The 56,640-nt window shown below is 61.3% G+C and carries 54 protein-coding genes and 1 pseudogene (1 of these 55 running past the window's edge); 21 read left to right on the top strand and 34 right to left on the bottom strand.

The window, feature by feature from the left end:
* Both M0808_RS12340 and M0808_RS12335 read left to right on the top strand, forming a co-directional pair.
* Positions 1–2,267 carry the 3' portion of a circularly permuted type 2 ATP-grasp protein gene (locus M0808_RS12340; protein ID WP_247841272.1) on the top strand. Its footprint begins 220 nt before the window's first position, so the window shows 2,267 of its 2,487 coding nt (coding positions 221–2,487); the start codon falls outside the window, past its left edge; its stop codon occupies positions 2,265–2,267.
* Entirely contained in the window at positions 2,267–3,157 is an 891-nt protein-coding gene (locus M0808_RS12335) for a transglutaminase family protein (RefSeq protein ID WP_115985411.1), read from the top strand. Before M0808_RS12340 ends, M0808_RS12335 begins: the two co-directional genes overlap by 1 nt.
* Positions 3,158–3,368: 211 nt before the next feature.
* On the opposite strand, the gene M0808_RS12330 is transcribed toward M0808_RS12335, so the two are convergent.
* A complete protein-coding gene (locus tag M0808_RS12330; protein WP_007967464.1) occupies positions 3,369–3,554 on the bottom strand; it encodes a hypothetical protein in 186 nt (61 codons plus the stop codon).
* A gap of 68 nt (positions 3,555–3,622) precedes the next feature.
* A complete protein-coding gene (locus M0808_RS12325) occupies positions 3,623–4,210 on the bottom strand; it encodes a TIGR00730 family Rossman fold protein (protein WP_003221147.1) in 588 nt (195 codons plus the stop codon).
* Positions 4,211–4,550: 340 nt separating this feature from the next.
* Between M0808_RS12325 and azu the strand changes: the two genes are divergently transcribed.
* Positions 4,551–4,997, top strand: coding sequence for an azurin (azu, locus tag M0808_RS12320; protein WP_098966950.1), 447 nt, complete (start codon positions 4,551–4,553; stop codon positions 4,995–4,997).
* Between the two features lie 198 nt (positions 4,998–5,195).
* On the opposite strand, the gene nadE is transcribed toward azu, so the two are convergent.
* The 3 genes from nadE to M0808_RS12305 form a co-directional block, all read right to left on the bottom strand.
* The gene (gene nadE, locus M0808_RS12315; RefSeq protein ID WP_098966951.1) at positions 5,196–6,023 is read right to left on the bottom strand and encodes an ammonia-dependent NAD(+) synthetase; all 828 of its coding nucleotides are present in this window, start codon (positions 6,021–6,023) and stop codon (positions 5,196–5,198) included.
* 4 nt (positions 6,024–6,027) lie between these two features.
* Positions 6,028–7,251 (bottom strand): nicotinate phosphoribosyltransferase, encoded by a 1,224-nt coding sequence (gene pncB / locus M0808_RS12310; protein WP_003221154.1) that lies wholly within the window; start codon positions 7,249–7,251, stop codon positions 6,028–6,030.
* Between the two features lie 214 nt (positions 7,252–7,465).
* The gene (locus M0808_RS12305) at positions 7,466–8,377 is read right to left on the bottom strand and encodes a LysR family transcriptional regulator (RefSeq protein ID WP_098966954.1); all 912 of its coding nucleotides are present in this window, start codon (positions 8,375–8,377) and stop codon (positions 7,466–7,468) included.
* A gap of 165 nt (positions 8,378–8,542) precedes the next feature.
* Between M0808_RS12305 and M0808_RS12300 the strand changes: the two genes are divergently transcribed.
* From M0808_RS12300 to M0808_RS12260, 9 genes are all read left to right on the top strand, one after another.
* Positions 8,543–10,033 (top strand): aldehyde dehydrogenase family protein, encoded by a 1,491-nt coding sequence (locus M0808_RS12300; protein WP_247841270.1) that lies wholly within the window; start codon positions 8,543–8,545, stop codon positions 10,031–10,033.
* 224 nt (positions 10,034–10,257) lie between these two features.
* Positions 10,258–11,541, top strand: coding sequence for an FAD-binding oxidoreductase (locus tag M0808_RS12295; RefSeq protein WP_115988328.1), 1,284 nt, complete (start codon positions 10,258–10,260; stop codon positions 11,539–11,541).
* Between the two features lie 368 nt (positions 11,542–11,909).
* Positions 11,910–13,043 carry an ABC transporter substrate-binding protein gene (locus M0808_RS12290; protein WP_027613531.1) on the top strand — a complete coding sequence of 378 codons (1,134 nt, stop codon included), beginning with the start codon at positions 11,910–11,912 and terminating at the stop codon, positions 13,041–13,043.
* Positions 13,044–13,281: 238 nt separating this feature from the next.
* Complete coding sequence (locus tag M0808_RS12285) at positions 13,282–14,196, top strand: branched-chain amino acid ABC transporter permease (protein ID WP_027613532.1); 915 nt, start codon at positions 13,282–13,284, stop codon at positions 14,194–14,196.
* Positions 14,197–14,199: 3 nt separating this feature from the next.
* Positions 14,200–15,501: a high-affinity branched-chain amino acid ABC transporter permease LivM gene (gene livM / locus M0808_RS12280; RefSeq protein WP_098966959.1), complete on the top strand. Its 1,302-nt coding sequence runs from the start codon at positions 14,200–14,202 to the stop codon at positions 15,499–15,501.
* Positions 15,498–16,370, top strand: a complete 873-nt coding sequence (locus M0808_RS12275; RefSeq protein WP_027613534.1) for an ATP-binding cassette domain-containing protein — start codon at positions 15,498–15,500, stop codon at positions 16,368–16,370. Before livM ends, M0808_RS12275 begins: the two co-directional genes overlap by 4 nt.
* Positions 16,367–17,083 carry an ABC transporter ATP-binding protein gene (locus M0808_RS12270; protein WP_134785311.1) on the top strand — a complete coding sequence of 239 codons (717 nt, stop codon included), beginning with the start codon at positions 16,367–16,369 and terminating at the stop codon, positions 17,081–17,083. The genes M0808_RS12275 and M0808_RS12270 overlap by 4 nt, the downstream gene beginning before the upstream one ends.
* 849 nt (positions 17,084–17,932) lie before the next feature.
* A complete protein-coding gene (locus tag M0808_RS12265; protein ID WP_027613536.1) occupies positions 17,933–18,697 on the top strand; it encodes an SDR family oxidoreductase in 765 nt (254 codons plus the stop codon).
* Positions 18,698–18,871: 174 nt separating this feature from the next.
* A complete protein-coding gene (locus M0808_RS12260) occupies positions 18,872–19,777 on the top strand; it encodes a cation diffusion facilitator family transporter (RefSeq protein ID WP_247841268.1) in 906 nt (301 codons plus the stop codon).
* 122 nt (positions 19,778–19,899) lie between these two features.
* Here M0808_RS12260 and M0808_RS12255 read toward each other — a convergent pair whose 3' ends face one another.
* From M0808_RS12255 to M0808_RS12225, 7 genes are all read right to left on the bottom strand, one after another.
* Positions 19,900–21,033, bottom strand: coding sequence for an AGE family epimerase/isomerase (locus tag M0808_RS12255; protein WP_225137293.1), 1,134 nt, complete (start codon positions 21,031–21,033; stop codon positions 19,900–19,902).
* A 181-nt stretch (positions 21,034–21,214) separates the two neighbouring features.
* Positions 21,215–21,787, bottom strand: a complete 573-nt coding sequence (locus tag M0808_RS12250; protein ID WP_247841265.1) for a HupE/UreJ family protein — start codon at positions 21,785–21,787, stop codon at positions 21,215–21,217.
* A 27-nt stretch (positions 21,788–21,814) separates the two neighbouring features.
* A complete protein-coding gene (ureG, locus tag M0808_RS12245; RefSeq protein WP_007966946.1) occupies positions 21,815–22,429 on the bottom strand; it encodes an urease accessory protein UreG in 615 nt (204 codons plus the stop codon).
* Between the two features lie 23 nt (positions 22,430–22,452).
* Complete coding sequence (locus tag M0808_RS12240; protein WP_247841263.1) at positions 22,453–23,127, bottom strand: urease accessory protein UreF; 675 nt, start codon at positions 23,125–23,127, stop codon at positions 22,453–22,455.
* On the bottom strand, positions 23,124–23,624 hold the full coding sequence (ureE, locus tag M0808_RS12235) for an urease accessory protein UreE (protein WP_003221180.1): 501 nt from the start codon (positions 23,622–23,624) through the stop codon (positions 23,124–23,126). Before ureE ends, M0808_RS12240 begins: the two co-directional genes overlap by 4 nt.
* A 305-nt stretch (positions 23,625–23,929) precedes the next feature.
* Complete coding sequence (locus tag M0808_RS12230) at positions 23,930–24,562, bottom strand: TetR family transcriptional regulator (protein ID WP_027613541.1); 633 nt, start codon at positions 24,560–24,562, stop codon at positions 23,930–23,932.
* Positions 24,563–24,735: 173 nt separating this feature from the next.
* A complete protein-coding gene (locus M0808_RS12225; protein ID WP_247841261.1) occupies positions 24,736–25,158 on the bottom strand; it encodes a hypothetical protein in 423 nt (140 codons plus the stop codon).
* A 385-nt stretch (positions 25,159–25,543) separates the two neighbouring features.
* Here M0808_RS12225 and M0808_RS12220 point away from each other — a divergent pair, with 385 nt between their 5' ends.
* The gene (locus tag M0808_RS12220; RefSeq protein WP_139053487.1) at positions 25,544–27,619 is read left to right on the top strand and encodes an AsmA family protein; all 2,076 of its coding nucleotides are present in this window, start codon (positions 25,544–25,546) and stop codon (positions 27,617–27,619) included.
* 103 nt (positions 27,620–27,722) lie between these two features.
* Here M0808_RS12220 and M0808_RS12215 read toward each other — a convergent pair whose 3' ends face one another.
* Both M0808_RS12215 and M0808_RS12210 read right to left on the bottom strand, forming a co-directional pair.
* Complete coding sequence (locus M0808_RS12215) at positions 27,723–28,256, bottom strand: ferritin-like domain-containing protein (protein WP_027613544.1); 534 nt, start codon at positions 28,254–28,256, stop codon at positions 27,723–27,725.
* 90 nt (positions 28,257–28,346) lie between these two features.
* On the bottom strand, positions 28,347–29,276 hold the full coding sequence (locus M0808_RS12210) for a LysR substrate-binding domain-containing protein (RefSeq protein WP_247841258.1): 930 nt from the start codon (positions 29,274–29,276) through the stop codon (positions 28,347–28,349).
* Positions 29,277–29,384: 108 nt separating this feature from the next.
* On the opposite strand from M0808_RS12210, the gene M0808_RS12205 reads away from it, so the two are divergent.
* The 3 genes from M0808_RS12205 to M0808_RS12195 all read left to right on the top strand — a co-directional run bounded on the left by M0808_RS12205 (position 29,385) and on the right by M0808_RS12195 (position 31,311).
* Positions 29,385–30,023 carry an NAD(P)H-dependent oxidoreductase gene (locus tag M0808_RS12205; RefSeq protein WP_247841257.1) on the top strand — a complete coding sequence of 213 codons (639 nt, stop codon included), beginning with the start codon at positions 29,385–29,387 and terminating at the stop codon, positions 30,021–30,023.
* Positions 30,024–30,329, top strand: coding sequence for a multidrug efflux SMR transporter (locus M0808_RS12200; RefSeq protein ID WP_135294853.1), 306 nt, complete (start codon positions 30,024–30,026; stop codon positions 30,327–30,329). It begins immediately after the preceding gene.
* Positions 30,330–30,420: 91 nt separating this feature from the next.
* Positions 30,421–31,311, top strand: a complete 891-nt coding sequence (locus tag M0808_RS12195) for a triacylglycerol lipase (protein WP_247841255.1) — start codon at positions 30,421–30,423, stop codon at positions 31,309–31,311.
* Positions 31,312–31,431: 120 nt separating this feature from the next.
* Here the strand turns inward: M0808_RS12195 and M0808_RS12190 are convergent, their stop codons facing one another.
* On the bottom strand, positions 31,432–32,319 hold the full coding sequence (locus tag M0808_RS12190; RefSeq protein ID WP_108181533.1) for a DMT family transporter: 888 nt from the start codon (positions 32,317–32,319) through the stop codon (positions 31,432–31,434).
* Between the two features lie 97 nt (positions 32,320–32,416).
* Between M0808_RS12190 and M0808_RS12185 the strand changes: the two genes are divergently transcribed.
* The 3 genes from M0808_RS12185 to M0808_RS12175 all read left to right on the top strand — a co-directional run bounded on the left by M0808_RS12185 (position 32,417) and on the right by M0808_RS12175 (position 34,791).
* Positions 32,417–33,211 carry a helix-turn-helix transcriptional regulator gene (locus M0808_RS12185; protein ID WP_247841253.1) on the top strand — a complete coding sequence of 265 codons (795 nt, stop codon included), beginning with the start codon at positions 32,417–32,419 and terminating at the stop codon, positions 33,209–33,211.
* 63 nt (positions 33,212–33,274) lie between these two features.
* Positions 33,275–33,580 carry a PsiF family protein gene (locus tag M0808_RS12180; RefSeq protein WP_007966973.1) on the top strand — a complete coding sequence of 102 codons (306 nt, stop codon included), beginning with the start codon at positions 33,275–33,277 and terminating at the stop codon, positions 33,578–33,580.
* A gap of 197 nt (positions 33,581–33,777) precedes the next feature.
* Positions 33,778–34,791: an AI-2E family transporter gene (locus M0808_RS12175; RefSeq protein ID WP_027613551.1), complete on the top strand. Its 1,014-nt coding sequence runs from the start codon at positions 33,778–33,780 to the stop codon at positions 34,789–34,791.
* Positions 34,792–34,905: 114 nt separating this feature from the next.
* On the opposite strand, the gene M0808_RS12170 is transcribed toward M0808_RS12175, so the two are convergent.
* A complete protein-coding gene (locus M0808_RS12170; protein WP_098966982.1) occupies positions 34,906–36,180 on the bottom strand; it encodes an Hsp70 family protein in 1,275 nt (424 codons plus the stop codon).
* Between the two features lie 291 nt (positions 36,181–36,471).
* Between M0808_RS12170 and M0808_RS12165 the strand changes: the two genes are divergently transcribed.
* Both M0808_RS12165 and M0808_RS12160 read left to right on the top strand, forming a co-directional pair.
* Positions 36,472–37,419: a DnaJ C-terminal domain-containing protein gene (locus tag M0808_RS12165; protein WP_247841251.1), complete on the top strand. Its 948-nt coding sequence runs from the start codon at positions 36,472–36,474 to the stop codon at positions 37,417–37,419.
* Positions 37,420–37,442: 23 nt separating this feature from the next.
* Positions 37,443–37,748 (top strand): chaperone modulator CbpM, encoded by a 306-nt coding sequence (locus M0808_RS12160; protein ID WP_027613554.1) that lies wholly within the window; start codon positions 37,443–37,445, stop codon positions 37,746–37,748.
* Between the two features lie 124 nt (positions 37,749–37,872).
* On the opposite strand, the gene M0808_RS12155 is transcribed toward M0808_RS12160, so the two are convergent.
* The 18 genes and pseudogenes from M0808_RS12155 to M0808_RS12070 form a co-directional block, all read right to left on the bottom strand.
* Positions 37,873–39,000: a sensor histidine kinase gene (locus M0808_RS12155; RefSeq protein ID WP_027613555.1), complete on the bottom strand. Its 1,128-nt coding sequence runs from the start codon at positions 38,998–39,000 to the stop codon at positions 37,873–37,875.
* A gap of 147 nt (positions 39,001–39,147) precedes the next feature.
* Positions 39,148–40,848, bottom strand: a complete 1,701-nt coding sequence (ureC, locus tag M0808_RS12150) for an urease subunit alpha (protein WP_247841249.1) — start codon at positions 40,846–40,848, stop codon at positions 39,148–39,150.
* A gap of 160 nt (positions 40,849–41,008) precedes the next feature.
* A complete protein-coding gene (locus M0808_RS12145) occupies positions 41,009–41,314 on the bottom strand; it encodes an urease subunit beta (RefSeq protein WP_247841248.1) in 306 nt (101 codons plus the stop codon).
* Entirely contained in the window at positions 41,311–41,847 is a 537-nt protein-coding gene (locus M0808_RS12140; RefSeq protein ID WP_027613558.1) for a GNAT family N-acetyltransferase, read from the bottom strand. The genes M0808_RS12145 and M0808_RS12140 overlap by 4 nt, the downstream gene beginning before the upstream one ends.
* Before the next feature lie 6 nt (positions 41,848–41,853).
* The gene (locus tag M0808_RS12135; RefSeq protein ID WP_247841246.1) at positions 41,854–42,387 is read right to left on the bottom strand and encodes a GNAT family N-acetyltransferase; all 534 of its coding nucleotides are present in this window, start codon (positions 42,385–42,387) and stop codon (positions 41,854–41,856) included.
* 9 nt (positions 42,388–42,396) lie between these two features.
* Positions 42,397–42,699, bottom strand: coding sequence for an urease subunit gamma (gene ureA / locus M0808_RS12130; RefSeq protein ID WP_007915951.1), 303 nt, complete (start codon positions 42,697–42,699; stop codon positions 42,397–42,399).
* 224 nt (positions 42,700–42,923) lie between these two features.
* Complete coding sequence (locus M0808_RS12125; RefSeq protein ID WP_247841244.1) at positions 42,924–43,763, bottom strand: urease accessory protein UreD; 840 nt, start codon at positions 43,761–43,763, stop codon at positions 42,924–42,926.
* Positions 43,764–43,793: 30 nt separating this feature from the next.
* A complete protein-coding gene (urtE, locus tag M0808_RS12120) occupies positions 43,794–44,492 on the bottom strand; it encodes an urea ABC transporter ATP-binding subunit UrtE (protein ID WP_016984897.1) in 699 nt (232 codons plus the stop codon).
* Between the two features lie 132 nt (positions 44,493–44,624).
* Entirely contained in the window at positions 44,625–45,467 is an 843-nt protein-coding gene (gene urtD, locus M0808_RS12115; protein ID WP_247841335.1) for an urea ABC transporter ATP-binding protein UrtD, read from the bottom strand.
* Positions 45,468–45,490: 23 nt separating this feature from the next.
* Positions 45,491–46,570 (bottom strand): urea ABC transporter permease subunit UrtC, encoded by a 1,080-nt coding sequence (urtC, locus tag M0808_RS12110; protein WP_098966991.1) that lies wholly within the window; start codon positions 46,568–46,570, stop codon positions 45,491–45,493.
* Positions 46,570–48,072: an urea ABC transporter permease subunit UrtB gene (gene urtB, locus M0808_RS12105; RefSeq protein WP_247841242.1), complete on the bottom strand. Its 1,503-nt coding sequence runs from the start codon at positions 48,070–48,072 to the stop codon at positions 46,570–46,572. Before urtB ends, urtC begins: the two co-directional genes overlap by 1 nt.
* Positions 48,073–48,309: 237 nt before the next feature.
* A complete protein-coding gene (gene urtA, locus M0808_RS12100) occupies positions 48,310–49,575 on the bottom strand; it encodes an urea ABC transporter substrate-binding protein (RefSeq protein ID WP_064585757.1) in 1,266 nt (421 codons plus the stop codon).
* A 219-nt stretch (positions 49,576–49,794) separates the two neighbouring features.
* A pseudogene (locus M0808_RS12095) lies at positions 49,795–49,884 on the bottom strand (metal ABC transporter ATP-binding protein); the annotation flags it as partial.
* Between the two features lie 20 nt (positions 49,885–49,904).
* Complete coding sequence (locus M0808_RS12090) at positions 49,905–50,915, bottom strand: iron ABC transporter permease (RefSeq protein ID WP_225137316.1); 1,011 nt, start codon at positions 50,913–50,915, stop codon at positions 49,905–49,907.
* Entirely contained in the window at positions 50,912–51,859 is a 948-nt protein-coding gene (locus tag M0808_RS12085; protein ID WP_223007135.1) for an ABC transporter substrate-binding protein, read from the bottom strand. The genes M0808_RS12090 and M0808_RS12085 overlap by 4 nt, the downstream gene beginning before the upstream one ends.
* A complete protein-coding gene (locus M0808_RS12080; RefSeq protein ID WP_247841240.1) occupies positions 51,856–52,644 on the bottom strand; it encodes an ABC transporter ATP-binding protein in 789 nt (262 codons plus the stop codon). The genes M0808_RS12085 and M0808_RS12080 overlap by 4 nt, the downstream gene beginning before the upstream one ends.
* A gap of 114 nt (positions 52,645–52,758) precedes the next feature.
* Positions 52,759–54,882: a TonB-dependent receptor gene (locus tag M0808_RS12075; protein WP_247841238.1), complete on the bottom strand. Its 2,124-nt coding sequence runs from the start codon at positions 54,880–54,882 to the stop codon at positions 52,759–52,761.
* Positions 54,883–55,101: 219 nt separating this feature from the next.
* Positions 55,102–56,481, bottom strand: a complete 1,380-nt coding sequence (locus tag M0808_RS12070; protein ID WP_247841236.1) for a PepSY domain-containing protein — start codon at positions 56,479–56,481, stop codon at positions 55,102–55,104.
* Between the last annotated feature and the right edge of the window lie 159 nt (positions 56,482–56,640).

The following is a 56,640-nucleotide window of genomic DNA, read 5'->3' as shown; positions in this document are numbered from 1 at the left end:
CGTGGGAGCTGGATCTGCTGCCGCACGTGATCGCTGCTGATGAGTGGCAGCAACTGTCAGCGGGGATTGCCCAGCGTGCACGCTTGCTCAATGCGGTACTGGCCGATCTGTATGGGCCACAGCGGCTGATCAGCGAAGGGCTGTTGCCGGCGGAGCTGGTGTTCGGCCACAACAATTTTCTCTGGCCCTGTCAGGGTATCGCGCCACCGGAAGATGCCTTTCTGCATCTGTACGCCGTGGATCTGGCGCGCACGCCGGACGGGCGCTGGTGGGTCACGGCGGATCGTACTCAGGCGCCGTCGGGCGCGGGGTATGCGCTGGAAAATCGCACCATTGTGTCGCGCGCCTTTCCCGAGTTGTACCGCGATCTGAAAGTGCAGCACCTGGCCGGCTTCTTCCGCACCCTGCAGGAAACCCTCGCGCGTCAGGCGCCGTGTGCCGATGACGCGCCGCTGGTGGTGTTGCTCACGCCAGGGCGCTTCAACGAAAGTTACTTCGAACACCTTTATCTGGCACGCCAGCTCGGTTATCCGCTGGTGGAGGGCGGCGACCTCACCGTGCGCGATGCCACGGTGTACCTGAAAACCCTCAGTGGTCTGCGCCGGGTGCATGCAATCATGCGCCGGCTCGACGATGACTTCTGCGACCCGCTGGAGCTGCGCACCGACTCGGCACTCGGGGTGCCTGGCTTGCTGGAAGCGGTGCGTCAGGGCCGGGTGCTGGTGGCCAACGCCTTGGGCAGCGGCGTGCTGGAGTCGCCCGGGCTGCTCGGATTTCTGCCGAAAATCAATCAATACCTGTTCGGCGAAGAACTGCTGTTGCCGTCCATCGCTACATGGTGGTGCGGCGAGGCGCCGGTGCTGGCGCAGGCGTTGGAAAAGCTTCCCGAGCTGCTGATCAAACCGGCATTCCCCTCGCAAAGCTTCGCCCCGGTATTCGGCCGCGATCTGAGTGAACAACAGCGCCAGGCACTCGCCGAGCGCATGCAGTCGCGGCCATACGCGTATGTCGCGCAAGAGTTGGCGCAGCTGTCCCAGGCGCCGATCTGGCAGGCCGAAGACGGCCAACTGCAACCGCGAGCGATCGGCATGCGCGTGTACGCGGTGGCCAGTGGTGACGGCTATCGCGTATTGCCCGGTGGGCTGACCCGGGTCGCCGCCGAGGCCGATGCCGAAGTGGTGTCGATGCAGCGCGGTGGGGCGAGCAAGGACACCTGGGTGTTGGGCGAGCGTGCGCCGAGTGGCGAACAATGGAAAACCCAGCGCAACGTCGGCGTACACGATCTGGTGCGCCGCGATCCTTATCTGCCCTCGCGGGTGGTGGAAAACCTGTTCTGGTTCGGCCGCTACTGCGAGCGTTGCGACGACAGTGCGCGACTGCTGCGGATCATGCTCGCGCGGTATGTCGATGGCGATGATCCGCAAGCGTTGCAGGCCGCTGTGGAGCTGGGTGAGCGTCTGATGTTGCTGCCGGAGGAGGGCGAGTTGCCGGAGCGGCTGCTGGCGGCGCTGCTCGGCGAGGACTGGTCGTTCAGCCTGCGCTCCAACCTGCAGCGCTTGCAGTGGGCGGCCTCGCAGGTGCGCGGCAAGCTTTCACGGGAAAACTGGCAGGCGTTGGTCGAGTTGCAGCGCGAGGCGCTGGAACTGGACACCGAAGAGCCGGACTTCGGCGAGTTGCTGGATTTCCTCAACCGGCTGGTGATGTCGCTGGCGGCGCTCTCGGGATTCGCGCTCGACGACATGACGCGCGATGAAGGCTGGCGCTTCCTGATGATCGGCCGGCGCATCGAACGGTTGCAGTTTCTCAGCAGCAGTCTGGCGGCGTTTCTGCGCGGCGTCGGGGCGTTCGATCAGGCGGGGCTGGAATGGCTGCTAGAGCTGGGCAACAGCAGCATCACCTACCGTTCGCGGTATCTGGCGGTGGCGCAGTTGATTCCGGTGCTCGACCTGTTGCTGCTGGATGAGCAGAACCCGCACGCGGTGTTGTTCCAGTTGAAACTGGTGACCCGCACGCTCAAGCGATTGAATGACGATTTCGGTGTGCCTCGCGAGGCCGGATTGCCGCAATTGGTCGAGCGTCTGGCGCGGTTCGATCTGGGCTGTCTGGAGAACCCGCTGTTCGGGGAGAACAGCGTGCGTGCCGCGCTCGATGGTCTGGCGGATCTGCTGCAAGAGATTGCCGAGGCCAGCGGTCAGGTGTCCGATCGTCTGGCGCTGCGCCACTTTGCCCATGTCGATGATGTCAGCCAGCGCACGGTGTCCGTCTGATGAGCGCGAGTTACCAGATTTTCCACGACACCTGTTACCACTACGACAGCCCGGTGTCGCTGGCGCAGCAACTCGCGCACCTGTGGCCGCGTGAGTGCACGTGGCAACGCTGCACCGAGCAGCAATTGCTGATCAGCCCGGACCCGACCACGCGGCGGGATGAACTGGATGTGTTCGGCAATCCGCTGACCCGGCTGGCCTTTGAGCGCCCGCATGACGAGTTGCAGGTCAACGCCCGGCTCACGGTTGAGGTGCTGGCGCGGCCACTGGCGGATTTCAGTCTGTCCCCGGCGTGGGAGCAGACGCGCAACGCGCTGACCTACAGCAGTCAGCCGTTGTCCGCCGAAATGCTGGAGGCTTGTCGCTATCGGTTTCAATCACCCTACGTGCATTTGAAACGCAGCTTCGTCGAGTTTTCCGAAAGCTGTTTTCCTCCAGGCAGGCCCTTGTTGCTGGGCGTGCAGGCCTTGATGCAGAAAATTTTCAGCGAATTCACCTTCGATGCCGAGGCCACGCAAGTGGCGACGCCGCTGGTCGAGGTGCTGGAGCGCCGGCGTGGCGTGTGTCAGGACTTCGCGCATCTGATGCTCGCTTGCGTGCGCTCGCGAGGGCTGGCAGCGCGCTACATCAGTGGTTATCTGCTGACCCAGCCGCCGCCGGGACAGCCACGGCTGATCGGCGCCGACGCGTCGCATGCCTGGGTGTCGGTGTTCTGTCCGGTATTGGGCTGGGTGGATTTCGATCCGACCAACAACGTGCAGCCGGCGCTGGAGCACATCACCCTGGCGTGGGGTCGGGACTTTTCCGATGTGTCGCCGTTGCGGGGGGTGATTCTGGGGGGCGGTTCGCATGATCCGGAAGTGCGGGTCACGGTGATGCCATTGGAATAACACAGCACCCCATGTGGGAGCGGGCTTGCTCGCGAAGGCGGTGTGTCAGTTACATCAATGTTGAAGGTGAAGACGCCTTCGCGAGCAAGCCCGCTCCCACAGGAAGCCGTATCGTGTTCGGAAAACGGGGAGGGTGTGGGGGCCAGGGGCTGAGCCGCCAGCCCCGTCACAAATCTGCAGGGTCTGACTCGATCATCAAACCCGGTGGGGCTCAGGCGTCAGGCGCTTGGTCTTTCGGTGCATCAACATCAACATCGTCATCAGTCGCCACTTCACCGTCAGGGTTCAGTGCCGCTTCTTCAGCCTGTTGTTTCTTGCGCTGAAGCTTTTCCTCTTTCTTCTTTTCCTTTTCCAGGTCTCGTTGACGTTTGGCGAAGGAGTAATTGGGTTTGGCCATGGGCGATCCTCTGGGGTCGAAGGTGAGGTTGAGCGGCGCGTATTCTGCCCTGTATCGGTGCCCGGCGGTTAGCCGGGTTTTTGGTCGACCCACTTGGGCGTGACGGTCGGCTTCCAGTTATCCAGGGCATCGAGCAGCGTTTGTGCTGATTCGCTCACTTGCAGCATGTCACGGTGTGGGGCGCGAACGAAGCCTTCGCCGACGATATGGTCAAGAAAAGCGGTGAGTTTGCTGTAAAAACCGTTCACCTCAAGCAGCCCCAGCGGTTTGCCGTGGTAGCCGAGCTGGCCCCAGGTCCAGACTTCGAACAGCTCTTCCAGCGTGCCGAGACCGCCGGGTAACGCGATGAACGCATCGCTCAGTTCAGCCATGCGGGCCTTGCGCGCGTGCATGCCATCGACGACTTCGAGACGGGTCAGGCTTTTGTGGCCGATCTCCTTGTCCATCAGGCTTTGCGGAATGATCCCGATCACTTCGCCGCCGGCGGCCAGCGCGGCGTCCGCCACCAGGCCCATCAGGCCCACGGCACCACCGCCGTAAACCAGCGTCAGCTGGCGCTCGGCGAGAGCCCGGCCAAGGGCTTGGGCGGCTTCGGTGTAAGCCGGATCAGTGCCGGCGTTGGCACCGCAAAATACACAAACGGATTTGAGAGACATGCCTTCCTCCTGGGTCAATCCGTCACAGGGTAATGGCTGGCAAGCCTTGATCCAAGGACTAAGCTTCGCGTTCTGGCGATTCAAAGGTACCGCTGGCGCCACAGGCGTAGGCGGCGAGCAAACTGCACAACAGACCGTTAAAGAACATGATCGGTACTCCGTTTCAGTAGATGCGCCGATCATAGGCCCGGCCTTGGATTCTGGCCGGTAGATTGTTTCGATGAGTGTCATAGCCTGAAAGTTGTATACAGTTTTTGACTCAAGTCATAGGAACTTGCGAAGATTTCAGGCAGTCTTTCCACCATTAGTGTTTTTGTTAACCCTGCCTTGGAGATTCACCATGTTTTCCAAAGTTGTTGCGGTATCCCTGCTGGCGCTGGCCAGCAGCCAATTGATGGCTGCCGAGTGCAAAACCACCGTTGATTCCACCGACCAGATGTCCTTCAACACCAAGGAGATCGTGATCGACAAGAGCTGCAAGACCTTCACCGTCGAACTGACTCACTCCGGCAGCCTGCCGAAGAACGTCATGGGCCATAACCTGGTGGTCAGCAAAACCGCTGACATGCAGCCGATCGCCACCGACGGCCTGGCCGCTGGCATCGACAAGAACTACCTGAAAGACGGCGACGAGCGCGTTATCGCTCACACCAAGATCATCGGCGCCGGCGAGAAAGATACGCTGACCATCGACGTATCGAAGCTGACCGCTGGCACTGACTACGGCTTCTTCTGCTCCTTCCCGGGCCACATCTCGATGATGAAAGGCACCATTGCTGTGAAGTAAGCAGGTTCACCGCGTTATCGTTCTTCGCGAGCAGGCTCGCTCCCACAGGGTTTGTGTCGGTCACACATTTTGTGAACAACCGGGACACTGTGGGAGCGGGCTTGCTCGCGAAGAGGCCATCAGCATCGACAGGTGAACTGGCCAAAGAAAAGCCCGCTGAGGATCGCTCCTCAGCGGGCTTTTTCATTCGGTCGCCGATCAAGGCGCGAACGGCATGACCCGCTTGTGATGGGTCTTGTTGTAGGTGCTGACGATGATGTCGAACGCTTCCTGACGCACGGGCTCGCCGTGCAGGAAGGCGTCGATCTCGGCGTAGGTTACGCCGTGGGAGGCTTCGTCCGGTTTGCCCGGCGACAGGTCTTCCAGATCCGCGGTCGGCACTTTTTCCACCAGCGATTCCGGTGCGCCAAAGCTGCGGGCAATCGCCCGGACCTGGTTTTTCACCAGACCGCTGAGCGGGGCCAGGTCGCAGGCGCCGTCACCAAACTTGGTGAAGAAGCCCATCACCGCTTCCGCCGCGTGGTCGGTGCCGATCACCAGGCCGTGCGCCGCGCCGGCGATGGTGTACTGGGCGACCATGCGCATCCGCGCCTTGGTGTTGCCGAGCACGAAATCCACCGACACCGCATGTTTGCCTTCGAACGCCGCCACTTCCTTGGCCAGTGATTTGACCGCCGGACCGATGTTCACCGTGTGGCGTTCGTCCGGAGCGATGAAGTCCACCGACGCCTGGGCGTCGTGCTCGTCGAACTGGGTTTCGTACGGCAGGCGCACGGCAATGAACTTGTAGGCGTCGTCGCCGGTGCGCTCGCGCAGTTCACGCATGGCGCGCTGGGCCAGCAGGCCGGCGGTCAGCGAGTCGACGCCGCCGCTGATGCCCAGCACCAGGGTCTTGAGGCCGGAATTGACCAGGCAATCCTGGATAAAGGTGATGCGCCGGGCGACTTCCGCTTCGAGGGCCTGATGCCCGGCGAATGGCGGTTGCACCTTGAGCTGTTCAGCAATCTCACGCTGTACGGCTTGCATGAATTCACTCCTTGCTAGATAGACTGGAATCGGCAGGAACCTGGAACACATGTCGCAAATAGGCGACGAAATTCGGGTCTTTGCAGTGGGTCTTGCCGGGCTCGTCGGAGATCTTCGCCACCGGCTGGCCGTTGCAGGCGGTCATTTTAAGCACGATGCTCATCGGTTCGACACCCGGAATGTCACAGGTCAGGTTGGTGCCGATGCCAAAGCTGACGTTGATCCGCCCGTGCAGCGCGCGGAAGATCTCCAGCGACTTGGGCAGGGTCAGGCTGTCGGAGAACACCAGGGTCTTGCTCATCGGGTCGATGCCGAGCTTGTGGTAGTGGGCGATGCACTTTTCACCCCACTGCACCGGATCCCCGGAATCGTGGCGCAGACCGTCGAAGAGCTTGGCGAAGAACAGGTCGAAATCGCCGAGGAAGGCGTCGGTGGTGATGCAATCGGTGAGAGCAATCCCCAGCAGGCCACGGTATTCGCGCACCCAGCAGTCGAGCGCGGCGATCTGGCTGTCGATCAAGCGTGGGCCGAGTTGCTGGTGGGCCATGATCCATTCATGGGCCATGGTGCCCAGCGGCTTCATATCCAGTTCCCGTGACAGGTGCACGTTGCTGGTGCCGACGAAGCGCCCGGGGAAATCGTGCTTGAGCACGTTGACCACTTCTTCCTGCACGCGGTACGAAAAGCGCCGGCGGGTGCCGAAGTCGGCGACCTGCAATTGCGCCAGTTCGTCAGCCGAGGCGTTGGCGCTGAGCCAGTCGAACTTGCGATACAGCTGTTCCCGCGCCTGCACCAGTTCGATTTCCCGGTAGCGATAGCGGTTGCGCACTTCGCTGACGATCGCCAGCAGCGGCACTTCGTAGAGGATCACATGCAGCCACGGGCCGCGCAGACGGATGAACAACTCGCCGTTCTCGATGCCGGTGTGCAGGTAGCGCAGGTTGAAGCGGAACAGTCCGAGAAAGCGCAGGAAATCCGGTTTCAGGAAGGTGATGCGCTCGAGAAAGCTCAACTGGTCGGCACTCAGGCTCAGCTCGGCCAGGCGCTCGATCTGGTAGCGAATCTCGGCCAGATACGGCCGCAGATCCTCGCTGTTACGGCAACGAAACTCCCATTCGACTTCGACGTTGGGGTAGTTGTGCAGCACCGCCTGCATCATCGTCAGTTTGTAAAAGTCGGTGTCGAGCAGGTTCTGCACGATGCGATCGGCAAACACACTCTCGCTCATAAACGGGGTCTCCAGGTGCACCGCGCGGTTGCGCGGGATCAATCAATGACGCTAGTGGCGCATATCAGCGGTGGGGATTGCCAGCATTTTTTAAGAGCGTCGAGATCACCTGTGGGAGCGGGCTTGCTCGCGAATGCGGTGGGTCAGTCAATTCAAATGTGACTGATGCACCGCATTCGCGAGCAAGCCCGCTCCCACAGGGTTGTTGAAAACTCTATATCGGCGTCAGGTCCGGGCTATCAATCTGCTCCAGCATCCACTTCACAAAATCGCGCACCTTCGGCACTTCCGCCGCATGCTCCGGGTAGGCCAGGTAATAGGCGTCGGAACTGGGCATTGCATGCTGCCAGGGAATGACCAGTTTGCCGTCGGCCAATTCCTCTTCCACCAGAAACCGTGGCAGCAGCGCCACGCCGCAGCCGACCTGGGCAGCGCGGATGCACATATAAAAGGTTTCGAAACGCGGCCCGTGATAGCTGTGCTCGGTGTGGTAACCCTGACTGTCGAACCAGTCGTGCCAGGCCTGTGGACGCGAGGCATTTTGCAGCAGCACCAGATCGGTCAGTTGCGTCGGGTCGGTGAAGGGCTGATCCGGCAGGCTGCCGGGCGCACAGACCGGTACCAGCTCTTCGCCGAACAGCTTCAGGCATTCGGTGCCGGGCCGTGAGCCTTGGCCGAAATAGAACGCCAGATCGCTGCGCCCCTGTAGCAAATCGTCGGCCTCCTGCTCGTTGCACAAGTCGAGATGGATCGACGGATGGCGCAGACGCCAGCCCTTCAGACGCGGTACCAGCCAGCGCGCGCCGAAGGTCGAAGGGGTAGAAACGCGCAGGACTTCGGTCTCGCCGCCGTAGGAACGCAGGTAATGCGTGGACATTTCCACCTGGGTGAGGATTTTTCGGACTTCCACCAGGTACAAATCCCCGGCCGGGGTCATCTGCAAGCGACGACGCACCCGACGGAACAACAAGTGCTGCAACAATTCCTCAAGCTGCGCCACTTGCTTGCTGACAGCGCTCTGGGTCAGGTTCAGCTCTTCGGCGGCCCGGGTAAAGCTCAGGTGCCGGGTCACGGCCTCGAAGCACTGCAACGCGGTGATCGATGGCAGGTGGCGTTTATTCAGCATGGGTGATCCCTTTTTCTTGTCTTTCTCTGCGCAGCATGAATAAACGGAATGATATCTCGCGTAAAGGTCGTTTGTTGCCTTGCCCTCGGGAAGCTACAACTAAAGGCCTGCCCGGTCGTTTGCATTCGGCCGCACACATTCTGTTTTTCGCTTGAGGAGTGACCCATGGTTGCCGCATTGCTTGATCGTCTTGGTGTGAACCCGGCCCTGTATCAGAACGGCAAAGTGCCGGTGCATTCGCCCATCGACGGCAGCCGCATCGCCGCCGTGAACTGGGAAGGCCCGGCCGAAGTCGAGCAGCACATCAGTCGTGCAGATCATGCTTTCGAGCTGTGGCGCAAGGTGCCGGCCCCGCGTCGCGGCGAACTGGTGCGTCAGTTCGGCGAAGTGCTGCGTGAGTACAAGGCTGACCTCGGCGAACTGGTGTCGTGGGAGGCGGGCAAGATCACTCAGGAAGGCCTCGGTGAAGTGCAGGAGATGATCGACATCTGCGACTTCGCCGTCGGCCTGTCGCGTCAGTTGTACGGTTTGACCATCGCCTCCGAGCGCCCGGGCCACCACATGCGTGAAACCTGGCATCCGCTGGGCGTGGTCGGCGTGATCAGCGCGTTCAACTTCCCCGTCGCGGTGTGGGCGTGGAACACCACGTTGGCGCTGGTCTGCGGCAACCCGGTGGTGTGGAAGCCGTCGGAGAAAACCCCGCTGACCGCACTGGCCTGCCAGGCACTGTTCGATCGCGTGGTGAAGAATTTCACCGATGCGCCGGCGCACCTGTGCCAAGTGATCATCGGTGGTCGCGATGCTGGCGAAGCGCTGGTGGATGACCCGCGTGTCGCGCTGATCAGCGCCACTGGCAGCACCCGCATGGGCCGCGAAGTGGCGCCGAAAGTCGCCGCACGTTTTGCTCGCAGCATTCTCGAACTGGGCGGCAACAATGCGATGATCCTCGGCCCGAGCGCCGATCTGGACATGGCTGTACGCGCCATTCTGTTCAGTGCGGTCGGCACCGCCGGGCAGCGTTGCACCACCCTGCGTCGGCTGATTGCCCATGAATCGGTGAAGGAAGAAATCGTCACCCGCCTCAAAGCCGCGTACGCCAAAGTGCGCATCGGTCATCCGCTGGAAGGCAATCTGGTCGGCCCGCTGATCGACAAACACAGCTTCGAAAACATGCAGGACGCGCTGGAGCAGGCGCTGAGCGAGGGCGGCCGGGTGTTCGGCGGCAAGCGTCAGCTCGAAGAGCAGTTCCCCAACGCCTACTACGTGTCGCCGGCGATCGTCGAAATGCCGGAGCAGAGCGACGTGGTCTGCAGCGAAACCTTTGCGCCGATTCTCTACGTGGTCGGCTACAGCGACTTCCAGGAAGCGCTGCGCCTGAACAACGCGGTGCCGCAGGGCCTGTCGTCGTGCATCTTCACTACCGATGTGCGCGAGGCCGAGCAGTTCATGTCGGCGGTCGGCAGCGACTGCGGCATCGCCAACGTCAACATCGGCCCGAGCGGCGCGGAAATCGGCGGCGCGTTTGGTGGCGAGAAGGAGACCGGCGGCGGTCGTGAGTCGGGCTCCGACGCCTGGCGCGCCTACATGCGCCGCCAGACCAACACCGTGAACTACTCGCTGGAGTTGCCGCTGGCGCAGGGCATTACCTTCGACTGAGTTTGGAATGAAGCAGATCCTGGGAGCGGGCTTTTGTGGTGAGGGGATTTATCCCCGATGGGCTGCGCAGCGGCCCCAAAACATGCAATCGCGGAGTTTCAGATACACCGCATGCACTGGTTTTACGGTTGCTATGCAACCGATCGGGGATAAATCCCCTCGCCACAGGGCTTTATCCCACAGGATCAGCAGTGTGTTTGGCAGGTTTCTGTTGGAGTCTGGCAATGCCGTTACGCGAAGAATGTCTGTGGGAAAAACTCACGCCGCAGCGCCCGGATAACACCGCGCTCAAGAGTGAGGTCAAAGTCGATGTCTGCGTGATCGGCGCCGGGTTTACCGGGTTGTCGGCGGCGCTGCATCTGTTGGAAAAAGGCAAAAGCGTCTGCGTGCTCGAAGCGCATCGTGCCGGGCATGGCGGCTCCGGACGCAATGTCGGGCTGGTCAACGCCGGCATGTGGATCCCGCCGGATGAGATCGAGGCCGGATTCGGCGAAGCGGTCGGCAGTCAGCTCAACCGCATGCTCGGGGCGGCGCCGGCGCTGGTGTTCAGCCTTGTGGATAAATACAACATCGATTGCCAGTTGCGCCGCGAAGGCACCCTGCACATGGCGCACAACGCCAAGGGCGAGGCGGATCTGCGCAGTCGCGAGCAACAATGGAAGCGCCGCGGGGCGCCGGTCGAGCTGCTCACCGGCAAGGCCTGCGAGCAAGCCACCGGTACGCAGAAGATCGCCGCCGCACTGCTCGACCGCCGCGCCGGTACGCTCAACCCGATGGCCTATGTCACCGGCCTGGCCAACGCGGTGAAGGGCCTGGGCGGGCAGATGTTCGATCACTCGCCAGTGACCCGTCTCGAACGCGTGGGCCAGCTATGGTCGGTGCAGACCGAGCTAGGTTCGGTACTCGCCGAGCAAGTGGTGATCGCCTCCAACGCCTACACCGAGGGCGACTGGACCGAACTCAAGCGCAACTTCTTCCCCGGTTACTACTATCAGGTCGCTTCGGTGCCGCTGACCGAAGACGCCGCCCATGACATCCTCCCCGGCGGTCAGGGCTCGTGGGACACGCGCCAAGTGTTGAGCAGCATCCGTCGCGACAAGGACGGCCGGTTGTTGCTCGGCAGTCTGGGCAACGGCAATCAGAAGCCGACGTGGTTCCTCAAGGCCTGGGCCGACCGGGTGCAGCAACACTACTTCCCAAACCTGAAACCGGTGGAATGGGAATGCACCTGGACCGGGCGCATCGCCTTCACCCCCGATCACCTGATGCGCCTGTTCGAACCGGCGCCGGGACTGGTGGCCGTCACCGGTTACAACGGTCGTGGCGTGACCACCGGCACTGTGGTCGGCAAAGCCTTCGCCGACTACCTGTGTGACGGAAATCCTCAAGCCCTGCCGATCCCCTTCGCACCGATGCAGCCCCTGGCCGGCGTCGGCCTGCGCAGTTGCCTGTACGAGGCCGGCTTCTCGCTGTATCACGCGGGCCAGTGCCTGCGCATCGTCATTTGAGTGTTGAAATATGTTGCCGGAAGCGGCGCTTTTCGGCGTAGCGACTAGCCTCTAATGGTGCGGGTTGTAGCAGTCCCGCACCAGCAGTGTGCAGTTCGGTGACGCGAGCTGTTACAGGCTGGTTGCACGTCGTTTGGTGCCGCGGTTGCAATGATGGCGCAAGCGGGTTGCGCCTCAGATTTAAAAAGGTTTCACCTTCCGCGGTTTAGACGGTTGCACGCCCAATGAAAATGGGAACGAAACAGTCGAAATAACAAGAAAGCAGCGACTTTTTGAAGAATAAAAAACCGATGGCACGGCGCTTGCTCAGAGCATTCAGTGAAGTGAAGTCGCAGTGCCAACTAAAAAAAACCTTGGAGCACCACCTCATGTCCCAGACGTTTTACAAGAAAGGCTTTCTGGCCCTCGCAGTAGCTACTGCGTTGGGTGTTTCTGCGTTTGCTCAAGCTGATGTGAAAATCGGTGTAGCGGGTCCGATGACTGGCGCCAACGCGGCATTTGGCGAGCAGTACATGAAGGGTGCACAGGCAGCGGCGGACGCAGTCAACGCGGCAGGCGGCGTCAACGGCGAGAAAATCGTACTGGTCAAGGGCGATGACGCCTGCGAACCGAAACAGGCAGTGACAGTCGCCAAGGATCTGGTCAACCAGAAGGTAGCCGGCGTGGTCGGTCACTTCTGCTCCTCTTCCACCATCCCCGCCTCGGAAATCTACGACGAAGCCGGCGTTATCGCGATCACCCCGGGTTCCACCAACCCGCAAGTGACCGAGCGCGGCCTGAGCGCCATGTTCCGTATGTGCGGGCGTGACGACCAGCAAGGCATCGTCGCGGGCGACTACATCGTCGACGTGCTCAAGGGCAAGAAAGTTGCCGTGCTGCACGACAAGGACACCTACGGTCAGGGCCTGGCCGATGCGACCAAGGCTCAACTGGAAAAACGTGGCGTGAAGCCGGTGCTGTATGAAGGCCTGACCCGTGGCGAGAAAGACTTCAGCGCTGTGGTCACCAAGATTCGTGCAGCCGGTGCCGACGTGGTCTACTTCGGCGGCCTGCACCCGGAAGCCGGCCCGCTGGTCAAGCAACTGCGTACCGAAGGCCTGAAAGACGTCAAGTTCATGTCTGATGACGGCATCGTCACCGACGAACTGGTGACCACCGCCGGTGGCCCGCAATACGTTGACGGCGTGCTGATGACCTTCGGCGCCGACCCTCGCCTGCTGCCAGACAGCAAGACGGTAGTGGACGCGTTCCGCAAGGCCGGCACCGAGCCTGAAGGTTACACCCTGTACGCCTACGCGTCGGTTCAGACCCTGGCGGCCGCCTTCAACGGCGCCAAGTCCAACAGTGGCGAAAAAGCCGCCGAGTGGCTCAAGGCCAACCCGGTGAAAACCGTCATGGGCGAGAAAGCCTGGGACAAGAAGGGCGACCTGAAAGTCTCTGACTACGTGGTTTACCAGTGGGACAAGGACGGCAAATACCATCAGCTGGAAAAACAGAAGTAAGGGCTGACGCGATCATCCGAACACCATGAACCCCTGTGGGAGCGGGCTTGCTCGCGAATGCGGGATGTCAGTCGCCATCAACGGTAGCTGATACACCGCTTTCGCGAGCAAGCCCGCTCCCACAGGAGGCGATGGTGTTCCGGGGGAACGTGTCTGCATTGCTCCGACGTAAATCTGTATTTTTCCTAGAAGAGCCGCCCGCTCCGGTGGGCAGGTTCTCATTGCGTGAGATTGCGTTATGGATGGTATTTTCCTGCAGCAACTGGTCAATGGCCTGACCCTCGGGTCGGTCTATGGCCTGATCGCCATCGGCTACACAATGGTCTACGGCATCATCGGCATGATCAACTTCGCCCACGGCGAGGTTTACATGATTTCCGCGTACCTCGCGGCAATCAGTCTGGCTCTGCTGGCTTACTTCGGTATCGAATCCTTCCCGCTGTTGATGCTTGGCACGCTGGTTTTCACTATCGTCGTCACCGGCGTCTATGGCTGGGTAATCGAACGCGTCGCCTACAAACCTCTGCGCAACTCCACCCGACTGGCACCGCTGATCAGCGCCATCGGTATCTCGCTGATCCTGCAAAACTATGCCCAGATCAGCCAGGGCGCCCGTCAACAGGGTGTTCCGACGCTGCTCACCGGTGCCTGGCGCATCGACGTCGGCAGCGGTTTCGTCCAACTGACCTACACCAAGATCTTCATTCTGGTCGCCGCATTTGTCGGCATGGGCCTGCTGACCTACGTGATCAAGTACACCAAGCTCGGCCGCATGTGCCGCGCCACCCAGCAAGACCGCAAGATGGCTTCGATCCTCGGAATCAACACCGACCGGGTGATTTCCTACGTGTTCATCATCGGTGCAGCGATGGCGGCGCTGGCCGGCGTGCTGATCACCATGAACTACGGCACGTTCGACTTCTACGCAGGCTTCGTCATCGGCATCAAGGCGTTCACCGCCGCCGTGCTGGGCGGGATCGGCTCACTGCCCGGCGCGATGCTCGGCGGGATCATTCTCGGCATTTCCGAGTCGCTGTTCTCGGGCCTGGTCAACTCCGACTACAAAGACGTGTTCAGCTTCTCGCTGCTCGTACTTGTTCTGGTCTTCCGGCCTCAGGGCCTGTTGGGCCGTCCTCTTGTGTCGAAGGTGTAAGCGATGTCTTCAACCACTCAAAAAAATATCGATATCAAAAAAAGCCTGGTTGAGGCGATTCTGGCCGGCCTGATTGCCCTGATCGTGTTCGGCCCGATTGTCGGCGTCGTGCTCGAAGGCTACAGCTTCAACCTCGAACCAACCCGCGTGGCGTGGATCATCGGCATTGTCATGATCGGCCGCTTTGCCTTGAGCCTGTTTCTGCAGACGCCCAAGGGCCTGAAGATTCTCGATGGATTCGAGAGCACCGGCTCCGGTGTGCATGTGCTGCCTGCCGATCACAAATCACGCCTGCGCTGGATCATTCCGCTGTTGATTGTGCTGGCGGTGATTGTGCCGTTTGTCTCCAACTCGTACCTGCTGGGCGTGGTCATCCTCGGGCTGATCTACGTGCTGCTGGGTCTGGGGCTGAACATTGTGGTCGGGCTGGCCGGTCTGCTCGATCTCGGTTACGTGGCTTTTTACGCCATCGGCGCCTATGGTCTGGCGCTGGGTTATCAATACCTCGGGCTGGGCTTCTGGACCGTGCTGCCACTGGCGGCAATCACTGCCGGTTTGGCCGGCTGCATCCTCGGTTTCCCGGTGCTGCGTCTGCACGGCGACTATCTGGCGATCGTGACCCTGGGCTTCGGTGAAATCATTCGCCTGATCCTTAACAACTGGCTGTCGCTGACCGGCGGGCCGAACGGCATGCCGGCGCCATTGCCGACCTTCTTCGGTCTGGAATTCGGCAAGCGGGCCAAGGATGGCGGGGTGCCGTTCCATGAGTTCTTCGGCATCGCCTACAACCCGGACGTGAAGTATTACTTCATCTACACGGTTTTGTTCCTGGTGGTACTGGCCGTGCTGTACATCAAGCATCGTCTGGTGAAAATGCCGGTGGGTCGCGCCTGGGAAGCCCTGCGCGAAGATGAAATCGCCTGCCGCTCGATGGGCCTCAACCACGTACTGGTCAAGCTTTCGGCGTTCACCATCGGCGCATCGACCGCGGGCCTGGCCGGGGTGTTTTTCGCCACCTATCAAGGCTTCGTCAACCCGACCTCGTTCACCTTCTTCGAATCGGCGCTGATCCTCGCCATCGTCGTGCTCGGCGGCATGGGCTCGACCATCGGCGTGGTGATTGCGGCATTCGTGTTGACGGTTGCTCCGGAACTGCTGCGCGGCTTCGCTGAATACCGCGTGCTGCTGTTCGGCATCCTGATGGTGTTGATGATGATCTGGCGACCTCGCGGGCTGATTCGCATCAGCCGTACCGGGGTCACTCCACGTAAAGGTGCCATTCACTATGAGAGGACTGCGCCATGAGTGAAGTCGTACTCTCTGTGGAAAAACTGATGATGCACTTCGGTGGCATCAAGGCCCTGAGCGATGTCAGCCTCAAGGTCAAACGCAACTCGATCTTCGCCCTGATCGGCCCCAACGGCGCCGGCAAGACCACGGTGTTCAACTGCCTGACCGGGTTCTACAAGGCCTCCGGCGGCAAGATCGAACTCAACGTGCGCGGCAAGCAGACCAACGTCATCCAACTGCTGGGCGAGTCGTTCAAACCGACCGACTTCGTCTCGCCGAAAAGCTTCCTCAGTCGCCTGTATTACAAGATGTTTGGTGGCACGCACCTGGTGAACCGCGCCGGCCTGGCCCGGACCTTCCAGAACATTCGCCTGTTCAAGGAAATGTCGGTGCTGGAGAACCTGCTGGTGGCGCAGCACATGTGGGTCAACCGCAACATGCTCGCCGGCATCCTCAACACCAAGGGCTACCGCAAGGCCGAAAGTGATGCGCTGGACTGCGCGTTCTACTGGCTGGAAGTGGTCGATCTGGTGGACTGCGCCAACCGTCTGGCCGGTGAACTGTCCTACGGCCAGCAACGCCGTCTGGAAATCGCCCGGGCCATGTGCACGCGGCCGCAGATCATCTGCCTCGACGAACCGGCTGCTGGCCTCAACCCTCAGGAAACCGAAGCGCTGAGCGCGATGATCCGGCTGCTGCGCGACGAGCACGATCTGACCGTGGTGCTGATCGAACACGACATGGGCATGGTCATGAGCATTTCCGACCACATCGTGGTGCTGGATCACGGCGTGGTCATCGCCGAAGGCGGGCCTGAAGCCATTCGCAACGATCCGAAAGTGATTGCCGCCTACTTGGGCGCCGACGAAGAGGAGCTGGTATGAGCAAACCGATCCTCGAACTGAAAGACCTGGACGTGTTCTACGGCCCGATCCAGGCCCTCAAGGGCGTGTCGCTGCAGATCAACGAAGGCGAGACCGTCAGCCTGATCGGCTCCAACGGCGCGGGTAAATCGACGCTGCTGATGTCGATCTTCGGCCAGCCGCGCGCGGCGAGTGGGCAGATCCTCTATCAAGGCGTCGACATCACCCACAAGTCCTCGCACTACATCGCCTCCAACGGCATCGCGCAGTCGCCGGAAGGGCGGCGGGTGTTCCCCGACATGACCGTCGAGGAGAACCTGCTGATGGGTACCATCCCGATCGGCGACAAATATGCCAAGGAGGATATGCAGCGCATGTTCGAGCTGTTCCCGCGGCTCGAAGAGCGCCGCACTCAGCGGGCGATGACCATGTCCGGCGGCGAGCAGCAGATGCTCGCCATTGCCCGTGCGCTGATGAGCCGGCCAAAGCTGTTGTTGCTCGATGAACCGAGCCTGGGCCTGGCGCCGATCGTGGTGAAGCAGATCTTCGCCACCCTGCGGGAACTGGCGAAAACCGGCATGACCATTTTCCTCGTCGAGCAGAACGCCAACCATGCGCTGAAGCTGTCGGATCGGGCGTATGTGATGGTCAACGGCGAGATTCGTCTGACCGGTACCGGTAAGGAGTTGTTGGTGAATGAGGAGGTGCGTAACGCTTATCTGGGCGGGCACTGATTCTACTTGAGTTGTCCACAAGCCCCGCGACGTAAGTCCCGGGGCTTTTTACATCCCAAGTCCCGCACAAATCCCTTGTGGGAGCGGGCTTGCTCGCGAAGAGGGTGTGTCAGATAACGCCGTGTTTTATGACACATCCTCTTCGCGAGCAAGCCCGCTCCCACAGTTGATCTGCGCCAGATTTCAGAATTGTGGAAAACAAATTCCCATAGCTGCCAAAGCGCGACATATAGACGCTGCAAATGGCTGTTTTTCCACAGTTTTGACTTGTCCCCGATTACTGTGGAGCTGGCTGTGAATAACGTGGGAGTAGCTGGCTGAAGCCCTTGTGTTCCGTGGCTTGCAGGCTGGTGATCGCTTTTTGATCAGGCGTTTTTGCTGGAGCTGAAGACGCTGTTGTCAACCTTTTTCTAGGCTGTTCTGTAGAGACAATTACGTGTGAGCAAGCCTGTGGATAAGTCTGTGACTAAACTCTGGAAAGACTCCGCTGAGGGCCGTAATTACTGGCCTCGCGCAATCACTGCACTGACCGTCCGGTCGTGCAAAATGCCATCTCCGGCACAACAGCGGCTTCAGGGTCAAGCAAAAAACTTTCTGTTTCCTGCGCAAAGCCTTGTATGGCGCGGCTTTGCGCGTTTCCACTTGCCCCCGGAAACTGTGGAAGGGACTGTGGATAACGTGCGTGCACATGGCTACAGGCCACGGCAGGTATGGCGTAGCGACGGTTGATCAAAATTTGATCGGAAGTTGTCCCGGTGCGGGTGTTGCTCGTAAATGCCGGGCCGGGCATGCTGGCTGCTGATTTTCTATTCCAATGGCTGCGCTGGCGGCCGACGCAAGGAGAACACGATGTCCAACACCCTGTTTATTACCGGCGCAACCTCCGGTTTTGGTGAAGCCTGTGCCCGTCGTTTCGCCGAGGCTGGCTGGAAACTGGTGTTGACCGGCCGTCGTGCAGAACGTCTCGACGCGCTGTGCGCCGAGTTGTCGAAGCAGACTGAAGTGCATGGCCTGGTGCTCGACGTGCGTGACCGCAAGGCGATGGAAGAGGCAATTGCCAATCTGCCGCCGTCGTTCGCCAAGCTGCGTGGCCTGATCAACAACGCCGGGCTGGCGCTGGGCGTCGATCCGGCACCCAAATGCGACCTCGACGACTGGGACACCATGGTCGACACCAACGTCAAGGGCCTGATGTACAGCACTCGTCTGCTGCTGCCGCGTTTGATCGCTCACGGCCGTGGCGCCGGTATCGTCAACCTCGGCTCCATCGCCGGCAACTACCCGTACCCGGGCAGCCACGTGTATGGCGCGACCAAGGCGTTCGTTAAGCAATTCTCGCTGAACCTGCGTTGCGACCTGCAGGGCACTGGCGTGCGTGTCAGCAACATCGAGCCGGGTCTGTGCGAAAGCGAGTTCTCGCTGGTGCGCTTTGCCGGTGACCAGGAACGCTACAACGCCACTTACGCCGGTGCCGAGCCGATCCAGCCGCAGGACATCGCCGAGACCATCTTCTGGGTGCTCAACGCCCCGGCGCACATCAACATCAACAGCCTGGAGCTGATGCCGGTGAGCCAGACCTGGGCGGGGTTTGCGATCGAGCGTAACAAGGCCTGACACCGCGTTGAGGCCATTCGCGAGCAAGCTCGCTCCCACATTTGATCGCGGTCTCATGTGGGAGCGAGCTTGCTCGCGAAGGGGCCGTCACAGGCAATAAATACCGATAAGGTAAACTCTCCTCGCAACAACCCCATCGCACCCTGCGGTTTTCAAGGTTTTCGAGGAGTTAAAGTGAGTAACCGAGGTGAGCAGTCACTGCTCAAACAATCGACCATCCTGATGTTCGCGGTGTCGATTGCCGGGATCGTCACCGGTTTTGTTTCAGGTTCGCAATCCATCCTTTTCGATGGTTTTTTCTCGCTGATCGCAACGTTCATCAAAGTGCTGATGCTGATCACAGCCAAGCTGATCGCCAAAGAAAGCAATCACCGCTTTCAGTTCGGTTTCTGGCATCTGGAGCCGATGGTGCTGCTGATCGAAGGCAGCTTCCTGCTGTTGATCGCGATCTATGCGTTTCTCAACGGTGTGTTCGGCATCATCAACGGTGGCCGCGAGATCGAGCTGGGCTTGGTGATCATTTATGCGGCGGTGTTCACCGTCGTCGAATTCGCCTATTTCTTCTACGTGCGTCGGCGCAATCGCAAGCTCAAGTCCAGCCTGATCCAGTTCGACAACATCAGTTGGCTGGTGGACGCGATGCTCTCGGTCGGCCTGTTGATCAGTTTTCTCGCCGCGTTGCTGCTCAAGGCCCAGGGCTTTGACGAGTGGGCGAAGTTTGTCGACCCGCTGATCCTGATCGTGCTGGCGCTGACCATGTTGCCACCGGCGTTCAAGATCCTCGGCCCGGCGCTGCGTGATGTACTGGGTATTGCCCCGGACACCCTGGATGATCAGGTGCGTCAGGTCATGGAAGCGGCGAAGGTCGAGCATGGTTTCGATGATTACGTGACCTACGTGCAGAAGCACGGGCGGGCGCGGTTTATCGAGATTCATGTGGTGTTGCCGGCGGATTATGCGCTGAGCAGCGTAGGTCAGCTGGATGTGTTGCGGGAGGAAATCTCGGCGCAGCTCGGCGAGCCGGATGCGGCACGCTGGTTGACGATCAGCTTTACCGGTGACAAGAAGTGGATTGCCTAGAGACCGTGTAACGGCTATTCGCGAGCAAGCCCGCTCCCACAGGGATCCAGGCTGTTCACAGATTATGTGTTCGCCGAAATTCCCATGTGGGAGCGGGCTTGCTCGCGAAAGCTATTTTTCAATCAACGCAGATATTCAGCCAGCCCGCTGTAGCACGTCGCCAAGTGATAAGGCGTCGTTGAAGGCATGTCCTTGCGGCTGACCTCTCCCAGCTCATCTCGGCATTCATGCCACCCGCCCGCGTGCAGAAAACGCTGCTGCAGCGCCTGCAACTGGCGCAGCACGGTGCCTTCGCTGTTCGGGCGCAAGGTCAGGGCGCGCAGGTATTCCGCCTGCGCCCAGATGCGCTGAGTCGAATCTTTCGGGCGACCGTCCAGTTCCAGATCGAGCATTGCCCGCACGGCGCCGGACGGCTGTTCAACGCCGAATTGCTCGGTGAAAGCGAAGGCTCGCTCCAGCGCCGCGTGCAGTTTCGAACCACGCAGCAGGGCTGAAGACTCAAGCAGGAAATACCATTCGAACTGATGCCCTGGCTCGTACCAGTTATCCACAGCCCCCAGTGGTTTTTCCATCAACACGCCATGTTGCGGGTCGACGAACTGCTTGTGCATGGCTGTGCATAACTCGACCAGCGCTTTCTGCGTCGCCGCGTCTTCGCGTACCTCGAGGGTGGCGAGGAACGCCTCGGCCAGGTGCATCAGCGGGTTTTGCAGCGGGCCGGTTTGCAGGGTGATCCAGTCGCGGTCCAGGCACGCTTCGTACAGGCCGTCACCGGTGGCGAAGCGCCGACCGATGATTTCCAGTGCGGCGTTGAGCGTGGATTCCACCAGCGGCTCCCGGGACTTGGCCCAGTAATGGGCGCAGGCGAACAGGATGAAGGCGTGGGTGTAGAGGTCTTTGCGCTGATCCAGCGGCTTGCCTTGCGCGTCGATGCTGTAGAACCAGCCGCCGTGCTCGGCGTCGTGGAAATGCCGTTGCAGCGAGCGAAACAGCGCGGTGGCGCGCACCTCGGCGTTATCCACAACCCCGATCAGGCTGGAAAACAGATACAGCTGCCGTGCGCAGGCCATCGCCCGATAGCGTTGCGGTGGCAAAGGTTGATGCGCCGCGTCGAGTGCCTCGTAGGGCAGCGCCATGTCGGCGTTCCAGCCCGGGCCTTGCCAAAGCGGCACGATCACGTTCAGAAAGTGCTGTTGCACATCGCTGAACAGGGCGGTCAATTCGGGCAGGGAGGTGGAGCGGCAAGCATGGGGCATTGGCGGACGTCGTCACGGCTGGGGCGATTGCGCGACATGGTAGCAGAGCCGCGTCCTTTAGAGACGCGGTGTCTGTCAGACCGCTTTCGCGAGCAAGCCCGCTCCCACACTGGAATTGTGCTGTACACAAAACCTGTGGGAGCGGGCTTGCTCGCGAAGAGGCCGGTTCAGGCGATAAAGATCAGCCGGCCAGCAACCATGCACCGGTCACCGCCGAAGCAGCCCCCGCCACTCGCACCAATGGTGCAGCAGCCTGAGGCAACACGCGCACCAGGCCATAACCCACCGCATGCAGCGCCGCCGTCGCCGCGACAAAACCGGCGGCATACGCCCAAGGGCTGCTCATGTCCGGCAGCTCCAGGCCATGCGCCACGCCATGGAACAGCGCAAACAACGCCGTTGCCGCCACCGCCATCACCAGCGGTGGACGCACCGCCAGTGCCACTGCCAGACCCAGCGCCAGCACCGAAGCGGCGATCCCGCTTTCCAGCGCCGGCAACTCCAGCCCTTCAAAACCGAGCATGCCGCCGATCAGCATGGTGCCGACAAACGTGCACGGTAGCGCCCAGCGCGCCGCGCCTTGTTGCTGCGCGGCCCACAGGCCGACCGCGACCATCGCCAGCAAATGGTCGAGGCCACCGATCGGGTGGCTGATGCCGGCGACCAGACCGCTGTCGCCGTGGCCCGGGTGGGCGAAGGCGAGTGCCGGGGTCAGCAGCAGCGCCACAGCGCCGAGAATGCGTTTGAGTGTCATGGGTAAGCTTCCTTGTTGGTCAATAAGTCAGGCGGCGTTCAGCAGGCCTTGGCGCTCGATGAAGGCGATGATCTCTTCCAGGCCCTGGCCGGTTTTCTGGTTGCTGAAGACGAATGGCTTGCCGTTGCGCATGCGCTGGGTGTCGCTATCCATCATTTCCAGCGAAGCACCGACCAGCGGCGCCAGGTCGATCTTGTTGATCACCAGCAGATCGGACTTGCAGATCCCCGGGCCGCCCTTGCGCGGCAGCTTGTCGCCGGCGGAGACGTCGATCACGTAAATGGTCAGGTCTGACAGCTCCGGGCTGAAGGTTGCCGACAGGTTGTCGCCACCGGATTCCACCAGAATCAGGTCCAGCCCCGGAAAGCGCCGGTTCAGTTGATCGACGGCTTCGAGGTTGATCGAAGCGTCTTCGCGGATTGCCGTGTGCGGGCAGCCACCGGTTTCCACGCCGATGATCCGCTCCGGTGCCAGCGCTTCGTTGCGCACCAGAAAGTCGGCGTCTTCGCGGGTGTAGATGTCGTTGGTAACGACGGCCAGGTTGTAGCGATCGCGCAACGCCAGGCACAGGGCCAGGGTCAATGCAGTCTTGCCGGAACCGACCGGGCCGCCGATGCCGACGCGCAGGGGTTGTGTGTTCATGTGCTTCTCCAAGATGACAGGCCCTAAGAGCGAAACAGACGGCTGTATTGGCGCTCATGCGCCATGCACGCCAGGGACAGGCCGAATGCGGCGCTGCCGATGTGTTCGGGATTGATGCGGGTGGCGTCCTGCTGCGCCTGTTGCAGCAGCGGCAACAGTTCGCTGGTCAGGCGCTGGGCGGCTTGCTGGCCCAGCGGCAGGGTTTTCATCAGTACCGCGAGCTGGTTTTCCAGCCAGCTCCACAGCCACGCGGCGAGCGCATCCTGTGGGCTGATTTGCCAGGCGCGGGCAGCCAGTGCCCAGCCAAGAGCCAGGTGCGGTTCGGCGCATTGCTCAAGAAAGCTGCGGGCCGGCGCGTCGAGTTCCGGCAAACCGTTGAGCAATTGCTGCAGCGAGTAACCCATCTGCCGGCTCTCCAGATGCAACTCACGGGTCTCGCGACTGGCACGGTGGATTTCGCAGAGATGCAGCAACTCGGGCCAGTTTTCCTCGGCCGCGGCCTGACAATGAGCCAGCAGCAGCGGCGCCTCGAAACGGGCGAGGTTGAGCAGTAGTTGATCGCTGATCCAGCGGCGGGCGCTGTCCGGGTTGTTCACGCGGCCGTTATCCACCGCCATTTCCAGGCCTTGCGAATAGCTGTAGCCGCCAATCGGCAGTTGCGGACTGGCCAGGCGCAACAGCGCCCAGGCCGGGTTCACAGACGTACGCCGAACTGATGGAGTTTGGGCGCGTAGTTGAAATCTTCGTCGCCATGCCGCGAATGGTGATGGCCGCCGCCGTAGGCACCGTGTTCCGGTTGGAACGGCGCTTCTATCGCCTCGACCTGGGCGCCGAGCTGTTCGAGCATGGCCTTGAGCACGTAATCGTCGAGCAAACGCAGCCAGCCATCGCCGACTTGCAAGGCGACGTGGCGATTGCCCAGATGATAGGCGGCGCGGGTCAGTTCGAAGGCATTGGCGCAGGTGACGTGCAGCAGTTGCTCGGGGCGGGCGCAGACGCGAACGATGCGGCCGTCCTCGGCCTGCAGGCATTCGCCGTCATATAACGGTGCCTGACCGCGCTCCAGAAACAACCCGACGTCTTCGCCATCGGCACTGAAACAGCGCAGACGGCTTTTGCTCCGCGCTTCGAAGGTCAGGTGCAACTCGGCGGACCAGACAGGTTGAGGGTCGATTCTGCGATGAATCACCAGCATCGGAAAGCTTCCAGCAGTGGACTTGTAGGAGGGCTAGAGCAAGGGGCTTGCCAACCGGACGAGATGTAGGAAATCCCTGTCGGAGCGTAGAGGATGTTTCAAGATGTTGCAGAATTTTGGAAGGTTTTGGTGCGTGAAGATTTTTACATGCACCAAATGTGAGCGGCGGTGCATGACCAATGTGGGAGCGGGCTTGCTCGCGAAAGCGGTGCATCAGTCAACAATGAAGTGACTGACCCACCGCTTTCGCGAGCAAGCCCGCTCCCACAGGGGATCAGTGTTGTGTCAGAGAAAGAGAGAGGGAATTACTCGGTACTGCCCAACCCTTGCCAGTGCTTGAGGCCGATAAAGATGAAGCGCAATTGCTGGGTGATCTTCGCCTGTGGCGTCAGATGCTCCGGCAGGGCCTCGGCGGGCGGGTCAATGATGTCCGGCAGAGTGGCGAACACCGATTTGACGATCAGGTCGGCGATTACGCTCAGCCCGGCAGCGTCCAGATGCTGCAACTTGGGCATCAATGTCAGGTCGGCCGCGAGGTCGGCGCTGATGTTTTCGCGCAGACGGCCAATCGCCTGACGCACCGGCTGCGAGCCGCCGTATTGCTCACGAGCGAGAAACAGGAACTGCGAACGGTTGGCGCTGACCACGTCGAGGAAGATCCGCACCGACGCATCGATGATCCCGCCCATGACGAATTCGTTGTGGCGGACCAGGCGGATGGTTTCGCGGAAGGTCTGACCGACTTCACTGACCAGCACCAGACCCAGCTCGTCCATGTCAGCGAAATGCCGATAGAAACCGGTGGGCACGATGCCGGCGGTCTTGGTCACTTCGCGCAGGCTCAGGCTGCCGAAACCTCGGCCGCTTTCCATCAAATGGCGGGCGGCGTCCATCAGGGCGTTGCGGGTCTGTTGTTTCTGTTCGGCGCGGGGCAGCATCGCAAAGGCGTTTTCTTGAGCGGGACAAGCGCCGCACTCTAGCAAATCGGCTTTGCTGGCGTCGAACGGCAGGGGGAAAAGTCAGCAGGAAAAAAGGTTTCGCAGATTGTCGGTACTGAAAAAGTCAAAAGCCCAATCCGGTGATTGGGCTTTTTTTCCAGGCCGCCATGGGCTTAGCTCAAAGCGCTGTTGCGTTCGATCACACGGTCACCACCGCCTTCGGCAACGGCTTGGCCCAGTGGGGTTTTATCGAAACCGTCTTCAGCCAGGGTCTGGCCTTGTGGAGTTTTGTCATAGCCGTCTTCAACCAGACCTTTCTGTTCCAGGCGATCACGGCCGCCTTCTGCTACAGCTTGACCTTGTGGGGTCTTGTCGTAGCCATCTTCAACCAGACCTTTTTCTTCCAGACGATGACGACCGTTTTCAGCCAGAGTCTGACCTTGTGGGGTACGGTCGCTGCCGTCAGCCGCCACAGTCTGGCTGAACACCGAGTGGCTGGATTTCACTTGTGGGGTAGCCTGATCGGCAGCGGGCAGGGCAAAAGCGGTGCTGGCTAGCATCGACAGGGTAAGGCTGAGCAGTAATTGGCGTTTCATGATGGGTTGCTCCTTGGGAGGGCGATAAAGTGGGTACGAAGCCAATGCTACTCTCGATAAGTCGATATAAAAGTTCATAAACGCAATGGTAATAATCAACAGAATTGATTGTTCTGCGGAAGCGCTCTAGCTCGGGCATTTGCGGGCGGTGGTTTTGCACCGCAGTGGGTATTTTCGACTCACTCGCGCCTCGCAAATGTGCGGGCAGCGGTAACGCTGTTCGACCAATCGGTCAGCATTCGGGCGATTTTTTGCCGCGGAATCTATATTCCGATTAAACCTGCGCACTGTTTGCCAGTCGTAGAATTCATGAGGGCCGCTTTGGCCCGCCGTTTCAGCTGTGCGTCGCGAAGTCGGCGTGCGGTCGTCATCAGGAGTTTTGTGCATGACGCGCACCGGAAAAATCTTCAGTTGGACCTTCGCCATCCTCGTACTGCTGTTGGCGGTACTGGTTCTGATCATCGTGTTCTTCGACTGGAACCGGATCAAACCGCCGCTCAACGCCAAAGTCTCGGAAGAATTGCATCGTCCGTTCGCCATCAATGGCAACCTCGCGGTGATCTGGCAGCGCGAGCCGGACGAGGGCGGCTGGCGGGCCTGGGTGCCGTGGCCGCACGTGGTAGCTGAAGACCTGACGCTGGGCAACCCGGATTGGTCGAAGCAGCCGCAGATGGTTACGCTCAAACGTGTGGAACTACGCATCTCGCCGCTGGCACTGCTGGCGCAACGGGTGACGATCCCGCGCATCGACCTGACCGAACCCAACGCGCAACTGCAACGCCTGGCCGATGGCCGCGCCAACTGGACCTTCAAGTTCGACCCGAAAGACCCGAATGCCGAACCGTCGAACTGGGTGGTGGACATTGGTGCGATTGGTTTCGACAAGGGCCACGTCACCCTGGATGACCAGACACTCAAGACGAATCTCGACGTGTTGATCGATCCGCTGGGCAAACCGATTCCGTTCAGCGATATCGTCGGCGCCAAAGCCGCGAAGACCGCGCAGGACAAGGGCGCCGCGCCGCAGGACTATGCATTCGCGCTGAAGGTCAAAGGCCAGTACCACGGTCAGAATCTTACCGGCCAGGGCAAGATCGGCGGATTACTGGCGTTGCAGGACGCGAACAAGCCATTCCCGCTGCAGGCCCAGGCGAAGATCGGCGCCACCAGCATCGAACTCGCCGGCACCCTGACCGACCCGCTGAACCTTGGCGCTCTTGATCTGCGTCTGAAACTGGCCGGCGCCAGCCTCGGCAACCTCTATCCACTGACCGGCGTGACCCTGCCGGACACGCCGCCGTACGCCACCGACGGCCATCTGATTGCCAAATTGCATGACGCCGCCGGTGCGAAATTCACCTATGAACAATTCAACGGCAAGATCGGCGGCAGTGACATTCACGGCGATCTGACCTACGTCGCCAGCCAGCCTCGGCCCAAACTGAGCGGAGCGTTGCTGTCCAATCAATTGCTGTTCGCCGACCTCGCGCCGCTGATCGGCGCCGACTCGAATGACAAGCAAAAGGCCCGCGGCGGCGAGAGCAAGCAGCCGACCGACAAAGTGCTGCCGGTGGAAGAATTCAAGACCGACCGCTGGCGCGCGATGGATGCCGACGTCGAGTTCACCGGCAAGCGCATCGTCCACAGCGAAAAGCTGCCGTTCACCGACCTCTATACCCACCTGAAACTCAACGACGGCGAACTCAGCCTCGAACCGCTGCGCTTCGGCGTGGCCGGCGGCAATCTGGACGCGCAGATCCGCCTCAACGGTCGCACCGAACCGCTGGAAGGCCGGGCCAAACTGACTGCGCGCGGCTTCAAGCTCAAGCAGTTGTTCCCGACCTTCGAACCGATGAAAACCAGCTTCGGTGAGCTCAACGGTGATGCTGATATCAGCGGTCGCGGCAACTCGGTGGCCAAGCTGCTTGGCGGCGCCAATGGCCAGTTGAAGATGCTGATCAACGACGGCGCGATCAGCCGTGAACTGATGGAACTGGCGGGACTCAACGTCGGCAACTACGTGGTCGGCAAGATTTTTGGCGACAAGGAAGTGAAGATCAACTGCGCGGCGGCGGACTTCGACATCAAGACTGGCCTGGCGACCACGCGGTTGTTTGTGTTCGATACCGAGAACGCGATCATTTACATCGACGGCACGGCGAACATGGCCACCGAGCAACTGGATCTGACGGTGACACCAGAGTCCAAAGGCTGGCGTCTGATTTCGCTGCGTTCACCGTTGTACGTGCGCGGCAAGTTCATCAAGCCGGATGCAGGTGTGAAGGCTGTGCCGTTGATGCTACGCGGCGCGGGGATGGTTGCACTGGGCGTGATTGCTGCACCGGCGGCGGGGTTGTTGGCGCTGGTGGCGCCGAGCGGTGGGGAGCCGAACCAGTGTGCGCCTCTGCTTGAGCAGATGAAGGCGGGCAAGGCGCCAGTGACCGTCAAGCCAACCAAGTAAATCTTCAGCGTCTGTAAACGCGTCATCGCGAGCAGGCTCACTCCTACAGGTACAGCGCAAAACTTGTAGGAGTGAGCCTGCTCGCGATAGCGGTATCAAAGGTTCAGAGGTCTTTCAGAATGTCGGCCATGTCATCCGCGTGCTCTTCTTCCTGCGCGAGGATGTCTTCGAAGATGCGCCGAGTGGTCGGGTCTTTCTCGCCGATGTACTGGATGATCTCGCGGTAGCTGTCGATCGCGATTCGTTCGGCCACCAGGTCTTCGTAGACCATTTCCTTCAAGGTGTTCCCGGCCACGTATTGGGCGTGGGACATTTTCGACAGCAGGTCCGGATTGAACTCCGGCTCGCCGCCCAGTTGCACGATGCGCTCGGCCAGACGGTCGGCGTGTTGCGCTTCCTGGGTCGCGTGTTCGAGGAACTCTTCCGCGGCCACGTGGGCTTTCACGCCGTTGGCCATGAAGTAATGACGCTTGTAACGCAGCACGCAGACCAGCTCGGTGGCCAGCGACTCGTTGAGCAAGCGCAGCACCTCGTCACGGTCGGCGCTGTAGCTCTCGGTTACCGCGCCGTTCTCGACGTGTTGTCGCGCACGTTCGCGCAGGGTTTTGACATCTGACAAGTGCAGGTCGTCGCTCATGTTGATCTCCAGGAGGCTAATCCAATGGCGCCACGCTCTACAGGCGTGATCGGTTACCCAAGTTGTGAGTCCTGAGCGACGCAAAAAGTTTTATGAGATTTCCGGCGACCTTGGTACCAGCCCGGACAACTGCGCTTCTTCGCGCAACCAGGCAAAAAATGCCCGCACCGGCGGATGCCGCTCCCGTCCCGGCACACACAGCGCGCTGTATCCGGCACCATCGACTTGCACCTGCCCCTTGTACGGCACCAGCAACCCACTGGCGACGCTCTGCGAGACCAGAATATTGCTCGCCAGCACTAGACCTTGCCCGGCAATCGCCGCTTGCAGCGCGTAATGCTCTTCGTCGTATTCGCGAATCGCCGGATGCTGGTTCAACCAGTTTTCGCCTGAGCCAGCGCACCACGCTTCCCAGCCATGGGCATACAGCTTCGAGTTGTGCCAGCGCACGCTGATCAGCGCCGGCGTGCGCCGGGCGGCCAACGCCACCTGTTCCGGCGAGCCATACACGCCGAAGGTCTCATCGAACAGGCACAAGCCGTAAAGGTTAGGGTAATCGTCGAGGCTATAGCGCAGCACCAGATCGACGCTGGCGTCCTGATGCAGGTCGATGACTTCGCAGTGGGTATCGAGGCGCACGTTGATGTGCGGGTGTTGCGCATAAAACCTTCCGAGGCGCGGCACCAGCCACAGCGCGGCAAACGCGGCGGTGGTCGACAGTGTCAGGTTGCTGCCGCTGCGTTGCGGACGCAGGGTGTCGACGCTTTGCGCGACTTCCAGTAGCGCGCCGTGCAGGCTGCGAAACAGTCGCTCGCCCCCTTCGGTCAGGCGCACCTGACGCGGCAAACGCTCGAACAGCGTCACGCCGAGCCAGTCTTCCAGTGCACGAATCTGATGAGAAATCGCCGTCGGCGTAACCGACAACTCTTCGGCAGCGGCCTTGAAGCTCAACAGCCGCGAAGCGGATTCGAAGGCGCGCAGGGCGGTCAGCGGCAACGAGGCGAACATTGAATACTCCATGGATGAAACAGATTCATCCCGACTGATTTTTGCTCATTTGAGACAGCGGCGGGTCGGCGCCAATCTGGCGCTACACAGCCATTCAAGTCTAGTCCCAAGGAGATTCAGATGAGCAAGATTCTTGCGATCCATGCCAGTCCACGGGGTGACCGTTCGCATTCACGGCGCCTCGCGGAAAGCTTTCTCAGTGCCTGGCAATTACGTCATCCGCAGGCGCAGGTCACCCGCCGTGAAGTCGGACGGGCGCTGATTCCAGCGGTCAACGAAGCGTTTGTGGCGGCGGCTTTTTACCCTGAACCCGAAGCACGGCCGTTGTCTATGCAGGCCGATCTGGCGCTCAGCGATCAACTGGTCGGCGAGTTGTTCGAGCATGACCTGCTGCTGATTTCCACGCCGATGTACAACTTCAGCGTGCCCAGCGGTCTCAAGGCCTGGGTCGATCAGATCGTACGGTTGGGCCTGACGTTCGACCACACCCTGGACAACGGCATCGCTCAATACACCCCGCTGCTGCAGGGCAAGAAAGCGCTGATCGTCACCAGTCGTGGCGGTTTCGGCTTCGGCCCGGGTGGTGAGCTGGAAGCCCTCAACCACGCCGATCCATGGCTGCGCACGGCGCTGGGTTTCGTCGGCATCAACGACGTCAGCGTGGTCGCGGCCGAGGGCGAGGAGTCGGCCGAGCGCACCTTCGCGGTATCAGTGGCCGAGGCCGAGCAGCGTTTGCTCGACCTCGCCCGGACGTTCTAAGTGGCCTGGCTGTTCCTGCTGATCGCCGCCGGTTTCGAGGTGACTTTCGCCATGGGCATGAAGTACGCCGAAGGCTTCACCCGCTTGTGGCCGTCGCTGATCACGGTGGTGGCGGCGATTGGCGGGATTTACTTCCTGACGTTGGCGCTGCGCGAGTTGCCGGTGAGCATCGCCTATCCGATCTGGACGGCGATCGGCTCGCTGGGCACGGTGTTTCTCGGTTTTGCCCTGCTCGGCGAGAGTCTGACCCTGGTCAAACTGCTGTCAGTGGGGCTGATTGTGGCGGGGGTGGTGGGCCTGAAGTAGGCTGATGGTGCAGTTGTCATCATCAAGGAGGAGGCTTGGCGGGCGTTTTGCACGTCTGGCATCCACTCAGCGACCACAAGGATGTTTGCCCATGTCACAAAGTTCGGCGACACGTTATCCACTGGTACTGGTGCCGGGCATGCTCGGGTTTATCCGGCTGCTGCTGTATCCGTACTGGTACGGCATCATCAAGGCGTTGCGCCGTGGCGGGTCGACGGTGATTGCGGTGCAGGTGTCGCCGCTCAATTCCACCGAGGTGCGTGGCGAGCAGTTGCTGGCGCGCATCGACGAGATTCTGCGCGAGACCGGCGCCGCCAGAGTCAATCTGTTCGGCCACAGCCAGGGCTCGCTGACCGCCCGTTATGCCGCTGCCAAACGACCGGATTTGATTGCCTCGGTAACGTCCGTGGCCGGGCCCAATCACGGTTCTGAACTGGCCGACTATCTGCAGAAACACTACCCGGCGAACAGCGCCAAGGGCCGCATGCTTGAGGTGCTGTTGCGTTTTGTCGGCTGGCTGATGGCGTTGCTGGAAACCGGTTATCACGGGCCGAAACTGCCGGTGGACATCCACGCTTCGCATCAATCGCTGACCAGTGAAGGCGTGGCGCTGTTCAATCAGCGTTATCCACAGGGCCTGCCCGAGACATGGGGCGGTCACGGGCCGGAAGAGGTCAACGGCGTGCGTTATTACTCGTGGTCGGGGACGTTGCAACCGGGCAAAACTGATCGCGGTGGCAACCTGTTCGACGGCACCAACCGCAGCTGCCGCTTGTTCGCGAAAACCTTCGTGCGCGAGCCGGGGCAGTGTGACGGGATGGTCGGGCGTTACAGCTCGCACCTCGGCACGGTGATTGGCGACGACTATCCGCTGGATCACTTCGACATCGTCAATCAGTCGCTGGGGCTGGTGGGGAAGGGCGCGGATCCGGTGCGGTTGTTTGTCGAGCATGCGGCGCGGCTAAAGGCTGCCGGATTGTGACTCGCTTTTGTGGCGAGGGGATTCATCCCCGATGGGCTGCGCAGCAGCCCTTGTTTTGAGATAAATAGCGGGGTCGCTTCGCGCCCCATCGGGGATAAATCCCCTCACCACAGGGCCAGATCAGGCAACGCTGAGTTTTCGGCCTAGAACGGTGGTCCAGCGCTCCGACAGAATCACCCCACCCAACGTCAACACCCCACCCACCAGGTGATACATCGCCAACTGCTCCTTCAACACCACCGCCGCAATCAGCGCGGTAATCAACGGCAGCAAGTTAAAGAACAAGGTCGTGCGACTCGGCCCCAGACGCTGCACCGCCTGCATCCACGCCAGCGGCGCAAGCATCGAGGCCAGCAGGCACGCATACAGCACCAGCGGAATGTTCTGCGCGGTGAAGCCGGTTTTCGGCGAGGCGGCGTACAGCGGAAACAGCACCACAATCGCCACCAGCACCTGCAGGTACAACAACACCAGCGGCGGCAGGCGCAGCTGCCATTTTTTCAGCAGGGTGCTGTAAATCGCGTAGGCCAGGGTGGCAATCAGCATCATCGCGTCACCCAGGTTCACTCCATGTTGCAGCAGCGCGCCGAGGCTGCCGGACGACACCACCACCAGCACGCCGGCGAACGACAGCACCGCGCCGAACAGCGCACCGGCAGTCAGGCGCTGGCCGAGGCTGATGATTGCCATAGCCAGCGACATCAGCGGCATCAGCGACAGGATGATGCCCATGTTGGTCGCCGTGGTCAGCGTCGCGGCGAAGTAGGCGAGGCTTTGATAGACCGCCATCCCGAGCACGCCGAGGATGAAGATCTTGCCCAGGTTCGGGCGGATCTGCGGCCAGTGCGCGATCACCGCTTTGAGCATGAACGGGGTGAACAGCAGCCCGGCGAGCAGCCAGCGGTAGAAACCGATCTCGGCGGGGAAGATCGCCCCGACCGCCAGTTTGTTGATCACGGTGTTGCCGGCCCAGATGAAAATCGCCAGCAGGGGAAACGCGTATTGCATGGGGTTAAAACCAGTACGTTGATGAACGCTGATTATCCCTTGTCTGGATGCAGGCCTATACTGCGAAACGGACAACCTGCCTCTGCAACCGGACAGCATGAACAGCAAGCACATCGATCTGCTGGATTTCAGCGAACTGCCGTCGGCGGTGTACTTCCGCTATGCCGACTTCAACGCCCATGAATACGCGGCGCCGCACCGTCATCCGTGGGGCACGCTGGAGTACGCGGCCCACGGCGTGCTGCACATGGACGTCGACGGCAACCGCTTCATGTCGCCGCCGCACTACGCGGTGTGGGTGCCGCCGCAGGTCGAGCACAGTTTCTACAGCCATCAACCGGTCAACTACCGCGCGGTGTGCCTCGATCCGAAGGTTTGCGCCGATCTGCCGCCGCGCGCCTGCACGCTGGCAATCAGCGACATCCTCAAGGCGATTCTCAAGGACTTCGCCGCCCGCGACGTGAAAATCCCCGAACTCGACGCCGACCAGCGTCTGGCCCAGGTGTTGGTCGATCAATTGCAACAGGCGCCGGTGCATGAATGTTATCTGCCGTACGCAAGCAATCCCGGGTTGCTGGCGATTCTCGACGCCTTGCAGGCCGATCCGGGCAATAACCTCCCGCTGGCGCACTGGGCGGCGCAAGTGCACGTCAGTGAACGCACGCTGGCCCGGCAGTTCGTGCGCGAACTGGGACTGAGTTTCGGAGAATGGCGTCAGCGCCTGCGTTATCTCGCGGCCATCGAGGCGCTGGAAGGTACCCGCAGCGTGCAGGAAATCGCCTTCGATCTCGGCTACAGCAGCGGCTCGGCGTTCATTGCCATGTTTGCCCGGCAGGCCGGGTGTACGCCGGAACAGTATCGGCGTAGCCACCTGGAAGGCAGGAAGGTGTAACAAGATTTGGCTACACTTCAGCGGAGGCCGCATCCATCGATGCGGCGACAAGGAGAAAACTCCATGAAGATGTTGCGTGTCCCTTTGTTGATGATCGGTCTGCTCCTGTGTTCCCAGGGTTTCGCCGCCACGGCGCAACAGAACAAAATGACCACCTGCAATGCTGACGCTACCGCCAAAAGCCTCAAGGGCGACGAGCGCAAGACTTTCATGAGCACCTGCCTCAAGGCTGCACCGGCCGCCAATGACGGCAAAGTGCTGACCCCGCAGCAGGAAAAAATGAAAACCTGCAACGCCGACGCGAAAACCAAGGCGCTGACTGGCGATGCGCGCAAGACCTTCATGAGTGATTGCCTGAAGAAAAAGTAAGCACTTGAGTCTTGTGGTGAGCGGGCTGGCCTCTTCGCGAGCAAGCTCGCTCCCACAGGAGTGCGCATTCCAATGTGGGAGCGAGCTTGCTCGCGAAGGGGCCATTGAGCACGACAATAGCCCCTGCATATCCCTAGTGCTCTCCCCGGATCGCTGGCAGACTGCCAATCCTTTTACGCCGTTCGTTTTGAGGCTGTATGCCAACGTTTTCTGAGCGTCATGTTGTGTTTTGGGTCAGCTGCATCATCATTTGCGGCGGTTTGTTGCTGGCGTTGCCGCTGCGCTTGTTGCCCAGCCTGCTGGCCGGTTTGCTGGTGTTCGAGCTGGTCAACATGCTCACCCCGCAACTGCAACGGCTGATCGAAGGTCGGCGTGCTCGCTGGCTGGCGGTGGCACTGCTGGGCACTCTGGTGGTCAGTGTGCTGGCGCTGATCTTTGCCGGTGCCATCAGTTTCCTGCTGCACGAAGCGGAAAACCCGGGCGCCTCGCTCGACAAATTCATGGGCGTGGTCGATCGCGCGCGCGGGCAACTGCCGCCGTTTCTCGATGCCTACCTGCCGGCCAGCGCAGCGGAATTTCGCGTGGCCATCGGCGAATGGGCGAGCAAGCACCTGTCCGAGCTGCAACTGGTAGGCAAGGACGCGGCGCATATGTTCGTCACCCTGCTGATCGGCATGGTCCTCGGCGCGATCATTGCCCTGCAGCGAGTACCGGATCTGACCAAGCGCAAACCGCTGGCCGCGGCCCTGTTCGACCGTCTGCACCTGGTGGTTCAAGCCTTTCGCAACATCGTCTTCGCGCAGATCAAGATTTCCCTGCTGAACACGTTCTTCACCGCGATTTTCCTGGTGGTGGTCTTGCCGCTGTTCGGTATCAAGCTGCCGCTGACCAAGACCCTGATCGTCCTGACCTTTCTGCTCGGCCTGCTGCCGGTGATCGGCAACCTGATGTCGAACACGCTGATCACCATCGTCGGTCTGTCGCTGTCGATCTGGGTGGCGGTGGCGGCGCTGGGCTATCTGATCTTTATCCACAAGCTCGAATACTTCCTCAACGCGCGCATCGTCGGCGGGCAGATCAGTGCCAAGTCGTGGGAATTACTGCTGGCGATGCTGGTGTTCGAAGCCGCGTTCGGCCTGCCGGGAGTGGTGGCGGGGCCGATTTATTACGCGTATCTGAAGAGTGAGTTGAAGCTGGGCGGGATGGTTTGATTCAAGCCTTATAGCGTTTGAAAGTGCCCTTTCGCGAGCAAGCCCGCTCCCACAGGTTCAGTGTGATCCTGTGGGAGCGGGCTTGCTCGCGAATGGCGCGCCGCTGATTCTGGATCAGGCCATCGAACCGTAGCGCTTCATCGCCTCAATCGCCAGACCGCTGCCAATGCTGCCAAAGATATTCCCTTCAACATGTCGCGCATTCGGCAGCATCGCCGAAACGCTGTTGCGCAGCGCCGGAATGCCGCTTGAACCGCCGGTGAAGAACACCGTATCTACCTGCGCCACCGACACGTTGGCATCGTTCAACAGCTGCGTAACGCTGCCGCGCACGCGTTCAAGCAAGGCGTCGATCGACGATTCGAACAGGGCGCGGCTCAGTTCCACGCTCAGGCCCGGCTCAATACGGTCCAGCGGTACGTGGCGGCTGTCGGCATGGGTCAGCTGGATCTTGGTTTCTTCGACTTCCATCGCCAGCCAGTGCCCGGCGCGCTGTTCGATCAGCTTGAACAGACGGTCGATACCGCCGGTGTCTTCAATGTCGTAGCGCATGCTGCCCAGCGCCAGGGTGGATTTCTGCGAGTACACCGAGTTGATGGTGTGCCAGGTCGCCAGGTTCATGTGGTGACTGGTCGGCATGTAGGCGCCGCTCTTCATCCGGCTGCCGTAGCCGAACAGCGGCATCAGGCCTTGCAGGCTCAGCTGTTTGTCGAAGTCGGTCCCGCCGATGTGCACGCCGCCGGTGGCGAGGATGTCATCGTGGCGGTTGTCCATGCCGCGACGTTCGGGCGACAGACGTACCAGCGAGAAGTCCGAAGTACCACCGCCGATGTCGACGATCAGCACCAGCTCTTCTTTTTCGATGGTCGACTCGTAGTCGAATGCCGCGGCGATCGGTTCGTACTGGAACGACACGTCCTTGAAGCCGAGCTTGCGCGCCACTTCGACAAGGGTGTCTTCGGCTTCCTGGTCAGCCAGCGGGTCGTCATCGACGAAAAACACCGGACGCCCCAGCACCACTTGTTCGAACTCGCGACCGGCGGCCGTTTCGGCACGGCTCTTGAGCTGACCGATGAACAGACCCAACAGATCCTTGAACGGCATCGCCGTGCCGAGAACGCTGGTGTCGTGCTTGATCAGCTTGGAACCGAGCAGGCTCTTGAGCGAGCGCATCAGCCGGCCTTCGTAGCCTTCCAGGTATTCGTGCAGGGCCAGACGACCGTAAACCGGACGGCGCTCTTCGATGTTGAAGAAGACCACCGACGGCAGGGTGATCTTGTCGTCTTCCAGCGCGATCATCGTTTCCATGCCGGGGCGCAGCCAGCCGACGGTGGAGTTGGAGGTGCCGAAGTCGATACCGCAGGCACGGGCTGGAGAGGCGTTGTTCATGTCTTTCGGGTTCCGGTCAAAAAACGGCCGCGCAGTGTATGTCAGTGCGCGGCAGATTCGAAGGCCGGTCATCTGCTATTTCACGACTAAGCTTCTTGAAAGTCGCAGCTTCGCCCCAAACTTGCTGGCATGGGCCGGCAGACATACCGGCGGTCGCAAGAACCGTCGTCCACTGCCGATAAACTTCTGCTGCGCCACCCGGTCACAAAGTTGAGATCGGTCAACCCGGCACGCGCGAATGAGCGCATGCTGGCCTCGGCGCGAAATCGATAACGGATGGTGATTCCTTCGATGGACTTCAAAGACTATTACAAGATACTCGGCGTGGAGCCGACAGCGGACGACAAGGCAATCAAGGCTGCCTATCGCAAGCTGGCGCGCAAATACCACCCCGATGTCAGCAAGGAAAAAGACGCCGAGGCCAAGTTCAAGGACGCCTCGGAAGCCTATGAAGCGCTGAAAAGCGCCGACAAACGCGCCGAATATGACGAGCTGCGCCGTTATGGCCAGCACGGTCAGCCGTTCCAGGGCCCGCCGGGCTGGCAGAGCCGTGGCGGTTTTGGCGGCGGCGGTGGCGACACCGGCGACTTCTCGGACTTCTTCAGTTCGATCTTCGGTAATCGCGGCGCCGGTTTCGGTGGCGAAGGTCGGCAACAACGCAGTGCAGGGCGCCGAGGGCAAGACGTGGAAATGGAACTGCCGGTCTTCCTTGAGGAGACTTTGTCGGACGAGTCGAAGAAGGTCAGCTTTCAGGTCCCGCAATACAACGCCAACGGTCAGCACGTCAGCAACACCAGCAAGAGCCTGAACGTGAAGATCCCGGCGGGCGTCACCGACGGCGAGCGCATCCGCCTCAAAGGCCAGGGCGCACCGGGCATCGGTGGCGGCGCCAATGGCGACCTGTACCTGACCATTCGCTTTGCGCCGCATCCGAAATTCGATGTCGAAGGCGAAAATCTGATCATCACCTTGCCATTGGCACCGTGGGAGCTGGCGTTGGGCGCTGAAGTGGCGGTGCCGACCCTGACCGGTAAGATCAACCTCAAGGTTCCGGCCGGCAGCCAGAATGGCCAGCGCATGCGTGCCAAGGGTCATGGCTTGAAAAACAAGGCCGGTGAGCGCGGTTATCTGTTCGTGCAGCTCAAGGCCGTGATGCCGAAAACCTCGGACGACGAGGTCAAGGCGCTGTGGCAGGAACTGGCTAAGAAAGCCGCGTTCAATCCACGCGAGAACTTCTGAATTCGACGACGGAGTAGCCCATCATGAGCAGCCCCCTGATCGTTCAACTGGACATGGCAGAATTCTGTGAGGCGGCCGATCTGTCGGACGTCTACGTGATCGAAATCGTCGAACACGGCATCCTCGAACCTCAGGGCGCGCAGCCCCGGGAATGGCGGTTCACCGACTACGAGTTGAGCCTGGCCAAGCGCGCCGCGAAGTTGCGGCGCGAGCTGGAGCTGGAGTGGGAGGGCGTCGCGCTGGCGCTTGATCTGCTTGATGAAGTGAAGGAATTGCGCGCCGAGAATCGCATGCTGCGCCAGCGGTTGGGGCGTTTGGTGGTCGAATAGTTTTACCGTTGGTTTTTGAGTGTTTTTGCCGGCCCCTTCGCGAGCAAGCCCGCTCCCACAGGAGATCGCGATCTAAATGTGGGAGCGGGCTTGCTCGCGAAGAACGATTACGCGGTAAGCCTGCTTAAACCTTTCTCGGCAACACCACACTGAACAACGTCCCGTCAGCCTCGCTCGAGCTGACATCGATCGTCCCGCCATGGGCGGTCACCACTTCCTTGACGATAAACAGACCCAACCCGAGGCTGGTCGACGGCTGCCCGAGTTCTTCGTCGGCGCTGCGCACCAGCGGGTCGAAAATCGTACCGATCGCCTCTTCGGAAATCGGTGTGCCGTAGTTGTGCACCGACAGGCACACGTGGTCGCCCTCGCCACGCAGATCGAGGGTCACGTCGCGCTGGTTGGCACCGTGCTGCAAGGCATTGCCGATCAGGTTTTGCAGTAATTGGTCGATCCGTCCGGCGTCCCACACGCCGCTGGTGTCACCGTGCACGGTGAGCCTGGGATCGGATTGCGGTTGACCGGCGCAGGCTTCGGCGATCGCCGCTCGCGCCGCAACGGCCAGATCCATCGGTGCCGGCTCGATCGGCAGGCTACGGCCCAGACGACTGCGCACCAGTTCCAGCAGATCGCTGACCATCGTCGCCATGTGCCGCGCGCCACGCTTGATGTGCTGGGCGCAGGCCAGGGCATCGCCTTCAAGGCTGGATTTGCGCAGCAGCAGTTCGGTGGACATGCTCACCGCCTGCAGCGGCGCACGCAGGTCATGGCCGAGGATGGCGAGGAAAATGTCCCGCGAGCGATTGACCTGCTCGGCGTAGGCCGCGGTGGATTCGGCCAGTGCCTCGTCGATGGCTTCATTGAAACGGATCATGTCCTGAAAATACGTCATGTCCGGCGATTCAAGGCTGTTGACCCACAGGCGGATCACGCAGGCACGCAAATGGCGGAATTCACTGGTCATCTGCACCAGGTCAAAACCGACGGTGTGGCGCAGTTCGCCATGGCTGGCGCCGGCCTCGTCCAGGCTCGGGGTCTTTTCCGGGCCTTCGCCCTTGGCTTTGGCAGCCTGTTCGGCGGGGCTTTGCGGCTTGTTCATGTCGCGGGCGGCGGCCCGCAGAATCTCGCTGGCGTGATCGCGCAGCGCAGTGGAATCCAGATAGTCGGCGGCCGGCGTGATGGTCGCGGCGAACTGTTCCCACTCATCGACGATAGGGTCGATATTGGCCACGATGAACTCGGAAAGACGCATGGGCAGTTCCTGAAAAAAGGCGGAGCGAATCGAATATTAGTCCCTTTGGCGGGAAATACACGACCGTTTGCACAGTGCTTTTCCAGCGACATGAAAAAGGCCCCGGAACCGTGTGCAAGACATGGCTCCGGGGCCTTTTGCCGTGCGTCAGAACAGGAAGTAACGCTGAGCCATCGGCAGAGTCTCCGCCGGTTCACACCAGAGCAGCACGCCGTCGGCCTTGACCTGATAGGTCTGCGGATCGACGTCGATGTTCGGCAGGTAATCGTTGTGGATCAAGTCGGTTTTCTGCACCTCGCGGCAGCCTTTGACCACGCCGATTTTCTTCTTCAGGCCCAATGCCTCGGGCAACCCGGCCTCCTGCGCGGCCTGACTGATGAACGTCAGGCTGGTGGCGTGCAGCGAGCCGCCGTAACTGGCGAACATCGGGCGGTAGTGCACCGGTTGCGGGGTTGGAATCGACGCGTTGGCGTCGCCCATCAGACTGGCGGCGATGGCGCCGCCCTTGAGGATCAGCGTCGGTTTCACACCGAAAAACGCCGGACGCCAGAGCACCAGGTCGGCCCATTTGCCAACTTCGATCGAACCCACTTCATGGCTGATGCCATGGGTGATCGCCGGGTTGATCGTGTACTTGGCGATGTAGCGCTTGGCGCGGAAGTTGTCGTTGCCTTCGCCGTCCTGCGCCAGCGGGCCGCGCTGCTTTTTCATCTTGTCGGCAGTCTGCCAGGTGCGTGTGATGACTTCGCCGACGCGGCCCATGGCCTGGCTGTCGGAGCTGATCATCGAGAATGCGCCGAGATCGTGGAGGATGTCTTCGGCGGCGATGGTTTCGCGGCGGATACGGCTTTCGGCGAACGCCACGTCTTCGGCGATGCTCGGGTCGAGGTGGTGGCAGACCATCAGCATGTCGAGGTGTTCGTCGATGGTGTTGCGGGTGAACGGCCGGGTCGGGTTGGTCGAGCTCGGCAGCACGTTAGGAAAACCGCAGGCCTTGATGATGTCCGGCGCATGGCCGCCACCGGCACCTTCGGTGTGATAGGTGTGAATGGTGCGGCCCTTGAACGCGCCGAGTGTGGTTTCGACGAAACCGGATTCGTTGAGGGTGTCGGTGTGGATCGCCACCTGCACGTCGTACTGGTCGGCGACGCTCAGGCAGTTGTCGATGCTCGCCGGGGTGGTACCCCAGTCTTCGTGCAGCTTGAGGCCAATGGCGCCGGCCTTGACCTGCTCGATCAGCGGCTCCGGCAGGCTGGCGTTGCCCTTGCCGGTGAGGCCGATGTTCATCGGGAACGCATCAGCGGCCTGGAGCATCCGCGCCAGGTGCCACGGCCCGGAGGTGCAGGTGGTGGCGTTGGTGCCGGTCGCCGGCCCGGTGCCGCCGCCGATCATGGTGGTGACGCCGCTCATCAGCGCTTCTTCGATCTGCTGCGGGCAGATGAAGTGGATGTGCGTGTCGATGCCGCCGGCAGTGAGGATCATGCCTTCACCGGCGATCACCTCGGTGCTGGCGCCGATGGCGATGGTCACGTTGGGCTGTACGTCCGGGTTACCGGCCTTGCCGATCGCGGCGATCCGCCCGTCCTTGAGGCCGACGTCGGCTTTGACGATGCCCCAGTGGTCGATGATCAACGCGTTGGTGATCAGCGTGTCGACCACTTCGGCGGCGAGCAGTTGGCTCTGGCCCTGACCGTCGCGGATCACTTTGCCGCCGCCGAATTTGACTTCTTCGCCGTAGGTGGTGAAGTCCTTTTCGACTTCGATCCACAACTCGGTGTCCGCCAGGCGCACCTTGTCGCCGATGGTGGGACCGAACATGTCGGCGTAGGCTTGTCTTGAAATCTTCATGTGTTCGCCTTGCAATTCAATGGTCTTTGAAGCTGTTCGCTGCGCTCACAGATTCGCGAGCAAGCCCGCTCCCACAATTGACCGCATTTCAACTGAAGGAACGCGGTCGAATGTGGGAGCGGGCTTGCTCGCGAAGGGGCCAGAGCAGACACCGCATTACTTAGAGATCACCCATAACCCGCCCGGCAAAGCCGAACACCCGGCGATGCCCGGAGTACTCCACCAGCTCGACCTCGCGGCTCTGCCCCGGTTCGAAACGCACGGCGGTGCCGGCCGGGATATTCAGGCGCATGCCACGGCTGGCCGCGCGGTCGAAGGTCAGCGCGTCGTTGGTTTCGAAAAAGTGATAGTGCGAACCGACCTGGATCGGTCGGTCGCCGCTGTTGGCGACTTTCAGGCTGAGGGTGCGGCGGCCGACATTCAATTCGATGTCGCCGGGCTGGATCTGGTACTGGCCGGGAATCATGGCCGGGCTCCTTGCAGAATCTTGTAGTAGAGGGCGGTCGGGCGATACGTACCGTGCGGGTCGCAGGCGTAGTCGGGAATTTCGCCGGCGCGGGTGTAACCCAGGGCCTTGTAGAAATCTTCGGCGGGGGAGCCGGCCTCGGTGTCGAGGTAGAGCATGCCGCGCTTGTGCTTGGCCGCTTCGAGCTCCAGCGCATTCATCAATTGCTGGCCGAGGCCACGGCGGCGCGCCTGTTCACGCACCAGCAGCTTCTGCACTTCGGCACGATTGAGGCCGTTGGCCTTCTGGCACAGGCCCAACTGCACGCTGGCCTGCACCTCTTCATCCTTGACCACCACCCAGAGCAACACGCTGCCCTTGTTCACTTGTTGCTGCACTTCATCGAAATAGGCGCGGGCCTGCGCGGCATCGAGATCGGCCATGAAACCGACGCTGGCGCCATAACCCACGGCGTCGAGCAGCAGATCAATCAGGCCCTGACGATAGTGCGCAAAACTTTCCGCATTGACGCGTCGCAGTTGGGCGGGGTTCATCGCGTGTCACTCCTTGTTGGCGACCGGCGGCTGGGCGCCAGGGTTGAGAGTCAGTTGCATGAAGGTCAGATCGAGCCAGCGACCGAACTTGGTGCCGACTTGCGGCATCTGTCCGGTGATGCTGAAACCGGCGCGTTCATGCAGACGAATGGAAGCGGCATTGCCACTTTCGATGGCGGCGACCATCACATGCTTGTCGCAGGCTTTGGCCCGCTCGATCAGCACGCTCATCAATTGCGGGCCAAGGCCATTGCCGCGCTGGTCGCTACGGACATAGACCGAGTGTTCGACGGTATGGCGGAAACCGTCGAACGGCCGCCAGTCGCCAAAGGAAGCGTAGCCGAGCACAACGTTGTCGGCGTCGACGATCACCAGAATCGGGTAGGCCAGGGCCTGACGGGCGCTGAACCACGCCTGGCGGTTGCCGAGGTCGACCGCCGATTCGTTCCAGATCGCCGTGGTGTTGAGCACCGCGTCGTTGTAGATGTCGCGGATCGCCGGCAGATCGGCGTGCAGGGCATCGCGAATGGTGTAGGTCATGGCGCGGCCTCAGACGATCGGTTGGTGGACGGTGACCAGTTTGGTGCCGTCGGGAAATGTCGCTTCGACCTGGATCTCCGGGATCATTTCCGGGATGCCTTCCATCACCTGTTCACGGCTCAGCAGGGTGGTGCCGAAGTGCATCAGCTCGGCCACGGTCTGGCCATCACGGGCGCCTTCGAGCAGGGCGGCGGAGATATAGGCCATGGCTTCCGGGTAGTTGAGCTTCACGCCACGGGCCAGTCGGCGTTCGGCGACGAGGCCGGCGGTGAAGATCAACAGCTTGTCTTTTTCGCGTGGGGTCAGGTCCATTGCGGGTATCCATCAGGGCAGTTTTGTGAGGTTCTTGCGGGCGTGGGGGCCAGTTAGAGCCATCCCTCACCCTAGCCCTCTCCCGGAGGGAGAGGGGACTGATCTCGGTCGTTTGTCGAGGCCGCTCCAGTCAGTCAATATTTTTCGAGAATGCAAATTTCCTTCCAGACAACCTGGTCAGGCTCCTTCTCCCTCCGGGAGAGGGCGGGGGTGAGGGTGGCTTTTCAAGTGCTCCAGATTCTCGGTGATACCGCTTCGCGGCCGAGCAGGGCCGGGCGCAGCAGGCGCCACAGGTCGATCAGCCAGGCGCGGGCCAGCAGTGCCTCGCTCGCCAGGCAACGGGCCACCAACAGCCCCGGCAACTGAGTCAGATCACCGCGCACCTCATGGCCCAGCGAACGACACCGCTCCAGCAGCTCGGCATCGATTTCACCGGTCACCAGCAGCGTCGCAAACACCGGATTGCCATCCAGACCGATCGGCGAATCGAGCAAGCCGTCATTGCCGGTGATGCGTTGACGCTCGTGCCAGAGCAATCGCCCGTCACGGCGGATATCCAGATGCGCCTGAAAGTGTCCGAGGTCGAAGCGCTCGCCACTGGCCGGTCGGCCCAGCGCCACCACGTCCCAGTAGAACAGCCGCGCATCGCCCTCAAGCTCGATCGAGGTGGTGAGTTCGGCCTGGGCGGCGCTGTAGACGATGGTTTCCTGCGGCAGCCATTCCAGCGTCGCACCGGCCGCGATTTTCAGATCGAGCTGCTGATAGGCCGGCCCCGCTGCGCGATACCACTTGGCCGCGCCGGGGCTGGTGATCTGCGCCCAGGCGTCTGCTTCGACGCGGGCGCTGATGTTCAGCCGATCTCCGCCGGCGATCCCGCCGGGCGGGTGGACGATGATGTGCTGGCAGACCTCGGGGCCTTCGGCATACAGGTGCTTTTGCACGCGTAGCGGGCCGAGATGCCGGCGTTGAACCGGGCGCGTGCAGTCGCCGAAGCGGGCGTAGGCCAGTTCCAGCTCGGCGTGCCAGCTCGGGGTAAACAGGGCAGTGGGAAGCGGTAAGTTCATGGTTTGTAATTATCGTTAGGAAGCTACAGATTAAATTGTTACCAGACCTCGTACACCCTCGGCCTCCATATTTTCACCGCGACCCTGCTGCACGATCTCACCCCGGGACATCACCAGGTATTGATCGGCCAGCTCAGCAGCGAAATCGTAGAACTGCTCGACCAGCAAAATCGCCATGTCGCCACGCGCCGCGAGCTTTTTGATCACCGCGCCGATCTCCTTGATCACCGAGGGCTGGATGCCTTCGGTGGGCTCGTCGAGGATCAGCAATCGCGGACGACTGGCCAGGGCGCGACCGATAGCCAGCTGCTGTTGCTGACCGCCGGACAGGTCACCGCCGCGGCGCTGCTTCATTTGTAGCAGCACCGGGAACAATTCGTAGATGAAACTTGGTACTTCTTTCGCTTCACTGCCGGGAAACCGTGACAGGCCCATCAGCAGATTTTCTTCCACTGTGAGCCGGCCGAAGATTTCCCGGCCCTGTGGCACGTAGGCGATGCCGGCGTGTACCCGCTGGTGCGGCTTGAGCGTGGTGATCGCTTTGCCTTCCCAGTTCACCGCGCCTTCCTTGGCCGGCAACAGGCCCATCAGGCATTTGAGCAGGGTGGTCTTGCCCACGCCGTTGCGCCCGAGCAGGCAGGTGACTTCGCCGACTTTTACGTCGAATGAGAGGCCACGGAGGATGTGGCTACCGCCGTAGTACTGGTGCAGCTTGTCGACTTGCAGCATGTTCAAAATCTCCTCAAATCCCCCTGTGGGAGCGGGCTTGCTCGCGAATGCGGTGGATCAGTCGCCATCAACTTGAATGGCACACCGCATTCGCGAGCAAGCCCGCTCCCACATTGGAAAGGTGTTTGCAGCTCAGCGGCCGAGGTAGACCTCGATCACCCGCTCGTTTTCCTGCACCTGCTCCAGCGACCCTTCCGCCAGCACGCTGCCCTGATGCAGCACCGTCACATGGTCGGCAATCGAGCCGACGAAGCCCATGTCGTGCTCCACCACCATCAGCGAATGCTTGCCGGCCAGCGACTTGAACAGCTCGGCGGTGAATTCGGTTTCGGCATCGGTCATGCCCGCCACCGGCTCGTCGAGCAGCAGCAGTTGCGGGTCTTGCATCAGCAACATGCCGATCTCCAGAAACTGCTTCTGGCCGTGTGACAGCAAGCCCGCCGGGCGATTGACCGAGGTGGTCAGGCGGATGGTCTCCAGCACTTCGCTGATCCGGTCTTTCTGCTCGCCGCTCAACTTCGCCCGCAGACTGGCCCACACCGACTTGTCGGTTTTCTGCGCCAGTTCCAGGTTCTCGAACACGCTCAGCGCTTCGAACACTGTGGGTTTCTGGAACTTGCGACCGATGCCGGCCTGGGCAATCTGTACTTCGCTCATCTGCGTCAGATCGAGGGTTTCGCCGAACCAGGCTTTGCCGTGACTGGGGCGGGTCTTGCCGGTGATCACGTCCATCAGCGTGGTCTTGCCCGCGCCGTTGGGGCCGATGATGCAGCGCAGTTCGCCGACACCGATGTACAGGTTCAGATTGTTCAGCGCGCGAAAGCCGTCGAAGCTGACGCTGATGTCTTCCAGGGTCAGGATCGTGCCGTGGCGGGTGTCGAGGCCCGGGCCGACGCGTTGGCCGAGGCCGATCGAGTCACGGCTGGTGCCTTCGTCCTTGTTCGGTTCCACGGGGAAAAACGCCGGTTCGAGCATGAATTCAGCACTCGCAGTGACTCTCATTGTTCACCTCGTTTCTTCAGCAGGCCGATCACGCCTTTGGGCAGATACAACGTCACGACGATGAACAGCGCGCCGAGGAAGAACAGCCAGTATTCGGGGAAAGCCACGGTGAACCAGCTCTTCATGCCGTTGACCACACCGGCACCGAGCAACGGCCCGATCAGCGTGCCGCGACCGCCGAGGGCGACCCATACCGCCGCCTCGATCGAGTTGGTCGGCGACATTTCGCTGGGGTTGATGATGCCGACCTGCGGCACGTACAGGGCCCCGGCCAGACCGCACAGCACCGCGCTCAAGACCCAGACGAACAGTTTGAAACCGCGCGGGTCGTAGCCGCAGAACATCAGGCGGTTTTCTGCATCGCGCAGCGCGGTCAGCACCCGGCCGAACTTGCTCTGTGCAAGACGCCAGCCGATGAACAGACTCGCCACCAGCAACAGTACGGTCGCCAGAAATAGCACCGCGCGGGTGCCCGGCTCAGTGATGCCGAAACCGAGAATCGTGCGGAAATTGGTGAAACCGTTGTTGCCGCCGAAGCCGGTCTCGTTGCGAAAAAACAGGAGCATCCCGGCGAAGGTCAGGGCCTGGGTCATGATCGAGAAATACACACCCTTGATCCGCGAACGGAAGGCGAAGAAGCCGAACACCAGCGCCAGCAGACCCGGTGCCAGCACCACCAGACACATCGACCAGATAAAACTGCTGGTGCCGCTCCAGTACCACGGCAGGTCGGTCCACGACAGAAAGGTCATGAACGCCGGCAAACCATCCCCGGCGGCCTGACGCATCAGGTACATGCCCATCGCATAACCGCCGAGGGCGAAGAACAGACCGTGACCCAGCGACAGCAGCCCGGCGTAGCCCCAGACCAGATCCAGCGCCAGAGCGACGATGGCGTAGCAGAGGATTTTGCCGACCAGCGTCAGGGTGTAGGCCGAGACATGCAGCGCGCTGTCCGCCGGCAACAGCGAGAGCAACGGTAGAGCGATCAGCAGCGCGAGGATCACCGCGCCGATGGCGAGGGTGACTTTCGGGCCGGCCTTTTGCGTGGCCGTGACAAGTAGAGGCTGGTTCATCAGTCGATCACCCGTCCTTTCAGTGCGAAGAGGCCTTGCGGACGTTTCTGGATGAACAGAATGATCAGCGCGAGGATCAGGATCTTGCCGAGTACCGCACCGATCTGCGGTTCGAGAATCTTGTTGGCGATGCCCAGCCCGAACGCAGCCAGCACGCTGCCGGCGAGTTGGCCGACGCCACCGAGCACCACCACCAGGAACGAGTCGATGATGTAGCTCTGGCCGAGATCCGGACCGACGTTGCCGATCTGGCTCAGCGCCACGCCACCGAGGCCGGCGATGCCCGAGCCGAGGCCGAAGGCGAGCATGTCGACGCGTCCGGTGGGCACGCCGCAGCAGGCAGCCATGTTGCGGTTCTGCGTGACCGCACGGACGTTGAGGCCGAGGCGGGTCTTGTTCAGCAGCAGCCAGGTCAGCACCACCACGAACAAAGCGAAAGCGATGATCACGATGCGGTTGTACGGCAGCACCAGATTCGGCAGCACCTGAATCCCGCCGGACAGCCACGCCGGGTTCGCTACTTCAACGTTCTGCGCGCCGAACAGCAAGCGCACCAACTGAATCAGCATCAGGCTGATGCCCCAGGTGGCGAGCAGGGTTTCCAGCGGCCGGCCGTAGAGATGACGAATCACCGTGCGTTCCAGCGCCATGCCGATCGCCGCCGTGACAAAGAACGCCACCGGCAGTGCGATCAGCGGATAGAACTCGATGGCTTGCGGGGCGTAGCGCTGGAACATCAGCTGCACCACGTAGGTCGAGTAGGCGCCAAGCATCAGCATCTCGCCATGGGCCATGTTGATCACCCCGAGCAGGCCGAAGGTGATCGCCAGCCCGAGGGCCGCGAGCAGCAGGATCGAGCCGAGGGACATGCCGCTGAACGCCTGACCCAACACTTCGCCGATCAGCAGTTTGCGCTTGACCTGAGCCAGACTGGTTTCGGCGGCGGTGCGCACCCCGGCATCGCTTTCCACGCCGGGTTCGAGCAGGCCTTCGAGGCGGGTGCGGGCCAGCGGATCGCCGGTTTCGCCGAGCAGGCGCACGGCGGCCAGACGCACCGCCGGATCGCTGTCGACCAGCTGCAGATTGGCCAGCGCCAGGCTCAGGGCGGCGTGGACGTTCTCGTCTTTTTCGCCAGCCAGCTGCTGGTCGAGGAATTTCAGCTGCGCGGGTTTCGCGCTTTTCTGCAATTGCTGCGCGGCAGTCAGACGGGTTTTGGCGTCGGCGGCGAGCAATTGGTGGCTGGCCAACGCGGTGTCGATCAGACCCCGCAGGCGGTTGTTCAGGCGCAGGGTTTTCGGCTGGCCGTCGAGGGTCAATTCGCCTTGTTGCAGGGCGTTGATCAGCTCGACACGCGCCGGCTCAGGCTGCGCGGCCCAGGCTTCCAGCAGTTTGGCTTGCTGCACGGGATTGGCGGCGACGAAGTCTTCGGCGTCGCCGGCAAAGGCAGTCATCGGCAACAGCAGTGCGATGGCGAGGATGAAGCGGTAAAGGGTAGTCGGCATAAAGAGTCGCCTTGCGCGGACTAATGGTGGGCACAGTCTTTGTGGCGAGGGGATTCATCCCCGATCGGCTGCGAAGCAGTCGCAAAAACAGTCGCCGCGATTCACAGGTACATCGCGCCTGTAGCATTTGGGGTCGCTTCGCGACCCACCGGGGATGAATCCCCTCACCACAAAATATTGTTCCCACAGGGGGATCGAGTCGGCCTCACGCCAGGCGCGAGGCCGACACCCAATGGCTCAGTTGCTCTTCACCGCATAATCCGGCTTCTTGTCGTTGCCATCGATAAACGGACTCCAAGGCTGGGCGCGGATCGGGCCTTCGGTCTGCCACACGACGTTGAACTGACCGTCGTTCTGGATCTCGCCGATCATCACCGGTTTGTGCAGGTGGTGGTTGGTCTTGTCCATGGTCAGGGTGTAACCGGACGGCGCGGCGAAGGTCTGGCCGGCCAGTGCTTCGCGAACCTTGTCGACGTCGGTGGACTTGGCTTTCTCCACCGCTTGCGCCCACATGTGGATGCCGACGTAAGTGGCTTCCATCGGGTCGTTGGTCACCGCTTTGTCGGCGCCCGGCAGGTTGTGTTTCTTCGCGTAGGCCTTCCAGTCAGCGACGAACTTCTTGTTCACCGGGTTCTCCACGGACTCGAAGTAGTTCCACGCCGCGAGGTTGCCCACCAGCGGTTTGGTGTCGATGCCGCGCAGCTCTTCTTCACCCACCGAGAACGCCACCACCGGTACGTCGGTAGCCTTCAGGCCCTGATTGGCCAGCTCTTTGTAGAACGGCACGTTGGAGTCGCCGTTGACCGTGGAGATCACAGCAGTCTTGCCGCCGGCGGAGAATTTCTTGATGTTGGCGACGATGGTTTGATAGTCGCTATGACCGAACGGGGTATAGACCTCTTCGATGTCCTTGTCGGCCACGCCTTTGGAATGAAGGAACGAGCGCAGGATCTTGTTGGTGGTGCGCGGGTAGACGTAGTCGGTGCCGAGCAGGAAGAAGCGCTTGGCGCTGCCGCCTTCTTCGCTCATCAGGTATTCAACGGCGGGGATCGCTTGCTGGTTCGGCGCGGCGCCGGTGTAGAACACGTTCGGCGACATCTCTTCGCCTTCGTATTGCACCGGGTAGAACAGCAGGCCGTTGAGTTCTTCGAACACCGGCAGCACCGATTTACGTGACACCGACGTCCAGCAACCGAACACCACCGCGACCTTGTCCTGGGTCAGCAACTGCCGGCCCTTCTCGGCGAACAGCGGCCAGTTCGACGCAGGGTCGACCACCACCGGTTCGAGCATCTTGCCGTTCACGCCGCCCTTGGCGTTGATCTCGTCGATGGTCATCAGCGCCATGTCTTTGAGCGACGTTTCGGAGATCGCCATGGTCCCGGACAACGAATGCAGAATCCCCACCTTGATGGTCTCGGCGGCCTGGACAGTCCAGGTCATGCCCATCGCGGCAATGGATGCCGTGAGTGTGAAAGCCTTGATCAAACTGCGACGCTTCATTGTGCGATCTCCATGAACGTTAAAGTTTTTTATGGTTGGCAGATGCGGACGACTGAAGGTGTGTTTTGCAAGGGCTGTGCCCGGTCGGGATCGGGCAGGAAAATGTCGGTTTAGAGCGGTTGCGCGCGGGTGGGGTGCACCATGAAGGAACGAGTCGCGTGTGACGGTGCATTCGTGTGCGCCAGATTAGGGCGCCGATTTCGCAAACAGTGCCATTCACTGTGGGAGCGGGCTTGCTCGCGAATGCGGTGGGTCATTCAAAAATGAAGTTGGCTGGCACGGCCTCTTCGCGAGCAGGCTCGCTCCCACAGTTTTTTATGTTTGTTGTGTCAGCGGCGGCGCATCAGGCCGATGAAGAACAGACCGCCGATAGCCGCGGTGGCAACGCCGATGGGCAGGTCTTCCGGCGCGATCAGGGTTCGCGCGGCAACATCGACCCACACCAGAAACAGGCTGCCGAGCAGGACGCAGGCCGGCAGCAATCGGCGGTGTTCGGCACCGACCAGACGCCGGGCAATGTGCGGCACCATCAGCCCAACAAAACCGATCGAGCCACTGATTGACACCAGCACCCCGGTCATCAAGGACGCGATCACAAACACCCGCAGGCGCACCGCGCGGGCATTCAGGCCGAGGGTGACGGCGGTCTGTTCACCGGCCATCAGTGCGTTCAACGGTCGGGCCATACCCAGCAGCAAACCGAGGCCGAGCAACACGCTCAGCGCCGGCACCGTCAGCAACTCCCAACGCGCCAGGCCAAGACCGCCAAGCATCCAGAACATCACCGCCGAACTGGCGCGATGGTCGCCCATGAACAGCAGCAGATTGGCGATTGCCATCATCACGAACGACACCGCCACGCCGCACAGCAGCAACCGGTCGCTGTCGAGCCGACCCTGACGGTTGGCAATGCCCAGCACCAGAAACATGCTCAGCAACGCACCGATGAATGCGGCAATCGGCAAGGTCAGCAGGCCGACGATTTCACCGATGTGCAGCACCACGATCACGGCGCCGAGTGTCGCGCCGGAGGTGACGCCGAGCAGGTGCGGATCGGCCAGTGGATTGCGCGTCACCGCTTGCAGCACCGCGCCGATCAACGCCAGCCCGGCGCCGACCAACGCCCCGAGCAACATGCGCGGCACGCGGATCAGCCAGACGATGTGTTCCTGCCCGGCGCTCCAGCTCACCTCGCCGAGACCGAAGGCCTTGTGCAGCAGAATCCGCCACACCACGTCCACCGGCACCCGCGCCGGACCAAAACCGAGCGAGACCACGCACGACACCAGCAACAGGGCACCGAGGGCGATCAGCAACAAGGCGTAGCGACGGTCGATCATTCGCCGTGGAACCCCTTGGCCAGGGTTTCCACCGCCAGCACGTTATCGATCCCCGGCGTGGCCTGCACGTAAGGGATGACGATGAAGCGCTGGTTCTTGATCGCATCGACCGATTGCAGCGCCGGGTTCTTCAGCAGAAATTCGATCTTCTGTTCAGCGGTGATTTCGCTGTAGTCGACGATCACGATCACCTGCGGATTGCGCTCGACCACGGTCTCCCAGTTGACCCTCGTCCAGCTCGCGTCGACGTCGTCGAGAATGTTGCGCCCGCCTGCAGCATCAATCAGCGCCTGCGGCATGCCGAGACGCCCGGAAGTCATGGCGCGGTCTTCGCCGCTGTCGTAGAGAAACACCCGCGGCTTGTCGACGGGCAGGTCTTTGCGGATCTCGGCGACCTGATTCTGCATGTCGGCGATCAGTGCGTTGGCGCGATCCTGCACGTCGAAAATCTTCCCCAGATTGCGCAGGTCGTTGTAGGTGTCGTCCAGCGTCGCCGCCGGACGCTTCATCACGAAGGCGCAGGATTCGGTCAGCTCATACACGTTGATGCCCAGCGGTTGCAGGGTCTGCGGCGTGAGGTCGCCACCGACGCGCATGCCGTAATCCCAGCCGGCGAAAAAGAAATCGACGTTGGCGTTGAGCAGGGTTTCCACCGATGGATATTTCGCAGCCAGCTCCGGCAAACCGTCGAGCAACGACTGCATCTCGGGCGTCACCGACTTCCAGCCGCTGACGCCGCTGTAACCGGCCATGCGCGATTTGAGGCCGAGGGCGAGCATCATCTGGGTCATGTTGATGTCGTGGCTGACCGCGTGTTTCGGCGCTTCGTTGAAGGTCACTTCGCGGTTGCAGCTATGGATGGTCAACGGGTATTTCGTGGCTTCGGCGAAGGCCTGGGCACTGCACAACAAAAGAGCGACACAAAGCAGGGAACGCACAGTCATGGTCGGGTTATCCAGGTGATTCGCGGGTAGCCGTGGAGGGGATGGGAATCGATCAACGCCTCGACGCCGAACACGTCGCGCAGCAGCTCGGTGGTGAGTACCTGTTGCGGCGTGCCGCTGGCGACGATCCGCCCGTGATTGATCACGTACAGTCGGTCACAGAACGCGGCGGCCAGGTTCAGGTCGTGAATGCTGGCGAGGGTGCCGATCTGCAGACGTTTGACCAGTTGCAGCAGTTCGAGCTGATAACGCGGGTCGAGGTGGTTGGTCGGCTCGTCGAGGATCAGCAGTTGCGGTTGCTGGGTCAGGGCGCGGGCAAGGATCACCCGCTGCTTCTCACCGCCGGACAGGGTGGCGAACGCATGGTCTTCGAAGCCGTCGAGGCCGACGGATTTGAGCGCTTGCGTCGCCAGATTGCGATCTTCCAGCGTGTCGCCATCGAACAGGCCTTTGTGCGGCGTGCGACCCATGGCGACCACTTCTTCGACGGTCAGGCCAAAGGCATCGGGGAACTCCTGCAAGACCACGGCGATGCGTTTTGCGCTCCAGCGCGAGGATTGCTTCCACACGTTGTGGTGATCGAGTCTGACCTCACCGCTTTCCGGCTGACTGAAGCGATAGGCGCAGCGCAGCAGGCTGGTCTTGCCGCTGCCGTTGGGACCGATCAGCCCGACGAACTCACCGGCGGCCACCTGCAACGAGGCGTCACGCAGCTGGAACTGGTGATGGCAGTGGCCGTGGCCCAGAGGTGTCCAGGCGAGGTGGGTGAGGGTCAGTGAGGTCATGCTTTTACTCTGAAATATCGGGTGTTGCTGATGACGCCTTCGCGAGCAAGCCCGCTCCCACAGTTGATCGCGTTTCAATGTGGGAGCGAGCTTGCTCGCGAAGGGGCCGGTGAATCAAAAGGTGTAATCCGCCGTGACGAAAAACGATCTCGGCTCGCCGAGAATCCACTGCTGGCCCTCATTGTATTGGCTTTGTGCGTACTGGCGGTCAAACAGATTGTTCAGCTGCAGACCGAGCGTGGTGTTGCGCAGGGCTTGCCACGACAGCGTCGCATCGACCACGGTGTAACTCGGCAGCTCGTTGCGGTTGGCCATGTCGGCGTAACGCGCATCGACGTAACGCACACCGGCCCCGGCCTTCAGATCATCACTGAGGTTTTTGTTCAGCCACAGATTGGCGGTGCGCCGTGGTACATCCACCGGGCGATTGCCGTTGTACGACAGGGTTTGCCCATCGACCACTTCGGAGAAGTCATCGTACCTGGCCTTCACAATCGCCGCGTTGGCCTGCAGTTGCCAGGCGTGCGGCAGTTGCAGATCAAGGCTGGCTTCCAGGCCGTTGGACGATTGCTGGCCGACTTGCTGCTTGAGCGTCGGGTTGCCCGGATCGTCGGTCAGCAGTTTCTTTTTGACGATGCGATAGGCCGCCAGGGTGAACTCGCCGCGCTGATCCCAGAACAACTGCTTCAGGCCGATTTCTGTCTGGCGCGCGGTCGACAGGTCGTATTGCTGCTGGCTCGGACTGAGGGATATCAGGCCGCCGATGCCGTCGGTGCTGGTCGCGACCTGACCGTAGAACGAGGTCTGCGGCGTCAGGGCAAACACCAGTCCGGCCTTCCAGTTGTTGCCGGTCAGGGTCTTGTCGCTTTGGCTGTCGTCGATCAGGTTGTTGCGATCCACATGCACATAGTCGCGGCGCACGCCGGTCACCAGCGACCAGCGCTCGCTCAATTGCGTGCGGTTTTCCGCAAACACTGACATCTGTTTGGTGGTGCTGTCGAACTGGTCGCGGTAAGGGTTGGCGCTTTCGAAATAGCCCGGTTGCGGGTGATACAGATCCAGCGCCTGACCGTTCGGCAGCACATCGTTGAACGGCGAATTGCTGTTGAGCTGGAAACGGATGCGGTTGTAATCGACGCCGGTCACGGTTTGGCTGTCGAGGCCGAACAGCGAGTGTTTGAAGGTGAAGGTCTGGCGGTCGCCGACCTGCTCTTGCTGGTGACCAATGCCGAAGTAGCCGCTGCGGCTGAGTTGCTGGCTATCGCGGTCGAAGTTGTAGTTTTCGGCGTTCTGCCAGCGGCGCTGGGCCTTGAGGTAGTACAGCTCGTTGCTGGCACTGACGGCGTCGTTGATCTGCCAATCGGTGGTCAGGCGCGTCCACTGATCGTTGTAGTGCTGCTGATCGTCACGCACGTTGTAGTTCTTGTTGCGCAGACTGTCGCGCAATCGGCCGTTGATCAGTGGCGTGCCGAAGTAGTTCTGCGGACGCTGGTCGCCGTAGTCGTGGGCGAGGGTGAACGCCAGATCGTCGGTGGCCTGCCAGCGCAGCGCCGCGCTGATGAAGTCGCTTGATGAGTCACCGCGATCGATCCAGCCGTTGCTGCGCAGACGATTGAGATTGAGGCGATAGCTCAGGGTGTCGCTCAGCGAGCCGCCGCTGTCGAACGCCTGCTGCTGGCTGTCGTAGGAACCGTAGCCGAGGCGCAAGTGGTTTTCGATTTCGCCCTCGAACGGCTTCTTCGGAATCACGTTGACCACCGCACCGGTCGCGCCTTCGCCGTACAGCACCGAGGCCGGGCCGCGCAGCACGTCGACGCGCTGCACCGCCCAGGTGTCGACCGGAAAAGTTACGGTGCCCATACCGGTGTACATGCGGTTACCGTCATACAACTGCATCACCGAACTCTGCCCGGTAAAACCGCGTGCCTGCAACGAGGTGCCGCCATCGCCCGGGGTGCCGGTACGGCTGATGCCGGTGCTGCGTGACACCGCGTCCTGCACGCTGCGATCGCCACGGGCGCGAACCTGCTCGCCGCTGAGGCTTTCGACGCTGGCCGGAGTTTCCATGGCCGTCAGGTTCAGGCGCGAGCCGGCGGTGGTCGGCGTGGTCAGGCTGACACTTTCTTCGTCAACCGCAGGCGCGGAGATGGTGCCGGTGGGCAGCGTCAGCGGCTGGCCATCGGCGCTGGCGTTGTTCAGGGCAAGCAGGCAGAGACTGGACAAGAGGTACTTGTTCATCGGGACGGTGAATCACTTCTTCAAAAGACAGCCCGCCACTTTTGGTGGCGGGCAGAGCGGCAATTGTGGGAGCGGGCTTGCTCGCGAAGAGGGCGTGTCAGGCACCCTGTTCGTTACATGACACTGCGCCTTCGCGAGCAAGCCCGCTCCCACAGGAATCTGCCGGAGTTTAAGCCCCGGCAGTTTAAAGATCTGTCTGAAACGCGCATCTCGCCTGCTTCACGTTGAAGTTGAGGCAGATTCAGCTTGGCGGCCCAGACGCGACAACAGCAGCCGATCCAGCAGCCAGACCAGCACCAGCGAAGCGCCAACCAGCGGAAAGATCACGGCCAGAGCGAGCATGATCGCCACGCCGGTTTTCCATTTCGGCAGATCATGGCGCAGCGGCGGTACGCCGAACTTGCCCTGCGGACGCCGCTTCCACCAGATCACCACGCCGCTGACGGCGCTGAGCAGAATCATCAGGCAGATCAGCAGCACGACGATCTGGTTGACGGTGCCGAACATCTTGCCTTCATGCAGCATCACGCCGATTTCCGTGGCTCGCGCCACTGCGCCGTACTGCTCGAAACGCACATCGGCGAGGACCTTGCCGGTGTACTGATCGACATGCAGGGTCGCGTCGTTGCGCGGGTCGTCGGCGAATACGGCAATGGTGAACACACCGGTCGCGGTGGTTGGCAGGGTGATGCTGTAGCCCGGTTCGACCTTGCGTTCAATTGCGATGTTCTGCACCTCTTGCAGGCTGATCGCGGGTGCGGCGGGACCGTGTTGCATGCCGCCGTGGGCCATGTGTTCGGCGTGGTCGCCGGACATCGGCATCGGCGTGTTTTCCATTGCCCATGGCACGGTCTGGCGCGCGGCGTTATTGAGGCTGCCGGCCTCGACGTCGGAGGTCGGCACGTTGTTCCACATCGCCGCCGGGAACACGTTCCACACCTGCGCATATTGCTTGCCCCAGAAGCCGGTCCAGGTCATGCCGCTGAGCAGCATCACCAGCAGCAATGCCGCGCCCCAGAACCCGGTGACCGCGTGCAGATCACGCCACAATACGCGACCGCGACTGTTCAGGCGTGGCCACAGAATACCCGCCGCCTGACCGCGCGGCCACCACAGAAAGACCCCCGATACCACCAGCACCACACCCCAACCGGCGGCGAGTTCGATCAGACGATCACCCACCGTGCCGATCATCAACTCGCCGTGAATGGCGCGGGCGATGGCTTGCAGATTTTTCTTCGCATCCTGCTCGCCGAGGATGTCGCCGTGGTACGGATCGATGAATACGTTGAGTTCATGGCCGGCGTTTTTCACCACGAACTGCGCGCTGCGCTCGGCGTTGGCCGGCGGCAGGTACTGGGTGATCTGACCCTGTGGATAAGCGCTCTTGACCCGTTGCAGCAGCTCATCGGCCGGCACCGTGTGATGCGCGGCCGGGACGTTGAGCAGGCTGCTGTACATCAGTGAGTCGAGTTGCGGTTTGAACAGGTAGATGATGCCGGTCAGGGCCAGCATTACCATGAACGGCGCGACGAATAGGCCGGCATAGAAATGCCAGCGCCAGGCCAGGTTGTAGAAGTTCGGTTTGGGCTTTTGCATCACGTTTGCTCCGCTTGGCTTGGATCTTTTCTTTGTTCTGTATGGGGAGTTTCACCACTGCACTCCTGTGGGAGCGGGCTTGCTCGCGAAAGCGTCGTGTCAGGCGCCACCCATGCTGGATGTACCGCCGTCTTCGCGAGCAAGCCCGCTCCCACAAGG

It is taken from the genome of Pseudomonas sp. MWU12-3103b (assembly GCF_023100615.1).
Classification (GTDB): Bacteria; Pseudomonadota; Gammaproteobacteria; order Pseudomonadales; family Pseudomonadaceae; genus Aquipseudomonas; species Aquipseudomonas putida_A.
The sequence above is the reverse complement of the archived record's forward strand: the minus strand, read 5'-3'. Positions and strand labels throughout refer to the sequence as shown.

Bases quoted from the DNA above. Each gene is read 5' to 3' on its own strand.
- M0808_RS12125 (WP_247841244.1), bottom strand. From the start codon at position 43,763: ATGAACTTACCGCTTCCCACTGCCCTGTTTACCCCGAGCTGGCACGCC.
- M0808_RS12185 (WP_247841253.1), top strand. From the start codon at position 32,417: ATGAACAGCAAGCACATCGATCTGCTGGATTTCAGCGAACTGCCGTCG.
- M0808_RS12205 (WP_247841257.1), top strand. From the start codon at position 29,385: ATGAGCAAGATTCTTGCGATCCATGCCAGTCCACGGGGTGACCGTTCG.
- M0808_RS12160 (WP_027613554.1), top strand. From the start codon at position 37,443: ATGAGCAGCCCCCTGATCGTTCAACTGGACATGGCAGAATTCTGTGAG.
- M0808_RS12145 (WP_247841248.1), bottom strand. From the start codon at position 41,314: ATGATTCCCGGCCAGTACCAGATCCAGCCCGGCGACATCGAATTGAAT.
- M0808_RS12210 (WP_247841258.1), bottom strand. From the start codon at position 29,276: ATGGAGTATTCAATGTTCGCCTCGTTGCCGCTGACCGCCCTGCGCGCC.
- M0808_RS12080 (WP_247841240.1), bottom strand. From the start codon at position 52,644: ATGACCTCACTGACCCTCACCCACCTCGCCTGGACACCTCTGGGCCAC.
- M0808_RS12175 (WP_027613551.1), top strand. From the start codon at position 33,778: ATGCCAACGTTTTCTGAGCGTCATGTTGTGTTTTGGGTCAGCTGCATC.
- M0808_RS12075 (WP_247841238.1), bottom strand. From the start codon at position 54,882: ATGAACAAGTACCTCTTGTCCAGTCTCTGCCTGCTTGCCCTGAACAAC.
- M0808_RS12325 (WP_003221147.1), bottom strand. From the start codon at position 4,210: ATGTCTCTCAAATCCGTTTGTGTATTTTGCGGTGCCAACGCCGGCACT.
- ureE (WP_003221180.1), bottom strand. From the start codon at position 23,624: ATGCTGGTGATTCATCGCAGAATCGACCCTCAACCTGTCTGGTCCGCC.
- M0808_RS12255 (WP_225137293.1), bottom strand. From the start codon at position 21,033: ATGCCCCATGCTTGCCGCTCCACCTCCCTGCCCGAATTGACCGCCCTG.
- urtD (WP_247841335.1), bottom strand. From the start codon at position 45,467: ATGCTCGAACCGGCGTTTTTCCCCGTGGAACCGAACAAGGACGAAGGC.
- M0808_RS12230 (WP_027613541.1), bottom strand. From the start codon at position 24,562: ATGCTGCCCCGCGCCGAACAGAAACAACAGACCCGCAACGCCCTGATG.
- M0808_RS12285 (WP_027613532.1), top strand. From the start codon at position 13,282: ATGGATGGTATTTTCCTGCAGCAACTGGTCAATGGCCTGACCCTCGGG.
- azu (WP_098966950.1), top strand. From the start codon at position 4,551: ATGTTTTCCAAAGTTGTTGCGGTATCCCTGCTGGCGCTGGCCAGCAGC.
- M0808_RS12295 (WP_115988328.1), top strand. From the start codon at position 10,258: ATGCCGTTACGCGAAGAATGTCTGTGGGAAAAACTCACGCCGCAGCGC.
- M0808_RS12270 (WP_134785311.1), top strand. From the start codon at position 16,367: ATGAGCAAACCGATCCTCGAACTGAAAGACCTGGACGTGTTCTACGGC.
- urtC (WP_098966991.1), bottom strand. From the start codon at position 46,570: ATGAACCAGCCTCTACTTGTCACGGCCACGCAAAAGGCCGGCCCGAAA.
- M0808_RS12140 (WP_027613558.1), bottom strand. From the start codon at position 41,847: ATGAACCCCGCCCAACTGCGACGCGTCAATGCGGAAAGTTTTGCGCAC.
- M0808_RS12290 (WP_027613531.1), top strand. From the start codon at position 11,910: ATGTCCCAGACGTTTTACAAGAAAGGCTTTCTGGCCCTCGCAGTAGCT.
- M0808_RS12135 (WP_247841246.1), bottom strand. From the start codon at position 42,387: ATGACCTACACCATTCGCGATGCCCTGCACGCCGATCTGCCGGCGATC.
- M0808_RS12250 (WP_247841265.1), bottom strand. From the start codon at position 21,787: ATGACACTCAAACGCATTCTCGGCGCTGTGGCGCTGCTGCTGACCCCG.
- ureA (WP_007915951.1), bottom strand. From the start codon at position 42,699: ATGGACCTGACCCCACGCGAAAAAGACAAGCTGTTGATCTTCACCGCC.
- urtA (WP_064585757.1), bottom strand. From the start codon at position 49,575: ATGAAGCGTCGCAGTTTGATCAAGGCTTTCACACTCACGGCATCCATT.
- M0808_RS12275 (WP_027613534.1), top strand. From the start codon at position 15,498: ATGAGTGAAGTCGTACTCTCTGTGGAAAAACTGATGATGCACTTCGGT.
- M0808_RS12305 (WP_098966954.1), bottom strand. From the start codon at position 8,377: ATGCTGAATAAACGCCACCTGCCATCGATCACCGCGTTGCAGTGCTTC.
- M0808_RS12090 (WP_225137316.1), bottom strand. From the start codon at position 50,915: ATGATCGACCGTCGCTACGCCTTGTTGCTGATCGCCCTCGGTGCCCTG.
- M0808_RS12180 (WP_007966973.1), top strand. From the start codon at position 33,275: ATGAAGATGTTGCGTGTCCCTTTGTTGATGATCGGTCTGCTCCTGTGT.
- ureC (WP_247841249.1), bottom strand. From the start codon at position 40,848: ATGAAGATTTCAAGACAAGCCTACGCCGACATGTTCGGTCCCACCATC.
- pncB (WP_003221154.1), bottom strand. From the start codon at position 7,251: ATGAGCGAGAGTGTGTTTGCCGATCGCATCGTGCAGAACCTGCTCGAC.
- urtB (WP_247841242.1), bottom strand. From the start codon at position 48,072: ATGCCGACTACCCTTTACCGCTTCATCCTCGCCATCGCACTGCTGTTG.
- M0808_RS12300 (WP_247841270.1), top strand. From the start codon at position 8,543: ATGGTTGCCGCATTGCTTGATCGTCTTGGTGTGAACCCGGCCCTGTAT.
- M0808_RS12165 (WP_247841251.1), top strand. From the start codon at position 36,472: ATGGACTTCAAAGACTATTACAAGATACTCGGCGTGGAGCCGACAGCG.
- ureG (WP_007966946.1), bottom strand. From the start codon at position 22,429: ATGAACACACAACCCCTGCGCGTCGGCATCGGCGGCCCGGTCGGTTCC.
- M0808_RS12330 (WP_007967464.1), bottom strand. From the start codon at position 3,554: ATGGCCAAACCCAATTACTCCTTCGCCAAACGTCAACGAGACCTGGAA.
- M0808_RS12215 (WP_027613544.1), bottom strand. From the start codon at position 28,256: ATGAGCGACGACCTGCACTTGTCAGATGTCAAAACCCTGCGCGAACGT.
- M0808_RS12190 (WP_108181533.1), bottom strand. From the start codon at position 32,319: ATGCAATACGCGTTTCCCCTGCTGGCGATTTTCATCTGGGCCGGCAAC.
- urtE (WP_016984897.1), bottom strand. From the start codon at position 44,492: ATGCTGCAAGTCGACAAGCTGCACCAGTACTACGGCGGTAGCCACATC.
- M0808_RS12070 (WP_247841236.1), bottom strand. From the start codon at position 56,481: ATGCAAAAGCCCAAACCGAACTTCTACAACCTGGCCTGGCGCTGGCAT.
- M0808_RS12265 (WP_027613536.1), top strand. From the start codon at position 17,933: ATGTCCAACACCCTGTTTATTACCGGCGCAACCTCCGGTTTTGGTGAA.
- M0808_RS12170 (WP_098966982.1), bottom strand. From the start codon at position 36,180: ATGAACAACGCCTCTCCAGCCCGTGCCTGCGGTATCGACTTCGGCACC.
- livM (WP_098966959.1), top strand. From the start codon at position 14,200: ATGTCTTCAACCACTCAAAAAAATATCGATATCAAAAAAAGCCTGGTT.
- M0808_RS12335 (WP_115985411.1), top strand. From the start codon at position 2,267: ATGAGCGCGAGTTACCAGATTTTCCACGACACCTGTTACCACTACGAC.
- M0808_RS12155 (WP_027613555.1), bottom strand. From the start codon at position 39,000: ATGCGTCTTTCCGAGTTCATCGTGGCCAATATCGACCCTATCGTCGAT.
- M0808_RS12225 (WP_247841261.1), bottom strand. From the start codon at position 25,158: ATGAAACGCCAATTACTGCTCAGCCTTACCCTGTCGATGCTAGCCAGC.
- M0808_RS12195 (WP_247841255.1), top strand. From the start codon at position 30,421: ATGTCACAAAGTTCGGCGACACGTTATCCACTGGTACTGGTGCCGGGC.
- M0808_RS12085 (WP_223007135.1), bottom strand. From the start codon at position 51,859: ATGACTGTGCGTTCCCTGCTTTGTGTCGCTCTTTTGTTGTGCAGTGCC.
- nadE (WP_098966951.1), bottom strand. From the start codon at position 6,023: ATGCAAGCCGTACAGCGTGAGATTGCTGAACAGCTCAAGGTGCAACCG.
- M0808_RS12220 (WP_139053487.1), top strand. From the start codon at position 25,544: ATGACGCGCACCGGAAAAATCTTCAGTTGGACCTTCGCCATCCTCGTA.